We start from the raw sequence: 53510 nt of genomic DNA on the forward strand, positions 1-53510 counted from the left end.
ACCGATCTCGCAGCCCTCTCCGATAGCCGCTTCAACCTCCTCCTCGCCCTCTACAACAACACGCCCCGCAAATGCCTTGACTTCCGCACCCCCGCCGAACTCTTCTCGGAGAAACTGTTGCACTTCAAATGTGAATCCACATCCCGGCTTTCGCCGGGATGACACGCTTTTTTGTGATGAGCATTAAAAATAATTGTCACCCCGGCGAAAGCCGGGGCCCATGGGCGGACGACAAAAACTTCATCGTCAAATGTGGATCGTCTAAACTCTCCGCATCCGCCGCAAAACAAGACTTCCCATGACCGACCAAGCCATCGCCATTCCCGTCCTCGCCTCGCTCGATCTCGCGCAGAGCCGTGCCTTCTACACCGACAAGCTCGGCTTTACCGTCGAACTCTTCGGCGACTACATGATCGCGAAGCGCGACAGCATGGAAATCCACTTCTGGCTCGCCAACGACCGCATCTATCCGGAAAGCACCTCCTGCTACATCAGAGGCGGGCAGGTGCCTGCGCTATATGAAGAGTTCTCGCGCGCGGGCATCGGTACAAACCCCATCGACGGCGAGCGTATTTCGGATTTCGCCGTGCGTCCGTGGAACATGAAGGAATTTTATGTCTGGGACCCGCACGGCAACTTGCTGAAGTTCGGTTGCGCGCCCGAAGAGATTTGACGCATGGCGTTCCGGCGAAACACGCGCGGCGAGAAATTGCCCGATGTTCTCGTCCCCGGCCTCGATGTCGTCTTCGTCGGCACGGCGCCGTCGCGCCGCTCCGCCGCTGTCGGCGCCTATTACGCGCATCCCGGCAACCGTTTCTGGAAGACGCTGCATGAGGTGGGCATCACGCCGCGCCTCTACGAGCCGCATGAATATCCGCAGCTCATCCATCTCGGCATCGGCTTCACTGACATGGCGAAGCGCGCCTCCGGTATGGATCACGAAATCGATCCCGAACTTTATGAGGCTGATCGCTTCGAGGAGGAGATGCGCCGCTGCCGCCCGCGCGCCGTCGCCTTCACGTCGAAGAAGGCGGCGAGCGTCTGGATGGGCGTGCCCACGGGCCGCATTCAATATGGCCAGCAGCGCCGCGTGCCCGATTTCCCGGAAGTCTTCGTGCTCTCGTCCCCGTCCGGGGCCGGGCGGCGTGCTTGGAACATTGCGCCGTGGGAAGAGCTTGCGCGGTTTCTGGGGCGGTCGCCGTCCTGAGAACCCTTGCGCCAATTCGAAAGTCAGCCACCTGGACCACCCTCCCCCTGCGGGAGGGTCGAACGAGCGTCAGCTCGTTCGGGGAGGGGGACTCCGCCATCGGAATGGAACGCGCCCCGAACTTTGCGGCTTACCCCTCCCCGAAATTTACTTCGCTGCGCTCGCAAATTTCGACCCTCCCGCAGGGGGAGGGTGGTCCCGGCGGCGGAAGCGCGGGTGTTTCGCGAAACCCTAAGCCGCCGTCTGCACCCCGCGAATGAGCCTGCCCGGCAGTTCGCCCGTCGGCTCGTCATTCTCCGCCACGACAACGCCGGAGAGCACCGTCGCGCGGTAGCCCTTCGCGCCCTGCCAGAGGCGCCTGCCGCCCGCCGGAAGGTCGAAGCGCATTTCGGGATGGGTGAAGGTGAGGTTCTCGAAGTCGATCACGTTTACGTCGGCCTTCATGCCGGGTTTCAGGACGCCCCGGTCGTAAAGCCCGTATTGCTCCGCCGTGTCTTTCGTCTGGATGCGGATGATCTCCTCGATGGGGAACTTCGCTCCGCGTGTGCGGTCGCGCGCCCAATGGGTCAGCATGAAGGTCGGCGTGCCGCCGTCGCAGATCGCGCCGACATGGGCGCCGCCATCGGCGAGGCTGATGCCGGTCTGCGGGTGGCGCAGCGTTTCCTCAATGGCCGTGTAGTCGTTGGTCGAATAGCCGAAAAGCGGGAAATAGAGCAGCGCCTGTCCCTCGTTCAGCATCATCGCATCATAGGCGACTTCCGCGGGCGTCTTTCCTTCGCGCTTCGCCACGGCGGCCACGCTGTCATCGGGCGATGGCTCGTAATTCTCGCGCTCGCCCATCGAATACATCTTGTGGAAGGACGTCGTGATGAAATTGCCGAAGGCGCCGAGCTTGTCGACGTTTTTTCCGCCGGTGATTTCCGCGCGCACCTTCGGATCTTTCAGCTTCTCCATCCGCTCCTTGAAGGGCATCTGCCCGTAAGGCCGGTATTCCGGGAAGCCGATAAAGGGATGCACTGACGTCTGCCAGCCCATGAGCAGGCCGACAGGGCGGCCCGAATGCTGGCCGCGAAGATTGGTCACGCCCTGGGCGCGCGCCTCGTCGAGATGCGCCAGCATCTTCTTGTAGAGGTCGGGCGCCTCGTCGATCTGCTGGATCTGGAAGGTGACCATGCGGCCGGTCTCCTTCGCCATTTTCAGCATCCAGTCGAATTCCTTCTCCATCTCGCGATGCGTCGCCGCGATCTGGAAGACGCCGCTCCCGTGTTCCTTCAGCGCATCCGCAATGCCGAAGAGTTCGTCATTGGCCGCCAGCGTGCCGGGCACCGGGTCGCCCTTCAGCGTGTTGTGCAAATCCGTGCGCGAGGTCGAGAAGCCGAGCGCGCCCGCCTTCATCGCGTCATAGGTCAGGTCGCGCATCTGCGCGATGTCTTCGGGCGTGGCCGGTTCGTTGTCGATGCCGCGCGCGCCCATGACATAGACGCGCAGCGCGCAATGCGGCATCTGCGTGCCGATATCGGCGGCGTAGCGGCGCTTGTCCAGCGCGTCCATGAATTCCGGGAAGCTCTCCCATTCCCATTTGATGCCTTCATGCATCGCGGCGCCGGGAATGTCTTCCACCGCCTCCATGAGGTCGATCAGCTCGTTGCGCGCTTCCGGTTTCACCGGCGCGAAGCCGACGCCGCAATTCCCCATCACCACTGTCGTCACGCCATGCTGCGAGGAAGGCGTGAGGTAAGGATCCCAGGTCGCCTGCGCGTCGTAATGCGTGTGAATGTCGACGAAGCCGGGCGTGACCATGAGGCCCTTCGCGTCGATCTCGCGGCGTCCCTTGCCCTCGACCTTGCCGACCGCACTGATCTTTCCATCGTCGATGGCGACATCGCCGGTAAAGGGTTTTGCGCCCGTTCCATCGACGATCGTGCCGCCGCGGATGACGAGATCATGCGTGGTCATCTGTTTTCTCCCGGTATCTCACTATTTGAGGCCAGTCTCGCCCGATGGCGCGCGGAGGGCAAGACGGTCCGCGAGCCCTCCCTGCCTCCCGGCCTTTTGCGGGGCGGCCGGAATGCCCATATACTGGGCCAAACCCCCAACAATGGGAGGCTCCCCATGTTCAATCTCCGCCGCAAGACCCAGATGCCCGCGCCCGGCGAGGCGCTGCCCGGCCGCGATTTCGAGATCCCCACCGCCTCCCGCCATTTCGTGAATGGCGCGGACCTCAAGGGCCCTTACCCCGCAGGCAGCGAGACGGCGATCTTCGGCCTTGGCTGTTTCTGGGGCGCGGAGCGGAAGTTCTGGGAGCTCCCCGGCGTCCATGTCACGGCTGTCGGCTATGCGGGCGGCGAAACGCCGAACCCGACCTACGAGGAAGTCTGTTCCGGCCAGACCGGGCACAATGAAGTCGTGCTCGTCGTCTACGATCCGAAAAAGGTTTCCTACGAGACGCTGCTCAAGACCTTCTGGGAAAGCCACAACCCGACACAGGGCATGCGCCAGGGCAACGATGTCGGCACGCAATACCGCTCCGGCATCTATGTGACGGGCCCCGCCCAGCGCGAGGCCGCCGAAACCTCGAAGGCGGCCTATGAGGCCGAGCTCCGCAAACAGGGCTACGACGCCATCACGACGGAAATTCTCGACGCGCCGGCCTTCTACTTCGCCGAGGACTATCACCAGCAGTATCTCGCGAAGAACCCGGCCGGTTATTGCGGTCTCGGCGGCACCGGCGTTTCCTGTCCGATAGGCCTTCCTGTTTAAGAAGGGGGGCATTTCCGCCTAGTCGGGCAGGTGGCTGCCGTCCGGGTGGGGCCCAGGCCTCGGGCTGCCGTCGATGAAGATCGAGAATTTGCGCAAGCCCTCGATCTGCGCGAAGCAGGTATTCATGATGACGAGGATCGGTACCGCCAGCACCGCGCCGATCACGCCCCACATCCAGCCCCAGAAGACGATGGAGAGGAAGACCACGGCCGCGTTCAGCGTGTGCCTGCGTCCGAGGATCGAGGGCGTCACGAATTGCGACTCGATCAGATTCCAGAAGAAGTAGATCGCGGGCACGGCGAGAACGCGGGCGGGATCGTCAAAGGCGATGAAGGCGACGAATGCCGTCAGCGCCATGCCGGCCACTGCGCCCGCGTAAGGCACGAAGTTCAGCAGCGCGGCGGCGACGCCCCATAGCGCCGCATTGGGCAGACCCACCGCCCAGAAGGACACGCCGATGCACAAGCCGAGCCCTGCATTGATGAACGAGATCGAGAAGAGATAGGTCGAGATTTCGCGCTCGATGCTGCGCAAGATGCGCCGCGCCTTCTCCTTGTCGGTCAGCCGCTTCGCCGAGCGGATGATGCGGTCGCGCAGCAGTTCGCCCGTCGCCAGCAGGAAATAGAGCAGCACAATGAAGATGAGGAAGGAGGCGCCCTTTTGCCCCGCCACTTCCATTGCTTGCTCGATGAGGCCCTCCTCCTTCACGACGACGGTCTGCGCCTCCTGCCCGCCGCGCACCTTCGCCAGTTCCTGCACCTGCTCGCTCGCGCGGCGCATCGCTTCCACGGGCTCTGAAATCTCGCTCGAGCGCCGCTCGAATTCCGCCACCGCCGCAGGGATGCGCGCCGTCCAGTGCGCGACGGGTTCGGCGAGCATGTAGATCGCGCCTGCCAGCACACCGATAATGGTGAGCACCATGATCGCGGCGGCAAGCGCATCGGGGAAAAAGCGGAAAGGTACTGCGCGCATCAAGGGCGCCAGGATGAAGCTGCCGACAATGGCGGCTGTGACGGGCGCAACGAGGTTCTGCGCCAGAAAGGCCGTATACAGAATGGCGAGCAGGGCGAGGATGCCGAGCGATGTTTCGGCCCGCATCACGCGCGCGCGAAATCCGCCTGCGGGGCCGCTTTCCTCGCTGCTCTTTGCACCGCTTTGCGATGGGGTATCGTTCACGCTGAGTGCCTCCCCGGCCTTTTTCTGGCGGCGGTTGACCGGCACCGGATGAAGCGCCTGCATGGCTTTAAACGGATAATTCACGCAAGGGTTCCGTAATGCTTGCGCCGCCTCGCGAGGCTCCTCCCCGCGCAAAAGAACGCGCAAAAGAAAAGGCCGCGTCCGAAGACGCAGCCTTTCCCTTCAATATCCGCGTAAAACCCGGCCGGGTTCAGGCGCCCGAAAGTGCCTCGCGGCGTTGATCGGCCTGTTCGCGCACAGCGTTTTTCATCGCCTTTTGCAGCTTCTCGAAGGCGCGCACCTCGATCTGGCGCACGCGCTCGCGGCTGATGCCATATTCCTGGGAGAGGTCTTCCAGCGTCGCCGGTTCGTCCTTCAGGCGGCGCTCGGTCAGAATGTGCATCTCGCGTTCGTTCAGGCTTTCCATCGCGGTGGCGAGCATCTCGCGGCGAAGCTCCATCTCCTCGCTCTCGCCCAGCGTCACTTCCTGGTCGGCGGTGTCGTCCACCAGCCAGTCCTGCCACTCGCCGCTTTCGCTGTCCTGGCGCAGCGGCGCGTTCAGCGAATTGTCCGGGCCGGACATGCGCCCGTTCATGGAGATTACTTCGTCCTCGGTCACGCCGAGCCGTTCGGCAATCTCCGTCACCTGTTCGGGGCGCAGGTCGCCTTCCTCGATGGCCTGGATCTGGCCCTTCACTTTCCGCAGGTTGAAGAAGAGCTTCTTCTGCGCCGCGGTCGTGCCCATTTTCACCAGCGACCACGAGCGCAGGATATATTCCTGGATCGAGGCGCGGATCCACCACATCGCATAGGTCGCGAGGCGGAAGCCCTTTTCCGGCTCGAAGCGCTTCACGGCCTGCATCAGGCCCACATTGCCCTCGGAGATCACCTCGCCGATGGGCAGGCCATAGCCGCGATAGCCCATGGCGATCTTCGCCACGAGGCGCAGATGACTGGTCACCAGCTGGTGCGCGGCCTCGGTGTCCTCATGTTCCTTCCAGCGCTTCGCCAGCATGTATTCCTGCTGCGGCTCCAGCATGGGGAATTTGCGGATTTCCTGCAGGTAGCGCGACAGCGACCCTTCCGGGTTCGGCGCGGGCGCCAGCTTCGCCACGGCTGTTTTCGAGGCGGGCTTTGTTTTCGTTTCGGCCATGTCAGACCCCCTTCCGGCCCGCCAGCCCCAAACCACCGGGAGGGGAGGGAGGCGCGCCACCAAATTCGAATGTTACGGCCCTGCCGGGCCGCCGGGCATATCCCGGCTTTCCCCGGCAATACCCGAGGAACTTACTCAGACTATCCAACACCCAAACGCAGGCGAAATCTTGTCCGTTCCACCCGTTTCGGGGCGCATCGAGGCGCAAAATGTCGCGGAAGCGGCCGAAGCCCCGTCCCCGGGTTTCGATATAGGTGCGGAAAGCCGGGAGTTAAAGAGCGATCGCTAAAGAAATTGGGGGCATCCGCTGATCGCGAGCATCAAAATACATTAGAATAATTCTAATGTAAAAACAAGGCGGCGTGAATTTCTGATAGTGTCCCGGGAAATTGAATGAGGGGCCCATGAACTGGCTGATTATACCGGCGCTTATATTTCTCGGCGTGGTTGTTCTTTACATGAGTGCGGCGGGCAACTGGCGTGGAAGCCGCACCATTATCATTGGAGTGCTCGGCTTTGCGACCGTGGCCGCGCTGGTCGGCGGTGTCGTCTGGATTGGTTCATGGCCCTCCCGGGAGACGGCGCTTTGGGGGATCGAGCTTGGCGCTCCCAGGGAGGACGTGAAGTTTCTCAAGGGGCCGCCGCTGAGCGGGAGCACGGATGATATCTGGTTCTATCCGGGGGAATATTCGCAGGGAGAAATTTCGCATGTGGTGAGCTATGAAAATGACCGTGTTCGTTATGTCGCCTATGTCGCGCGAACGGGCACCGCTCCCGTGCTGGCCTCGGTCTATTCATTCGAGAAGCTGCCATCGGTTCTGGAGAAGCTTGGCGAACCGGATCACGTCGCTCAATCCGAGGACGGTCTGTCGAGGATTTATTCCTTCAACAAGTTCAATGTCGCCTTCGAGTTCGCGAAGAACTCCATTGCCATGAGCTTTGTCTTCGACCCGCAATTCGGACCGGTTGAATATTCGCCCGGGATCGAAAACCTTCCCCCGATTGCCATTGAATGAAGCCAGTGCGGCACTCACCAGCGCAACATCCGGCGCCCCGCATTACAACAATCAAGCCATAGATCGTCAGGGTCCGGACAAGCCGTGCCACTTTTCAAGCAAGAAGGCGCGACATGACGGATCAAAAATCGTAGCGAGGCTGTCCATCGACGGATTGCCGCGGCTCTTGCCATTACTTCTGCAAAGCATCATTGTTGCCTGAGTTACGGTCAATTATCCGTAGGGGGGAGCTATGTCTACGAAGCCCGATTATTTTACAAAAGGCGAGAGGGCGCGGCTAATTCCCGTTGCTGCAGACTCCAGCAAGGAAGTGAGGGCAACCTCGGTCTTTCTCGCAACGATGATGGCCGTTCCTCCGTTTGCAGAGCGAATGCTCGATACAATAGGGCAGAAGGTTGGCAAGCGTAGCGAGATTGCGTGCTTCACCGAAGTCGGCTTCAAGCAGGCCAATGGCGGGAAAAATCATCGTCCAGATGGATTTGTTTCTCTGTCCTCCGGCCGAGGCAGACAGTGGACAGCCTTGGTCGAAGCGAAGATCGGAAACGCAGAAATCGATGCGGAGCAGGTGAAGGCCTATGCAACCCTTGCCAAGGAGCATGGCATTGATGCTGTAATCACTATCTCGAACCAGTTTTCAGCGTTGCCGACTCACACGCCGGTTGAAATTGGTCGTGTGCTCTCAAGAAATGTCGGGCTGTTCCACTGGTCATGGATGTTCATCCTGACGGAAGCCATGCTTCTCATCAGCGACGATAATTTCGATGCGCCTGAGCAGAAGTTCATCTTGTCCGAATTGGTGCGCTACCTGTCGCATGATTCCGTCGGGGTCAAACGGTTCGACCGAATGAACAAGGAATGGAAGGACGTTGTGCTGGCGGTCAATGCCCGTACCGCTCTGAACAAGAATACATCCGACATTCAAAATACCGTCGCGGCGTGGCATCAGGAGGCGCGCGATGTCACGCTGTTGATGACCAGAAAAGTTCAGCGTCGCGTGCGGCAAAAGCTCTCTCGCGCACATGCCAATGATCCGTCCACCCGGTTGTCCGGCGACGCCGAGAAGCTGGCAGGCAATCATGTTCTTGATTTCGTGCTTGATATTCCCGATGCCGCCGATGCGCTGGAGGTACAGGCCGATATTGCAAGACGATGCCTGATTTGTTCGATGACGCTTGAAGCACCTGACACCAAGCGGTTGCAAAGCAGAATCAACTGGCTTCTCAAGCAGCTCACCAAATCGAACCCGTCCGATGTCTGGGTTGAGATGCAGTTTCCGGGAAAGGTGCCCCCGGTGAGAGTGACGCTCGTACAGCTTCGTGCCGAGGAGGGGCTTAATCAGGAAACCTTTCCCAGCAGTCTGCCTACGGCCTTCAAAGTGATGATGGTCAAGGACATTGCCGGAAAATTCAGTGGCAGCAGGACTTTCATAGAGGAATTGGAAAAGTTCGTTCCAGAGTTCTATGAAAACGTGGGTCAGCTTCTTGAATCGTTCCGCCCCAAGCCTCCGCAACTGAAAGCGGAGAAGGCGGAGAGCGCATCGGCCTTGTCCGAGGATTCGGCCAAGGGTCTGCGGGATGTCTCTATTGCAGCAAACGACGCCGCCGAAGATGCATTGGAAATGGTACTGGCGTCGAAAGTGGAAGCTGTATCTTCTTCCGGAGACGAAGAAGAAAAGCAGTGGCCTCCGCTTGTGCCTTCTCCCGAGGAAGCGGCGTTGGACCCGGTTTCACCGCCCACACAATATCTTCCAACAACGGAGCAATGAGAATTGACGATTGTGGCTCACGCCGCCTTCTTCGCGCGGGCTTCCACTTCGATTTTCAAATGTCCGGTGATCGCCTCGAAGATCGCGGCGAGGTTGTCCATCGCCGGGTTGCCCGTGAGGCTGGAAAGTTCCTCGAAGCCGAGTGTGCCGTTCACCACATCGCGCAGCATCAGGCGCGCGACCTCCGGCTCCCCGCCGAGGAACAAGGTCGCTGCCTCGCTCAGCACGCCCTTCGCGAAAGCGCGGTCGCGGCGGATGCGCTCCACAATCGTGAGACTTGAATCGCGGGGCAGCATTTCGTGTTCCTCAAACCTCTAAACTCGTCATTGCGAGCCTCCCGCAGGGAGGCGCGGCAATCCAGGGCTGTTTGGCTCTGCGTTTGCCGCTCTGGATTGCTTCGTCGCCTTCGGCTCCTCGCAATGACGGCATTGTAACTCTGTGGCTCTGCGTGCACCCCAACCGATCCTCGCGTGCCGCTCGGATCACCCTCTCCCCGGAGCGGAGAGGGAAGGGTGAGGGGGGCTAACTCCCCTCCAACTCCTCCACCAGCTCCCTCATATCCTCCGGCAACGGAGCATTGAAGCTCATGCGCTCGCCGGTCACCGGGTGCTCGAAGCCCAGATGCCAGGCATGAAGCGCCTGGCGGTTCAGCCGCGTCAGCGCCGCGCGGGCCTCATCGGTCAGTTTCGCTGCGCGGCTTTTCATGCCCGTGCCATAGGTCGGGTCGCCGAGCAGCGGGTGGCCGATATAGGTCATGTGCACACGGATCTGGTGCGTGCGGCCCGTTTCCAGCCGGCATTCGACGAGGCTGACGAGCCCGTCCGAATATTCGCGCTCCACCTTGTAATGCGTGATCGCGATGCGGCCCGCCGTCACGTCCTCGCCTTCGTCATCCAGCCGCGTTTTCAGCGTCGCCATCTTAGAGCGGTTATGCGTGGAGCGCGCGATATTCGCGTTCACCGTCCCCTTCTTCGGTGAGGGCACGCCCCAGAGGAGCGCCTTGTAGGCGCGGGTCAGTTTTCCGTCGCGGCCATGCGCGGCGAATTGCTCGGCGAGGCCCCTATGCGCGCGGTCCGTCTTCGCGACGACCATGAGCCCGCTTGTCTCTTTATCCAGCCGGTGGACGATGCCCGGCCGCCGCTCGCCGCCAATGCCGGACAGCGTGTCCCCGCAATGGGCGACAAGCGCGTTCACCAGCGTCATATCGTGATTGCCGGGCGCGGGGTGGACGACGAGCCCGGCGGGCTTCATCACCACGATCAGCTCCGCGTCCTCGTAAACCACATCGAGCGGGATCGCCTGCCCCTCCGGCTTTGCGGGGAGCGGCGGCGGCAGCGCCACCTCGAATTTCTCGCCGCGCTTTACCCTGTAAGAGGGCTCGGTGAGCGGGCGCGGCCGCGTCCCCTCGATCAGCACGCGGCCTTCCTCGATCAGCTGCTTCACGCGCGCGCGCGATGGCGCGCCGCCGGCGCTTGCCGCCTCGTCCTCATCGAACTTGCGGGCAAGCGCCTCCGTGAGATACTTGTCGAGCCTCGCGCCGCCTTCCGTCTCGGCGACGGTGAGCGCATATCTCTTTTCTTCTTCATTCCGGGGAGCAGCTGGCATCATGAGCGGGACTATATCACCGGAAGACGATGCGCATGAGGGACCAGTGACGAAAGGCGAGCCGCTTTCCGAGGAGAGGCTTCGGCGGCTGAAATTCCTCATGGCCATCATGTCGGGCTTTCTCGTCCTCACCTTCATGCTGGTGGTCGCGGCCTTCGTCTGGCGCATCTCGGGTTCTGGCGGGTCCGGTGCGGGCGGGGAGGGCGCTGCGCGGGCCGCGCATCCGGCGGGCTGGTTCGGCGCCTCGCGCGTTGCCGTCGCGCCGGGCGAGAAGCTTCGCTCCGTCACCATGGAAGGCGGGCGCATCGCCATCGCCGTCGGCAGCGACAATGCGGAGGCCGTCATCATCGTCGATGCGAAGACCGGCGAGGAGCTTGGCCGCATCCTGCTGACGCCGCTTTCGGGTTTCGCGGCGCGCTGACGAGGGCGCATGGACCGCATGGGGCCCAGGGGCGACGGCATTCTTTCTCGCCTCACCTTTATCCCCACCCGGCGGGGATAATGCCTCCCCTTTGTCCCCACCCGGTGGGGACAATGCCTCCCAATGTGACGGTCTCGTGACGTTACAATGACAGTCAGGGGCGGGTTATCCCCGGCTTTCTTGTTTTTCCAGCGATATCAATGGCTTGGCGGATGCGCGCGGGGGGGGCGTCGCGGGCGTCGTTATGACAGCCGCCGATGCGCGCTGAAGGGGTCATAAAGCGCAAATCGTCGCCCGGCGAATTCACCAGCGATTTCAAATATTTAGGGGGAGGAGGGTGCCGCCGGTGCCGGGGGAGGAGGGAGGATGGCACCGGCGGCAATCTGAAAGCTATCGATCGGGGAGGAGGTCGATCGACGTTTCGTGAGATGAATATCGCCCGCAGGTGACAAGTTGTCAATTGGGATTTTGCTGCGTTGCAAAAATGTAATCTAGATTGGGATGCGAATGGATTGCGGTGTAAGTATCTGATTTGTAAGGGGTTAAATTAGATTATGCGGAGGGTTAGGCCGCAAAACGCCCTCCGGTGCGGTCGAATGCCGCAGTGCGGTTTGTGTTTTTTAGGGGGCATCCCCTAGGTTTTTCCGGTGTTTTGAGGCCGCGCAAAGGATTGCCCTTGCGCCCTTTTCCAAGCCGTCCTAAAAGACGGCCGAACTGGTTTGTCCCCTTCGTCTAGCGGTCAGGACATCGCCCTCTCACGGCGAAAACAGGGGTTCGATTCCCCTAGGGGATACCAATTCTTCCAATAAAATCAGATGTTTGGCTTCAGATGTAGGCGGTAACGGCCTCCATCGCGAGGGCGATTGCCGCGCCCAGCCAGAGCACCACGATGGACAGCAGTCCGATCGTGAAGCCGGTCGAGCGCTTCAGTGCCGCCGCGTAGTAGCCGCGCGCGTAAACCACTCTGCCGATTGGAAAAATCAGGCCCACGGCCGCCGCCCAGGTGTCGCCGATGGTCAGCGCGAAGAGCCAGAGCGCGGGCAGGAAGAGGATCAGCACCTCGGTCGTGTTCCCCTGGACGCGCAGTACACGGAGGAAGTCGTCCGGCCCGTCCATGCGCGGCGCTGGAATCTCGAATGATCCCCGTGCCTTACCGACCTTGAAGGCCATCCAGAAATAGACTGCAAGCGCGATCAGCGTGACCAGCCCGGTCAGCGGATAGGCGAAAGGCGTCATGACGAATCTCCCTCATGCGTTGGCCGCGTCAAGGAAAGCAGCTTGGAATGATTCCGGCAAATAAAAGAAGAGGTTGCGCCGGCCCGCCCGTCAGTGGGCGACGCCGGCTTCCAGCGCCCGGATGCGTTCGGCAAGGCTCGGGCCTGCGTTGCGCGGGTCTTCCAGCGGCGGACCACCTTCTTCGTCTTCGTCTTCGGCCTCCGCCGTGGCTGTGCCGCGCGGGGCGTCGAGCTCGGCGAGGAGCGAGGCCTTCACCTCGGCCAGGGTGCGCGCATCGGCATCCTGTTCGGCTGCGGTATAGGGCTCAAGTGCTTGTTGCGGCTCGTCTTTCGGATCGCTTTCGGGCTCGGGGGCTTGCACCGCCCGGGCAGGCGGGGGGGTGGGGGTATCGAGCGCCGCGAGTTTCGCGCGCGCCGTCTCGTAATGTTTCGCCTCTTCGCTCAGCGCCTGTTCCAGTCCGCTCAGCTCGCGTTGCGCCGTGGTGACACTCGCCGCATGTTTTGCGGTTTCGGCAGCAGCGTTTTCGATCTCTTCGTGCAGCGTCGCGAAGCCAGTCTTCAGCCGCTCCACTTCGCTTTTCAACCTTTCGGATTCGGCAGCGATCTGCGCTTTTTCACGGGTCAGCGCTTCATTCGCGGCGGCGAGCCTCGCGCCTTCCGCTTTCAGATTGCCGACCTCCGCCTTGAGCGGCGCCATTTCGTTCTGGTGTTGCTCCGCGAGTGCGTCGAACTCCGCCTGCAAGTCATATTCTTGTGCTTGCTCTTGCGGCGCTTCCGTCGCCAGCATCTCTCCAGTGTTCATTTTTCGAAGCGTGACCGTGACCGCCCGGCGCCAGATGAACTGCGCCGCGATGAGCCCGAAAAGCGTTGCGAGCAAGAAGCCAAGCGCAATCAGCATCAGGCTCTCAATCATGGGTTTCCTCGCATTGCTTGGCTCCGGGGCTCATCCCCGGGGCGGGTGCGGATGGTCCGCGAAACCGCGACAGACTGCCAGAAAAGCCCTCCCCCTTCCACCTTGTGTGAGGCAGCGGGAGAGGGCTCGTCCGGGCGGTCAGAAGGGCAGCCATTCGCGTGATTTCGTGTATTTCAGGTAGCCCACGGAAGCGCCGAGCCGCAGCCCCGCGCCGGAGCGCATCGGCGCGAGCACGATATCGTCGCGTTGCTGGTAGTTGAGGCCGATGCCGCCCACGAGATAGGCGCTGCCTTCGACGCCGGGAAAGCGCTGATAGATCGTGTCTCCGTCCGGCAGGTTGTAGACCAGCGTGAAGACCTTTGCTGCATTGCCGCCGAAATCCCATCCGGCGCTTGGCCCCTGCCAGAAAACCTTGCGGCGTGTGCCATTCTTCATCACAAGTTCGCCTTGGCCATAGCGCAGGCCGATCACGAATGCGCCGCTCGCTTCCTCGCCCTTGATATAGGCATTGGGCTCGCCATAGTCCTCGAAAACATCATGGACGGCGTCGGCCAGCCCTTCGGAAACCGCGCCGAAGAAGTCGCCTGCTTCCTTGACGATCTCGTCTTCCTTGTAGGTATCGGAGGACTGATTCTGCGTCTGCGCGAAGGCGGCCGCCGGCATCAGGACAAGGGCAACAGCGCCGGCGAGAAGGCCGAGCGAAAAGACGCGGGGGAAAAGGCCGTTTCGTGGCTTCTGGTGGGTTGCATGCTGCCGCTGCGCCGGTTTGGCTGTGTCGATCATCTGCCGTTCCTCTTTCGTGTCATGTCTATCGCCATCGAATCGCCGCCAATTGATGCAAACTCTATCGGAGAATCATCGGATTCGAGGGCCCGGGGATATTGTCCGCGCAGCGTGGCGAAACGGTGACCGCAAACCGCATGTCCAGAGGGCCGGAATATTGAGTGAGGCCGGATGTTGAAGTCGTGGAAGACGCGCCTCGCTCTTGTGGCGGCAGCCCTTTTCCTTGCACTGGCTTTGGGGCTGGGCTGGCTCTGGGCGGAGCGGGTGGCGCTTGCCGAGCGGGTTATCGGGCAAGCCCTTGCCGATCGCGGTATCGCACCTGCCTCCTTCAATGTCGGGTTCATTGGTCTCCGGAGTATTTCTCTGTCCGATATCTCGATTGGTGACCCTGCAGCCCCCGATGCTACGGCGGCGGGCGTCACCGTGAATTACTCACTCGGCGAACTCCTGTCAGGCAAGGTCCGTTCCGTGAACGTCGACGAGGCCCGGCTTCGCATTCTTTTGACCGAGGATGGGCTCTCGCTCGGGGCGCTTGACCCTCTGCTTCAAGGCGAGGGTGGCGGCAAGCTCAGCCTGCCCCCCGTTGTCGTGGACGACGTAGAAGTGCTGGCGACTACGCCCTACGGCGTCTTTGCTTTTTCAGGGCCTGCATCCGCCGCGCCCGAAGGCGACGCGATTGTCGTCTCGTCCAGTGCGCTGGATATTGCCGATGCCGCGGCTGAGCCCCGCTTTGCGCCGCTTCTTGCAAATGGTCTGTTGCGTGTTGAGGGCCGGAAGCTCGGCTTTACCGCCTCCGTGGCGAGCGCAGCCGGGCAGGCGGAGCCTGTTCCGCTCTTCGAAGCGGAGGGCAGTTATGACGGTGAGACGCGCAATGGCAGGGCCGTGGCGGAAGGGGCGCTTACCTTTGCGCGCAATGAACTCACGCTCGCGTCCCTCGCGCCTGCACTCAGATCTCTTTATCTCGATCTTGGCGGCGGTGTCGCCTACCGGCTGGTCGCGGAAGTGCAGGAACGAAACATTTCTCTCGCGGCGGAAGCCGAGCTGGACGATTTCAGTCTCAACCAGACGGCAGGCGGTTCGTTCTCCTTCAGCGGCAAGATCGATGCCGCGGGCGGACTTGAGGGCAATGTGCTGAAGCCTTTGCGTGTATCGCTTCGCAGCCTGCAGTTGCGCGATATCTCACAGCCATCCCGTTTTGCGCCTGTTCTGGTCGAAGGCCCTGTCGACTACACCCAAGGTTCTCTCGCTGCCGATCTTGTTCTGCGCAGCGCCCTGCCGTCACTTTTCGGTGCACGGCTTGCCAATGTCACCGCAAGTTACGATGTCGGGGCAGGGCGGGGACAAGCGCGCGCCAATGGCAGTCTTGCCTTTGCGCCGGGCAAACTCGAGTTGCAGACATTGTTGCCTTCCCTCAAGGGAAAGGTCGCGCGCATGAGCGGCAATCTTGTCTATAGCGCGCGTGCGGACATGAAGGACGGGAGCTTTTCGAGTTCCGGGGAGGCGAAGTTCGACAAGGTCGGCTTTGTCGCCTCGGCAGCCACGGTGGAAGGCGTGAGCGGCACGGTCACGCTCTCGAGTCTCTTGCCGCCGCAAACAAAAGGCGTGCAGACATTGAAGGTCGCTACGCTGCAGGCGGGGGTTCCTCTGCGGGACGGGACGGTGGCCTTCGAGCTGGACCGGACAGGGCTTCGCATCGTCGATGCAAACTGGCCTTTTGCGGATGGCAAGCTGACGCTCGTATCGTCGAGCGCGGCGGTCAGTGCCGGCAATGCCGAGTTTCTTTTGACAGTGAAGGATGTCGACCTTGCGGCGCTGGTTGCCCTTGCGGACGTGCCGGGGCTTCGGGTAACCGGGCACATCAACGGGCAGGTGCCGGTTGCGATCAAGGATGGCGATCCGATCCTTATGGACGGAAATATCGCGGCCGAGGACCAGGGTATCATCATTTATCGCGGCGAGGCTGCGGACGCCGCCGCAACCGAGCAGACGAAACTTCTCACCGACGCCCTGCAGAATTTCCACTATACCGAACTTGCAGGCGGCCTTTCCGGCAATGCGAATGGAGATCTCGTGCTTCGGCTTTCCCTGAAGGGGGCCAATCCCGATCTCTATGACGGCTATCCCTTCGCCATCAATGTGAAACTGGAGGGATCGCTTGCAGACCTGCTGCGGCGTGGTACCGTTGGTTTCCGGCCGCTCGAACTCATCAAAGAGCAGTCGAAAGGGGCGCTTCAGCCGCCCGCCAACAAGACGGAACCGTGAGCTTGCAGCACCTGATGCACCGAATGCACTTCACTTTCTCCCGATATGCGTCCTTGAGTATGGTTGGAGGCGCGCTCCTGCTTGCCGGGTGTAATCCAACGGTGAAGATCGAAGCGCCGGACAAACCCATAGAGATCAATCTCAACGTCAAGATCGAGCAGGAAGTCCGCGTGAAGGTCGACCGCGATCTCGATGACCTGCTTGCCGAAAACCCGGATCTGTTCTGAGGAAGACACGAGATATGCGCCCAATCATGAAATCCGCCCTGCCGCTTTTCGCGCTGCTGTTCTCTCTGGTCTTCTCGGGGGCAAGCTTCGCGGCCGATCTCGATTCTGCGAAGGCTCAGGGGCTGGTTGGCGAAAAGCTCAATGGTTATGTCGGCCTGGTTACGGCAGCGCCGAGCCCTGATCTCAAGAAGATGGTGGACGACATCAATCTGCGCCGCCGGGCGTCCTATCAGGCGATTGCCGACAAGACGGCGGGCGCGACGCTCAATGCCGTGGAAAAGCTCGCCGCGGAGAAGCTCATCTCGAAGACGCCTTCGGGGCAGTATGTTGAGAAAAACCCCGGTCAGTGGGTAAAAAAGCCTTGAGCTTGTGCCGTTTTGGCATGGTCGGCGTTACCGTCGTCATCTGACACGGAACAAATCCCCAAATGAAGCGCAATCGCGTCTGAACACGGTGCCAGACGGCGGCATGGTGCTTGCAAATTTGTCTGTGTAAGCACTTCCGCCAGTAGCGCGTATCGCATGGCGGGGCCGGCGCGAGCCCTCGACGGTCGGGGGGCCATTCGCGGCTTGCGCCGGCCAGCTTGCCTTCTCCGACGGCCTCGACAGCACCAGGCCCCGGACCGGATGGAAATCCGGTCCGGGGACCAGGAGATTCTGTTTTCTTTGCGGTTCACGTCAGGCGAGGGCGCCGCGTGCAACGAAAAAGGGATTGTCGAGACCGCGCTCGGTTTTTCCATAGAGAAGGGGTGTGCCGTCGAGCTGGGTGACGCTGCCGCCTGCCGAGAGCAGAACGGCGTGCCCTGCTGCAGTGTCCCATTCCATGGTGCGGCCGTGGCGGGGATAAAGATCGGCTTCACCCGCGGCAACCAGACAGAATTTCAGTGACGATCCGGCGGCAAGGAATTCCTTCACCTTGTAGAGGTTCAGATATTCGTCCGTCTTTGTATCGCGATGGGTGCGACTGGCGATGACGACGAGGCCATCTTCGCTCGGCTTGCGTGCAGCAATAGAGGTCGGCCTGTTCGGCCCTTCCGTCCCCTCCGGGCTCGGCGTTACGGTCTGCTCAAACGCTTGCCCCGGGCCATAGCCGAAGAACATTCTGTCCTTGGCGGGCGCATAAACGACACCTGCCACGGGCACACGGTCTTCGATAAGAGCGATATTGACAGTGAATTCCCCGTTCTTGTTGACAAACTCCTTGGTGCCGTCGAGCGGATCCACAAGGAAGAAGCTGTGGCCGATTTCGGGGATATGGCCATCTGCGGCGGCTTCTTCGGAGACCACCGGAATATCTGGAACGAACTTCCGCAAGCCTTCGAGAATAAGCGCCTCGGCGTCCTTGTCGGCGGCGGTGACCGGGCTCTTGTCTTCCTTATGGATAACTTCGAATTCCGAGTGGTAGTGATCCATGATGGCTGCACCCGCACGGATGGCGATTTTCCGCAACTCTTCGGTGAGGGTGGCTCGGTCGGAAATCAGGCTCGTCAAATCTCGTCCCCTGGGTGGTCTGGCCGGGCAGATGGCGTTGGAACGCGCCCCGGAAATGGCGGTTAGGGCCGCCGGGGCTGGCGTTGACGGCGGCACGATGCTATCAGGCTTTCTAGGCTTTTAGGGGTTCTGGGGCAAATCGATATGACGGAAACCACCGACGTCTCCGCTTTGGAGCTCGCCGCTTTGATGTGCAGCCGCGTTTGCCATGACGTGATCAGCCCGGTAGGCGCGATCACCAACGGGCTTGAGGTGCTCGCGGATGAAGAAGATCCGGAGATGAAGGCTCACGCGATGGAGCTCATTACCAAGAGCGCCGCGCAGGCCTCCGCCAAGCTTCAGTTCGCTCGTCTTTGTTTTGGTGCCGCCGGGTCGGCGGGAGCGGAACTTGATCTCCAGGATGCGAAATCCGTCGCCGAAGGGCTGATGATGGGGGAGCGGGCGACGCTTTCATGGGAGGCTCCAGCCGCAAATATCGGAAAGGATTATGTGAAGCTTTTGCTCAACATGATCCTGATCGGTATGGCTGCTATTCCGCGGGGCGGGGATGTGGCCGTGGCGGTCGATGGCGATATGGCGAAGCCGACGCTTAGGATACGTTCGACAGGGCAGGCCGCTCGTGTGCCGGAAGAGACAGCAAAGTTCCTCGGCGGGCGCGATCCCGACAGGTTTCTCGATGCGCGCGCGGCGCAGCCTTATTTTACGGGTCTTGTCGCGCGCTCTCTCGGACTTTCCATCGGAGCCCGTATGGAAGGCGAGGATTTCGTAATCGAGGCGCTTTTTGCCGATAGTGGGGCAGGTGTCTGACGCCGGGGATATTGTCAGTCTCGCGAATGAAAAAGGGCACCCCAGCGGGTGCCCTTTTGCATTTCGTTTCCGTCAGGACGGTCAGGCGGAGGCTTTTGCAGGCATGCTGCCTTCCGAGGGATCACGCAGCACATAACCCCGGCCCCAGACGGTTTCGATATAGTGATCGCCACCTGTCGATGCCGCGAGCTTTTTGCGCAACTTGCAAATGAAGACGTCGATGATCTTGAGTTCCGGCTCGTCCATACCGCCGTAGAGATGATTGAGGAACATCTCCTTGGTGAGCGTCGTGCCCTTGCGGAGCGAGAGGAGCTCCAGCATCTGGTATTCCTTGCCCGTCAGGTGCACGCGGTTGCCTTCCACCTCGACCGTCTTGGTGTCGAGATTGACGGTGAGTTTGCCCGTGTTGATGACCGACTGGGAGTGACCCTTCGAACGGCGGACAACCGCATGGATGCGGGCGACCAGCTCGTCCTTGTGGAATGGCTTCGTCATATAGTCGTCGGCGCCGAAACCCAGCCCGCGGACCTTGTTCTCGATGCCGGCCAGGCCTGAGAGAATGAGGATGGGGGTGGTGATCTTGCCCACGCGAAGCTGCTTCAGAACGTCGTAACCGCTCATGTCCGGCAGGTTCAGGTCGAGCAGAATGATGTCGTAATCATAAAGCTTGCCGAGATCGACCCCTTCTTCACCGAGGTCGGTGGTGTACACATTGAAACCATCCGACTTGAGCATCAGTTCGATGCTCTGCGCGGTCGCGCTGTCGTCTTCGATGAGCAGAACTCTCATTGGTCCCCCTCTCGGCGATCTTCAGTATTGACCGCCGATGGTTTGGTTAATCCATGGTTCGGACCTTAAGGCGATTTGGTTAACAAAGGTTAATCGGAATGAAAAAAATTCAGAAAAATTTACGGGTCGTTCTCTAAGTCTCTGCCCTGACTCACTTTTCCCTCCATGAGACAGGTAGGGAGCGGGTTAATTCCCCCGATTTCTCCGTTCCGCATTGATCCAGATTGGCAGGCATTTCCTCATTTCAGGGTTTACGCCGTCTTAAAGTCTTGGCGGCAAACTGCATCACATCTGAAAAAGAGGAATGCGGTTCCTCATAGTCCAGAAGAGGCCCGGGGCCAGTGCAGGCATTGTTGGCGGAAATAGGCGCGCTCGCCGAAGTTAAGCATTACGGGCGCGTGGTCAGCATTCAGGGGCTGATGGTTGAAGTTGCGGGGCCACTTCATGCCATGGGTGTCGGGAGCAGGCTCGCGGTTTTCAATCGTGCTGGAGAAGAGGTGACCTGCGAGGTTGTCGGCTTCCGCGACAATCGTGCGCTCTGCCTTCCGTTCGGCGCTCTTTCGGGCATCGGTGTTGGCTGCAAGGCGGTTTTGTCGTCCGAAGAGCCTCATGTCTATCCCTCCAACGCTTGGCTCGGCCGCGTGGTGAACGCCATGGGTGAGCCTGTCGACGGTAAGGGGCCCATCGCACAGGGGGCGACCCCTTATCCCCTGCGAAGCATGCCGCCTGCGGCTCATACGCGGCAGCGCGTAAGGGGCAAGGTTGACCTCGGCGTTCGCGCTCTCAATACATTCACCACCTGCTGCCGCGGCCAGCGCATGGGTATTTTTGCGGGCTCCGGCGTTGGCAAGTCGGTTCTGCTTTCCATGCTCGCGCGGAATACTGCCTGCGATGTTTCCGTGATCGGGTTGATCGGCGAACGCGGGCGTGAGGTGCAGGAATTCATCGAGGACGATCTCGGACCGGAAGGTCTTGCGCGCTCGGTGGTCGTGGTTGCGACCTCGGACGAGCCGGCGCTGATGCGCCGTCAGGCTGCTTATCTCACCATGAGCCTTGCCGAACATTTCCGCGATCTCGACAAGAATGTGCTCTGCATGATGGACAGCGTGACGCGGTTTGCGATCGCGCAACGCGAGATCGGTCTTTCGACCGGCGAGCCGCCGACGAGCAAGGGCTACACCCCGACCGTTTTTGCTGAACTGCCGAAACTGCTCGAACGTGCAGGACCGGGAACGGGAACCGGCAGCATAACCGGGCTTTTCACTGTTCTTGTCGACGGCGACGATCACAATGAACCCGTGGCCGATGCTGTGCGGTCGATTCTGGATGGGCACATTGTAATGGAACGTTCGATTGCCGAGCGCGGACGTTATCCTGCAGTGAATGTATTGAAGTCCATCTCGCGCACCATGCCGGATTGCAATACGCAGGAAGAAAGCGGCCTCATTCGCCGCGCCCGGACACTGATGGCGACTTATGACGACATGGAAGAGCTGATCCGCCTGGGGGCCTATCGTCCAGGGTCCGATCCTCAGGTCGACGAGGCCATCCATTATCAGCCTGCGCTTGATGCCTTCCTGGCGCAGCGGAAAAATGAATCGTGTACGCTTGACGACGGATATGCCGCGCTTGCGAACATACTTGGCGACGGTTCGCCGATATCGTGGGAGACTGAGTAATGCGGAACCGCGAATCCCTGATCCGTCTCCACAAATTCCAGGTGGATGAGAAACGCCGGAAGGTTGCCGAGCTTGAGATCATGCTGTCCGAGTTTCACCAACGTGAGCGCGATCTTGAAGCGCAGGTCGAGGTAGAACAGCGCAAGGCTGGTGTTTCCGACGTTGCGCATTTCGCCTATCCGATGTTCGCGAAGTCCGTTATCCGCCGTCGTGAGAATATCCTCGAATCAATCGCCGGAATCGAACGCCAGCTGGAAGAAGCAAAAGAAGAACTGGCGGGCGCTTTTCGAGAGCTCAAGAAATATGAACTTCTTGAAGGCAGCCGCAAACGCAAGGTCCGCAAGGAAGCGATGCGTGTCGAGCAGGCTGAACTGGATGAAATCGCGCTTACGATTCACCGTCGTCAGTGAGTTTTCTCGAAACGGGTTTTCGCGCAGCCTCAGGCCGCGCTAGTATGACCGCGAACACAACAGATTTCGGTCACCGCCCATGCCTTCCTTCGACATCGTTTCCAAGACAGATTTTTCAGAGATCGACAACGCTCTTCAGAATGTGGAGCGCGAAATCAGTCAGCGCTACGATTTCAAAGGGTCGCACTGCTCCATTGAACGCAAAGAGCAGGAAATGACGATCAAAGCGGACGATGACCTTAAATTGAAGCAGATGCACGAACTGCTCCAAGGGCACCTCTCGCGCCGCAATATTGAATCCGGCGTTCTTGACTACAAGGAACCGGAAAAGGCCGCAGGGCAGAGTGTGAGGCAGAAGGTTGCGATCCGTGAGGGGATCGACAAGGAGCTCGCCAAGCGTATCGTCAAGGATATTAAGGGATCGGGCCTGAAGGTGCAGGTCGCCATTCAGGGCGAGGAACTGCGCGTGTCAGGCAAGAAGCGAGACGACCTCCAGGCCGCGATCCAGTTCGTAAAGGGGCTTAAGATCGAGCAGCCCCTCCAATACGAAAATTTCCGGGACTAGCCGCGGAAGAAAAGCCGCCGGACGAGATAGATGAGGCTGATCGCAATCAGATATCCGATAAAGCGGATAGCGACGAGCTTCAGCACATCAAGATCGAGGTAGTCGGGCAGTGGGTTGGCGGCACCGGCGTAAAAGTTGCGGCCAATATTGACGAGCTCGTGGACGAGCGTCGCGCCGAGCGCATAAACAAAGATGCGGTTGTAGCGCCCCATCAGGATGGCGGCGATCAGTGCGATCACCAACCCTTGTATCGAGTTGACGGTGTCGAAGCCCATACGCGCCCAGCCGAGCGCTTCATTCAGATAATCCGCGAATTCCATCTTGTCCCCCTCAATCTTACGGACGGGAGAACCCCTCTCCCGGCACAACGAACGGACCCGCCACCACGCAGGTTCCCTCCGCCAGTCAATCGGGAGAGCCTATCTCAAAATGAGACAAGGTCTAGTTGTTTGCGCTGCAAAAAATCCGTCTGCGGCGCAAAACCATCATCGGAGGGATGCACTCTGTGGAGGACGCTGGCGAAACGGGCGGGAAACGCCGGATGCCGTGGTTAATGCAGCGCACATGGCGGCAACGACTCCCACTGTCATCGGAATCGAACTCAGACGCTTCCGACCGTGCGCAGACGGATGCGCGGATGAATTTCGTTTTGTGACATCACGAATGTCTGCGGCCGGAAGCGTTCAATGATCGAGCGGACATAGGGGCGAACACCCGGGCTTGTGAGAAGAACGGGTACTTCGCCTGCTCGTGCGGCATCTTCAAAACGGTCGCGCATGGAAGAAATGAACTCCTGCAGCGTCGATGGCTGCATGGCAAGCTGCTTTTCCTCTCCCTGTCCGACGAGCGATTCCGCGAATGCCTGCTCCCAGTGGGGGGACAGGGTGAGAAGCGGAAGCGCATTATTACCATCCATGTGAGCGGCGCAGATCTGGCGGGCGAGACGGGCGCGCACATGCTCTGTGATGAGGGTCAGGCTCTGTGTATGGCCAACTGCCTCCGCAATCCCTTCCATGATCGTCGGAAGGTCGCGGATCGAGATGCGCTCGGTAAGCAGCGTCTGAAGCACGCGCTGGATGCCCGTGACCGTGATCTGTGAGGGCACGAGATCGTCGACGAGTTTCTTGTACTCCTTGCCGAGTTCATCAAGCAGCTTCTGCACCTCCGCGTAGGAGAGGAGGTCGGCCATGTTGTCCTTGAGAATTTCGGTCAGATGGGTTGTCAGCACCGTCGGCGGATCGACAACCGTGTAGCCGCGGAAAGAAGCCTCTTCCCGCAGACCTTCGTCTATCCAGGTTGCGGGCAAGCCGAAGGCGGGCTCGGTGGTGTGCAGACCGGGGAGCTGGATCTGACCGCCGTGCGGATCCATGACGAGCAGCTGCCCGACGTAAACCTCGCCGCGTCCCGACTCTACTTCCTTGACGCGTATGACATAGCTGTTCGAGTCGATCTGCACATTGTCCAGAATGCGAACGGAGGGCATCACAAAGCCCATGTCGCTGGCGATCTGACGGCGCAACGCCTTGATCTGGTCGGTGAGCTTCTGGTGATCCTTGCCATTGATGAGAGGCAGAAGCGCATACCCGATTTCGAGCCGCAATTCGTCCATCTTCAACGCGGTGCTGATCGGTTCTTCCGCGACGGGTTTGGCCTCTTCCTCCTGCGCTTCGGCGAGCGCGATATCATCATCCCGTTTCTTGCGCGTTTTTGTCAGATAGAAAGCGAGACCCCCGGACCCGGCCGAAAGTAGAAGGAACGGAATTGCGGGAAGACCCGGCAAAAGCGCCATGGTGCCCATGACAAACGAGGACATGCCGAGTGCCTGGGGATAACCGGAGAGCTGGTCGAAGAGGGCTTCGTCGGCGGCGCCTTCGACGCCAGCTTTCGAGACAAGCAGGCCTGCAGCGGTCGAGACAATGAGTGCGGGAATCTGGCTCACAAGGCCGTCGCCGACAGTGAGCAACGTATAAGTGTGCGCTGCGTCGCCAAAGCTCATGCTGTTCTGCGCGACGCCGATGACGATACCGCCAATTACATTGATGAAAGTAATGAGGAGACCCGCGATTGCATCGCCGCGAACGAACTTCGAGGCGCCGTCCATGGCGCCAAAAAAGGAGCTCTCATTTTCAAGATTCGTACGGCGTTCGCGCGCTTCCTTTTCGTCGATCAGTCCGGCGGAGAGGTCCGCGTCGATCGCCATCTGCTTTCCCGGCATGGCGTCCAGGGTAAAGCGGGCGGCGACTTCGGCGATACGGCCGGAACCCTTGGTGATAACGACGAAGTTCACGATTACAAGAATTGCGAAGACAATGACGCCAATGACAAAGTTGCCCTGCATCACGAAATTGCCAAAGGCTTCGATGACCTTGCCGGCGCTGCCCGTTCCCTCGTGCCCCTGGCCTAGGATAAGGCGTGTGGAGGCGAGGTTCAGCGCAAGGCGGAGCATGGTTGCGATGAGGAGAACCGTCGGGAACGCGCTGAATTCGAGCGGCTTCTGAATGAAAAGCGCCGTCATCAGCACCAACACGGAGAAGGTAATCGAGATGGCGAGCGAAAAGTCGAGGAGGAAGGCGGGCAGCGGCAAGATCAGTACGACGATGATCGCCATGACGCCCAAGGCGAGCGCGAGATCGCCGCGCTTGGCAACATCTGCCATCAGGCTGCCCGGCGTCATGCCAGAGAGGCCGAGACTGCCGAGTAGTCCTTTTGCGGAGGCGCCGCCGCTAGCGTCACTCATTCATGTGTTCCTGAACTGCAAGCCTGAATAGGATGAGATTCTCTGATTCAACCGAACTGGGGACGGACTTCGCCGGGTGTGGGGACTGGCACACCTTGCTCGCCATATTCTTTCAGCTTGTTCCGGAGAGTACGGATCGAGATGCCAAGGATGTTGGCAGCATGGGTGCGGTTTCCCAGGCAGTGATCGAGCGTTTGCAGGATGAGATCCTGTTCGACCTCCGCCACGGTCTTGCCGACAAAGGTACGAGAAACGGCGTCGGCTGCGGCCGCGGCTTTCTGGACCACACCATTCAGCGGGGTATCGTCAAGACGAGAACCGTCAGGAAGGCGGATCGCGTCCACGTCGATTTCGGCATCTGTCGACAGGAGCACTGCGCGGTGCATTGTGTTCTCGAGTTCGCGGACGTTTCCCGACCAGCGATGCTGGCTGAGGAAGCGGCGAGCTTCCGCCGAAATCGCCTTCTGAACCATGCCGTTCTGCTTGGCATATCGGGCGGCGAAGTGTTCGGCCAGAGCAATGATGTCAGCGGGGCGCTCACGCAGCGGCGGAAGCTGGAGGTTGACTACGTTCAGACGATAAAAAAGGTCTTCACGGAAGCGGCCCGCCCGCGCTTCAGTTTGCAGATCGCGGTTTGAGGTCGCGATAATTCGGATGTCGACTTTCACGGGCGTTTTGCCGCCAACGCGATCGATCACGCGTTCCTGGATTGCGCGCAGAAGCTTTGCCTGCAGGCGGATATCCATTTCGCTGATTTCATCGAGGAGTAGCGTACCGCCATCGGCTTCTTCGAACTTGCCAACCCGTCGGGCGATAGCGCCGGTGAAGGCACCTTTTTCATGACCGAAGAGTTCAGATTCAAGCAAGTTCTCCGGAATTGCAGCACAGTTCACGGAAATAAAGGGCTTGTCGCGGCGTAGAGATCGGCTGTGAACATAATGCGCAATCACTTCCTTGCCCGTGCCGGATTCACCTGTGATGAGGATCGAGGCTTCGGAGGGAGCGACCTGATCAGCGAGCTTCACGATCGAACCCATCTTCTGGTCCTGAAAGATGAGCGCGTGGCTTTCGTCTGCTACGGCGGAGAGCACGGCGGCGATGAGGTCGGCATCAGGCGGCAGGGGGATATATTCTTTCGCGCCGGCTCTGATCGCATTCACCGCGGCGCGCGCGTCCGTCTCAACACCGCAGGCAACCACGGGGATGCAGATATGTTCGGCCTGCAGGCGAGGAATAAGCCCCGCAATATCCATTGCCACGTCGACCATCATGAGGTCGGCGCCGCGACCGGAGCGGAGTGTTGCGATCGCCTGGTCAACCGTTTCGGTATGAGTCACTTTGGCGCCCTTTGCCATCGCCATCTTGGTGGCGGTGGAGAGCTGTCCGTTCAGGGTTCCGACGATCAGAAGGCGCATTTGCGGCTCCTCTACTTTCTCTATTTCAACTTCAAATCACAGCTTCGTCGTGCGTTCTCAGGCTAGTCCGCCCTTGACGATTTCTGTCATGGTGACTCCAAGTCTGTCATCCACAACCACCACCTCTCCGCGTGCAACCAGACGGTCGTTCACGTAGATGTCGATGGCTTCGCCGACCTTTCGATCCAGCTCCACGATGGCACCGCGCCCGAGCTTCAGCAGATTCGACACCTCGATATGGGTTTTCCCGAGCACGGCCGAGACGTTCACGGGCACGTCGAACACAGCTTCGAGATCGTGCGCGGTTCGTGCGATTTCCTCTTCTTCCGGCTCTGCGGCTGTATTCGCGGGGGCGGGAGAAGCCTCCGCATTGGCGAGGTCGGGAAGCGCGACTTCTTCGTCCTGATTGGCCATGATGCGAACTCCTTCAGATGTAAGTGTTATCGCTCGTCCCGGACCGCTTCGCGGATCTCGGGCATGGCGAGTGAATCTTGCTTGTTGCCGCTCGTCATCGTGTCAATGTGGCGGGCAACGACCTCGGAAATCTGGGCTTCGATCTCTTCTCTGTTGCGGACAACGCCGCCATCGGCCCATTCGACGACGCAGTCGCCCTCCGTCATGGCGGGTTCGCCCAGCAATATGATGCGGCCCGTGAGGCCCCGTTCCATTGCCATGCGATCGACGGTTTCCTTCAATCGCTCAACCAATGAAGCGGAGACGCGAAGGAGAATGTGCGGCTCGCGATTGAGATGAGTGAGGCAATCCCGGAGTACGGCCTCAATCTCGGCCTGAGGTTGCGCGGCGATGAGAGCAGGTGCGAGCTTCCCGGCGACTTCAAGCGCGAGTTTGGAGGCTTCCTTTTTGGTGCTGGCAATATGGCTATCGAGTGCTGCAAGAAGGCTTGCCGCGCTTTGCGCAAGCTGCGTCATTGCATCACCGAGCTGATGGTCGGCCATATTTTCCGCTTCGCGCCGGCCTTCGGCCCGTCCCTCCGCGAAACCCGCCATGCGTGCTGCCTCGATATCCGCTTCATCGATAGCCGGCGACGACGGTTCCTTTTGGGCGGAATGCGTGGGCGCATCGCCGAAATAGGTGTCGAAGGTGAATTTCACAGCTTGTTTCATTCTGTTGGTCCGGATCACTCTTGCCAGGTCGATCAGTAGATCAGTTCATTGTCGGAGCTATCGGAGGCGATCATGATCTCGCCCTTGTTTGCGAGATCCTTGGCGATGTTGACCATCGTCGTTTGTGCTTCGTCCACGTCCTTCAGGCGGACCGGCCCCATCATCTCCATGTCTTCGCGCAATATTTTTGAGGCGCGTTCGGACATATTGGCGAAAAAGAGATCGCGAAGCGCATCGGACGCGCCTTTGAGCGCCACAGCCAGCTTGTTCTTGTCGATGGCGCGCAGGAGCGTCTGCACAGATCCCGGATCGAGGCGGCCGAGATCTTCGAACGTGAACATGAGTGCCTTGATGCGGTCGGCGGACTCGCGTGAGCGCTCTTCAAGCGAGGCCAGAAAGCGGCTTTCTGTCTGGCGATCGAAGTTGTTGAATATCTCGGCCATCAGTTCGTGACTGTCGCGGCGATTGGTACGCGAGAGGCTCGACATGAATTCCGAGCGAAGCGTTTGTTCTACCTTGTCGAGGATTTCCTTCTGTACCGACTCCATGCGCAGCATGCGGCTCACGACTTCCAGCGCGAAATCTTCGGGCAAACAGCCAAGAACGCGGGCTGCATGTTCCGGGCGGATTTTTGTCAGCACTACTGCGACTGTCTGGGGGTATTCGTTTTTGAGGTAGCTCGCGAGAACAGCCTCATTCACGTTGCCCAGCTTTTCCCACATGGTGCGACCGGCGGGGCCGCGAATTTCATCCATCACCGCATTTACGCGATCTTCGGGCAGGAAGCGCATGAGGAGACGTTCGGTCGACTCATAGGAGCCCACAAGCGCGCCTGTTCCGGAGACCTTGGAGGCGAACTCGACAAGCAACTTTTCGACAATTCCCGCCTGCACGGTGCCAAGGGAGGACATGATCTGCGACATCTCGCGGATTTCGTCCTCGTCCATCATTTCCCAGAGCGGGGCTGCGTCGTCCGCGCCAATGGCAAGCATGAAGATTGCCGCCTTCTGGGGCCCGGTGAGGACCTTGTCGTCCTTGATTTTGGGTGCCGTCGCCAATTTTCAGGTCCTCAAGCGGTTTCGTGCAGCCAGCTGCGCAGGATCGAAAGGGATTCGTCGGGATGGTTCGTCACGAGTTCGCCGATTTTCCGCACGGAAGATTGTTTCACCTTGCCTGCGACCTGGGCGATGTCGATCAGCATGTCTTCACTGAGTTGGTCGGGCGAGGGCAGCGCGCCGGCGCTTACGTCGTCTGGACCCGCGATGGCCATCTGATCATTCGCGCCTGCGCCTGCGTTTGCAGCGGCTGCGGTACCCGGCAAGGCGAGACGACCGGCGTAGTTGGGGAGCGCGCCACCTTTTGACAGAAGCGGGCGAGCAACGAAGAAGATTGCAACGAGACCCAGAACGGCGAGCACGGTGAGTTCTACCAGACGCATGATGTCGGCTCGCGTGAAGCCCAGGAAGCCGGCCTGCTCTTCAGATGCAGCAGAAATTGTGTCGAGTTCAGGGCCGGGCGCGAATTGGAGGTTCACGATTTCAAGCTGGTCTCCGCGAGATTCCTCGAAGCCCATGGCTGACTTCACCAAAGCCTGAATCTTGTCGAGCTCCAGCTGCGAGCGTGGTGTGTAGACAGTCGTACCGTCTTCGCCCTGCATATAAGAACCATCGACCAGGACGGCGACGGAAAGGCGCTTCACGCGGCCTGGCTCCAGCACCTCAGTCTTGGTCGTGCGCGAGATTTCGTAATTCACCGTTTCTTCGATGCGGTTGGTCGCCTGCTTCGAACCGGACTCGGTTTCCGCACCGCCCAGGTTCGCATTCGGGAGATTATTGCCAACCGTTACGCCGTCATTCTTCGCTCCGTCGGTGCTGCTGGAAGAATCTTCGACAGTCTGTGTCGAGCGGACGACCTGACTGTTCGGATCGAACATGTCCGAGGTTTGCGTTACCCGGTTGTAGTCCATCTGGGCAGTGACTTCGACGCGGGCCTTGTCGATGCCGACGACGCGCTGAATGATATTTTCAAGATGCGTACGAAGACGATTTTCATAACCACTGCGGCGCTCATCCACAGAGCTTGCAAAGATTGCCTGGTTGTCGTCGCCCGTGCCGGTCGCAAGCAATGTTCCGCGTTCGTCCACGATGGAGACGCGACCAGGTGCAAGCCCATCCACTGCCGAGGAGACGAGGTACTGGATAGCCTTTACCTGCTGTGCGGAAAGCGTGTTGCGACTTACCTTGAGCACAATGGAGGCTGTTGGTTCGCGGCGCTCGCGTGAAAAGAGTTCACGTTCCGGCAGAACGAGATGGACGCGCGCACCCTGAATGCCGTCTATGGCCCGGATCGTCCGCGCGAGCTCACCTTCGAGTGCCCGCAGATGGTTGATGTTCTGCAGAAAGCTTGTGGTGCCGAGCGCGTCAGCATTGTCGAAAATTTCGTAACCGACCGTGCCGCCTGCGGGGAGCCCCTTCTCGGCAAGCAGCATGCGCAGCCGCAGAACATCGGTTTGCGGCACATAGATCATGCTGCCATCGCCGCGAAGCTCGTAGTCCACTTTTGCTGTATCGAGTTCCGCTACCATCTTGGCAGCGTCGTCTACACCGACGTCCGAGAAGAGCAGCGCTTTGGGTTCAGCGCTGAATCGCAGCGCGATGAAGCTAAAAAAGACCAGCAGGGAGATCGCGACCAGGCCGAGCGCAACAAGGCGCACTATGCCCAGGGATCTGAGAAGATTCGAAAAATTGTTCACCCGCCCACCTCTTGTGTCAGCGCGCAAGCCTCAAATCCGATTCTGGATTCATGCTTCCGCCCGACAGCAGGCGAGCCGGCAAATCCTTTGCCCCTCTAACCTCGATTTTTCGTTGCCCTATCGAGGTGCCCCATGCCAGTGGGCAAAAATTACCGCCTACGGCCTAAACAGAAGCTTAACGCACACGGCAATATTTGCCGGGTTGGCTCGGGGAATGATTTAAAACGAAAATAAAAGACGCCGACGGAGGGAGGATCCGCCGGCGTCCCGAAAGACAGCAAGTACGCAGGTACTGTTCTATCTTACTGCCTGTATTGCTGGACCCTGGTGGCCCGCAGTCCGGCCAGGCCATGGCGTTCAATGGAGCGCTGCCAGCTCAGGAACTCCTCGACCGTCAACGTATAGCGGCGGCAGGCGTCGTCGAGGCTGATAAGGCCACCGCGAACGGCGGCAACAACTTCAGCCTTGCGACGGATCACCCATCGCTTCGTATCTGGCGGCGGCAGGTCAGCAACCGTGAGCGGGCTCCCGTCGGGGCCGATCACGTAGTTGACCTTGGTGGTCTGATGCTCACTCATCGAACTTTGGTCTCCGTGCTCTTCGCTTGTCTCAGAGCATAAGGACGCGGCTTTAAAAAACGGCTAAGCGCGAAGGTAAAATTTCTCCCGATTCAATGGGTTAGCTGTTCCATTGCGGGACGTGTGAACCGAATTAAATGTCCGTTTCCGGAGATTTTGCCGAGACCACCTGCGAATAGCGGATCTGGGCGCCGTTTACGGTGAGCAGAGGGTCGGTCGTGCTGAGATCGATTTCCGTCACAATGCCGGAGGTGCGCGTGTCGACTGCGACGGGGGTGCCGTCGGCTCCGTTTGCGACTACCTTCAGGAAATAAGTCCCGTCGGGCATTTCGTTGCCCTGGCCGTCCTTGCCGTCCCAGGCGAACTGGTTGGCACCCTTGGAGGCGTCGAGCTTCTGCGAATAGACCGTGGCGCCGTCTGAATTGATGACCTGCAACGTAGTGTCCGGGGCGTCATCTGCGAGCGCAAACGACCAGTTTGCTTCCCCATCTTCAAGCAGAGCACCGGTGCCTGAGCCTGTTACTTCACGGCCGAGAAGCGAGATCGCCATGCTTGAATTCTGAATCAAGGAGGCGGTGATCAGGGTTTCGAGATTCCGGTTTGTCTGGATCGATTGTTCGACGCCCGACATCTGCACCAGTTGTTGGGTGAATTGATCGGAGTCCATCGGGTTCGTTGGATCCTGGTGTTGAAGCTGCGTTGTCAGCAGCGTCAGGAAGGTGTCAAAATTGCCTGTCAGAGCGGCGGCAGAGTTGGACGACGTGGTGCCGTTGGCGGCAGCCTGAACGCTCGCGGCGGCTGATGCGATATCCATGGGATTGAACCTTTCTGCGTCAGATGCGGATATCGACGCCGCCATTGGCGGCGAGATTGATGTTGTAAATGGGTGTCGGCGGCGTCTCGATGCCGGCATCATCGTCCGTCATGTTTGACCCCTTATCACCGTCCGCAAAGTCACGTGCGCCGTCGTCGTTGGCCTGATCGCGCAGGCTGAAGTTCAGGCTGTCGCTATCGGCCTGCAGCCCAGCATTGTTGAGTGCTTGCTGGAGCGCGCGTGCATCGCGCTGGAGAAGGTCGAGTGTTTCCGGCCGGTCAACCGACATATGGGCGGCAACGTGGCCGTCCTTGCGCACTTCCATGCGCACATCAATGCGGCCCATTTCCGGCGGATCGAGACGAATGTCGAAACGGTTTGTGCCCTTCTGAAGATTGCGGGCCATCTGAAGCGCAATGGTGTTCGCGGGAATCTGCGTGGGCTGTGACTGGCCGGGTAGCGTTCCGATGCGGATCGTTGTGGTGTTGCCACTGCTATTGGTCTGCTGAAGCGACGGGAGAGCCTGATCGCTATTTGGTGCGGCCGCCGCGCCCGAGGCGGGAGCAGGCTGGGTTGTTTGCGGGGCTGGCGAGCTATTGCGTGCGGCCTGCTGTTGGGAGGGCGTTGTGACGGCGTGGTTGGTCTGAGCGGCCGCCTGCTTGTCGCCGGATTTCTTTTCGGCAAGCTTTTCGGCAGCCTCTCCGCCAAGACCCTTTTCGGTCTTCGCGACAGGAAGGTCTTCCGCGCCGGCCTCTGCTGCAGCGAATTCACCGGCAGTGTTGGCTGCAGTCTGCGCTTGCATCTGGGTGATAGGGGACTGACCAGCCCTCTGCGCCGGCGTTTGTTTCTTCGGCTGCGCCGCTCCTTCTGCCGATGTTGTATTCGTTTCGACGTCGGAGGTGATGGCGGCGGTGCCTTGGCCAGCACCTTCATTGTTGGTCGAGGCTGCAACCTGCTGCTGAACGCCATCAGCTGCGACTTTGGCTGCGGCTCCCGCAGAGCCGGTTGTTGCCGCTTCTTGTACCGATGTGGCTTCCGTCGCTACGGCAGCGGCAATCGCGGTATCGGACTCTTCGCTTTCTGTGGTGCTATCGGCTTCTTCTGCCGCCTGTGTGCCTTCAGCAGCGTCGGGTAGGGAGGTTTCGTCCGCCAGGCCGACCTGGTCTTGCCCCGTGAGCGATGTCTCTGTGGTTGCGGCGGCTTCCGGCGATATAGCGCTCTGCCCCGTCGTATCTATGCCGTCAGCTTTGTTGTTTTGTCCGGATATTGTCTCGTCCTGTTCGCGATTCTCATTCAATGAGTCGCGCGTTCGGGGGGTATCCTCGCGTTCTTTGGTGCGTTCGGGCGTCGCGGAGCGTTCCCGCCGCTCGACCGGATGGTCGTCGCGCCGATTGCTACGTTGCTTCGCATTTTCGGCCAGATGGCGTGCAAAATCGTTGGCTGCATCTGCGGCAGGGCTCCGGACAGAGCCCGGCTGGATAGCGAGCATCTCGGACGATGAACTGCGTTGCGTGGCTGGCGTAGAGAATTCCATAAGCGTCACCCGGTCGAAAAAATGGCTCGTATCCTTGGAAGCAAGCGTCGGGCCATGCTTCTTCTGCGGAAAATGGCAATAATTTCATAGGGTTGAGCTTGACGGCAGGCTGCACTGGCTCGATATTTCATGCCGGTTCGGCATTTTTTGCCGGGCAGAGGCCGCAGCAAGCCTGTTCTTGCCGCTGACGGCATGGCCCATATGATGCGGGGCAGGAACGAAGCCCCTGCGGGCTTCTCAGCAAAATTCAGACGGAGTACCGGTAGGTCCGGTCTTGCAACATGCGCGAAGCCTTCGATAGCAAAACGGGCCTTAACAGCCTTGATCTACCGGGACGTCCGGAGGAAACGCGCGTGGTCGTCGCCATGTCTGGCGGGGTGGACAGTTCCGTCACGGCGGCTCTTCTGAAGGAGCAGGGCTATGATGTCGTCGGCATCACCATGCAGCTTTACGATCATGGGGTCGCAGTTCAGAAGAAAGGCGCCTGCTGTGCGGGGCAGGATATTCACGATGCACGCCGCGTCGCTGAGCAGATCGGAATCCCCCATTACGTGCTCGATTATGAGGATCGGTTCCGCAAGGCGGTGATGAACGACTTTGCCGATTCCTATGCGGCGGGTGAAACCCCGATCCCCTGCATACGCTGCAATGAGCGGGTGAAGTTTCGAGATCTCCTCGAAACAGCACGCGATCTCGGCGCGCAGGCGCTTGCTACAGGCCACTACATTGCGAGCCGCGAGGGGAAGGCGGGGCGCGAGATGCATCGCCCGCGCGATTCCGATAGGGATCAGAGCTATTTTCTTTTCACCACGACGCGTGAACAGCTTGATTTCCTGCGCTTTCCGCTCGGCGACCTGACCAAGCCAGAGGCGCGGGCGCTTGCCGCGCGCATGGGCCTCGGCGTCGTCGCAGACAAGCCGGATAGTCAGGACATCTGCTTTGTTCCGACGGGCCGCTATACAACCATTGTACAAAACCTTCGGCCGGGAGCAGCGGAACCGGGGGATATCGTCGATCTCAATGGCCGTGTTGTCGGCCGTCATGACGGCATCATCAATTTTACTATTGGCCAGCGCCGTGGACTTGGGATCGGCGCGAGCGGACCCGACAGTGAGCCGCTCTTTGTTGTGAAGCTCGATCCCGCGCGCCGGCAGGTTGTTGTCGGCCCCAAGGATGCGCTAGAGACGCACCGCCTGACCCTGCGCGATATCAACTGGCTTGGAGACACGCCACTTGCGGATCTGCCCGAGGAAGGGTTTTCCATTCTCGTCAAGGTCCGCTCCACCCGACCGCCGGTCGCTGCGTGGCTTCGGCCCGCCGAAGGCGGGGCGGAAGTGGAGCTCATCGAGGGGGAAGACGGGGTGGCGCCAGGCCAGGCTTGCGTGTTTTACGAAGCGGAAAAGGGTGAGCGGGTGCTTGGTGGCGGGTGGATCGCCCGTGCCGAGAGCCGCTGGCGGCACGTTGCCTCGTCGCTACCCCGGGAGAACATGGAGGCCTTGCGCTGAACCGCAATTTGGCCTTAATCGGGTTCGATATAATGTTGTTGTGCAGGCACGAAGGCCGCACATTTACTGAGTATAATTCGCGGGGTAAGCGGTTTTGAACGGGATAGCCCGAATAGACGAAAAGTCTGTTATCAAGGCCTATGCGCGTTGGGCGCCCGTCTACGATTTCTCTTTTGGTCCCGTGGCCGACGCCGGCCGGAAGCGTGCCATCGAGATTATCAACAAGCGGCAGGGTTCGCTTCTTGAGGTTGGCGTCGGGACCGGCGTTGCCCTGCCTCGCTACCAGCCGCACCTGACCGTCACCGGCATCGATTTGTCGCCGGACATGTTGCGTATTGCGCGCGAGCGCGTGCGCGAGAAGCGTCTGACGAATATTGCCGGCATTTACGAGATGGATGCTTCCAGCCTCAGCTTCGAGGATGGTTCCTTCGACACCGTGGTTGCCATGTATGTGATGACGGTGGTTCCGGACCCGGTGAAGGTTTTAAATGAGCTTGAGCGCGTTTGCGCCCCCGGCGGCGAGGTGCTGATCGTCAATCATTTCGCTCAGGACCACGGGCTTCGCGGTTGGGTCGAGAGCTTCATGGCGCCGGCTGCTCGGGCGCTGGGCTGGCACCCCGATTTCCGCGCTGAAGTCATCACCGACATCACTACGCTTGAACTCGTGGAAACTGTAAAGCTCAAGCCTTTTGGCCTGTTTACTATGCTCCGTTTCCGCAAGTCGGAAGCAGAGGCCGAAGGCGCGCCGGAAGAGACTGTGCCTGTGGTCTGACGGCCCGAATTCTGGCTGCACAGGGCCTAAATGGGCCGGCTGGCGCATAGATCCATGCTCTTGCTTGACAGGGCTTTGTGCGGCCCCTTATATCCGGGGCTCTCGAAGGGCTTAAGGGCCATCAACCGCACGGAATATGCGGTTTCCGGGGCGGAGTAGCTCAGTTGGTTAGAGCAGCGGAATCATAATCCGCGTGTCGGCGGTTCAAATCCGTCCTCCGCTACCACCGTCCTCCCCAACCTCGACCTTCCGGTCTTGTAACTTTCGTCCCGGCATGGTTCCTGCTCTACCGTTTCCGGTAACTCTGGTGGACCTTGCGCCAGGGCGATCATGGGTCAAAATGGATCAGGCGGCTCGAATGATGAATCAAATCGGTACATACCTCGTTGCGCAGTGCCGTATCGTGCTTGGCGGTACAGCCATGTTCGCTGTTGTTGCGATGCTTTATGCTTGGGCAGGTGCGACCCCCGCCCATGCGTGCATGGATGGGGGGAACTACAACTTCAACGAGAACTGGAACTACAACGAGAACTGGAACTTCAACAACAACACGAACACTAACTCGAATTACAACTCAAGCTCGAGCTCCAGTTCGAGCAGTTCAACATCGGTGACCATCCGTACCACCGTTTCCGGTTAGAACGGACAGGGGTCTGTGAAAGTCGTCAGCTTGCCATCGGACGGGTGGTGGAGAGTGAGGCTTTCGGCATGAAGTTGAAGCCGGTCTGCGGAAGTGAATGCCGCACCTGTTGCGTAGAAGCTGTCTCCGACAATTGGGTGTCCAATGGTCAGCATGTGAACACGCAACTGATGAGAACGCCCCGTGCGGGGCGACAAAGACAAGCGTGTCGCTCCCTGTTCCCTTTCCAGCACTTCCCACTCCGTTAGTGCAGCCCGTCCGCTTTCGACGTCGACCATCTGTTTTGGCCTGTTTGGCCAATCGCAGGTGAGGGGGAGGTCGACCACGCCGCGATCCTGCGTAACCGCGCCCCAAACGCGCGCTATATATTTCTTGCCTATCTTTCGTCGCTCGAATTGCAGCCCGAGATGGCGGTGCGATTTTGCATTCATGGCCATGACGATGACGCCGGATGTTTCTCGGTCGAGGCGGTGAACGATGCGGGCTTGAGGATATTCGGCTTTTGCCCGGCTTTCGATGCAGTCGGCATGTTCTGCCGGCTTGCCGGCCACGCTCAATAGACCACTCTGCTTCGAGAGAACGAGTATCTCGTCGTCTTCATGAAGAACGACAAGCCAAGGTTCAGTAGGCGGACGATAGAGGAAGGGCGGTGCGGCGTCCGTCGTGCTCATTGATTCTTGCTCAGTAGTGAGGTGGCGGCGGTTCAGCGGAGGGCGGCGCATCGGCGTTTTGTTCAAGGGAGCGCAAGCGGTTTTCCAGGAAGATAATTTTCCGCGTCATGTCGTCGATCGTGCGCCATTGCGCTGCGAACATCTCATTCAGCTCTTCCATCGTCCGGTCCTGATGGGCGACGCGGATTTCAAGCTCGTCGATACTTTGCTTCAGTTTTTCCTGTTCGTTCATGCTCCAGTCCGTTCTTTCCGCTTGGCTGACCCGGTCGATCATTTCGCGCTTCGCGGCAGCAGGCATTTTTTTGACCGCATATTCGGCTTTCAGCGCTTCCGATCTATTCGGAAACTGGCGGGTGAAGACGATTCGTTCCGGAGGATAGCTTCTCGTGAATCTGGCACCCTTCCCGGTAGCGTGGGCTTTGTAGCGCGCTTCAAGATCAAGCGTAATGCCTGTGTAGAGCCGCCCACCGGCGCATTCCAGAATATAGAGGCACCATTCTCGCGGGGGTGGCTCTGCGTTTATGTGCTCCGTCATGGGACCGATTTCTCTTTGGGCATCGGGCACTTGCCTCTATTATGGCAATATTACAGCTCTTGGGGAGGAGCAGGGAGAATGAACGAAAACAGTAGCCTCAGATATCTGGGCGAGGCTTATGATGCCGTATGTTTGAGTGTCGAGCCGTTTTGGGCGGCGCTTGGGAGCGATACGGCGGTCCAGACCTATACGCTCCTCGCGGCAGCGGCCTTTACTGCATACGGTCTTACGGTGGTTTCGCGAACATTGCGCGGCGCTGCTTTGGCGATCAAGGAGTCTGCAAGGCATTTCTGAGTGAAGGTAGCTCTGTCAATTCCTGGCAGGGCAGTTTTTCGGTCGGCGTTTAGCGCCGGTCTTCGCGCGCTTATGGCACAGTGACGGCCTTGCGCGAAAATGTTAGAAGCCATCCCTTAGTCGGTCGATGGCAGGCAAATGAAAAAAAGACGGAGCGGCGCCCTCAGAGGTCTTGCACAGGTCGGTACGCGCAAGAAGCCGCACGGAAGCACCTTCGGGGACGTTCTTGAATCGCTTGGTGACCGCAGCTTCGGCTGGGGGCTTATGCTTGTCGGATTCATGAATATGCTGCCTCTGCCGCCAGGCACCAACATGGTGCTGGGGCTTCCCATTCTTTTCATTGCGTTTCAAATGGCGATAGGGCGGAAAACGCTCTGGCTTCCAGGCTTCATCACCAACCGTTTCATTGCGCGCGAGCGATGGCGTGCAGGTGCGCTAAGCGCGTTGCCCATTGCGCGGCCGCTTGCGCGGCTTACCAAGGTGCGATATTTGCGCCTTTTTCAGGGAAAGGCGGAAGGGCCGCTTGGCGCACTCTTGCTTGTTACCGGTATCGTGCTTTGCCTTCCCATACCGCTGACCGGCTGGTTACCCGCGATTTCCTGCTTTGTGACGGGGCTTGGACTGATCGAACATGACGGTGCGATTGTGGGGTTGGGCATCGCGATTGCTCTTGGGGCCATTGCAATTGCTGTGGCCATGGCTTTCACGATCTATTTTGGCCTGGGGTACGCCGTCCAGTAAGAGCTACTTCCCGAGATCGTATTGTCCGCCACGTTCCACGCCGCGCCTGTAGGCAGGGCGGTCGTGTATCTGATCGAGATAGCGGGTCAGATTGGCGAAGCCACCGAGAAGGCCAAGCGATTTTGCGGCTTCGAGCGGAAAGGTCAGCTGGATGTCGGCGCCGCTGAGCGATTTTCCAACAAAAAACGGGCGATCACCCAGAGCTTCATTCATGTAACCGAAGTGGGTTTTGACTTCGTCTTCAATGCGAGGGTGAAGCGGGGCTCCTGCGTCTCCGAGCCGCATGACATACAGAGACAGCATGACGGGTAGCATTGCCGAGCCTTCGGCGTAGTGCATCCAGTGAAGATAAGGAACGAAGTCCGCGGAATTTTCTTTCGGCATAAGCCGGTCGCGTCCGTATTTGCGGATCAGATACTCAACAATGGCGCCAGATTCCGCGACTGTGCTTTCTCCATCGGTTATGACAGGTGATTTTCCAAGCGGGTGTACCTTCTTCAGACTTTCGGGCGCTAGGTTTGTCGCTGCATCCCGTTTGTAGCTTGCGATCTCATAGTCGAGACCGAGCTCCTCCAGTAGCCACAGAATGCGCTGTGAGCGTGAATTGTTCAGATGATGGACGGTAATCATTCGGCTCATGACTCCTAGCGGGCACGTAATGCATGCACGCTGAAGAGTTTCTGCTCGTCTGTCCAGACCTTGATTGCGTCGTAGCCCGCTTCGTTCGCGAGCTTGTGGAAGCTTTCAATCCGGTATTTGTGCGAGCTTTCCGTGTGGATCGTTTCGGCTTCACGGAAGCGGAACCTATGTGTTCCGACGGTTACTTCCTGATCGCGCAGGCTCACCAGGTGCATTTCGATCCGCTCAAGCTCCTCGTTCCATCGCGCCTCGTGACGGAAGGAAGAGAGATCGAATGTGCCGCCGAGCTCCCGGTTGATCCTGCGGAGAAGATTGAGGTTGAAGGCTGCGGTGACCCCTGCCGCGTCGTTGTAGGCGGCCCGCAGTACGTCGAGGTCTTTCACCAGATCAACACCGATGATCATCACGGCGCCACGTCCCATAAGCTCGCGGGTGACCTTGAGAAAGCCGACTGCCTCCATGCGCGTAAAGTTGCCGATGGTCGACCCGGGGAAGAAACCGAGGGTGGCTTCATGTTCTGCCTCAGGAATGTCCGGGAGGGTGAAAGGCTGAGTGTAATCCGCACAGACCGGTGCAATGGTCAGGTCGGGAAAGCTCTTTGCGAGATCTTGCGAAGCAGCAATCATGTATTCCCGGGATATTTCCACCGGCATATAGGCAGCGGGACGCTCAAGAGCCCGCAGCAAGAGACGGATTTTAGTGCCTGCGCCAGAGCCGAATTCGATCAGCCTTGCCTTCGGCCCGGCAAGCGCCGCAATGTCTCGCGCGTGATGTTCGAGGATAAGGCGTTCTGTGCGCGTTGGATAATATTCCGGTACATCGCAAATCTCATCGAAGATCTGCGACCCGCGCTCATCATAGAGAAACTTGCAGGGCAGGGTCTTTTGCTGTTCCGAAAGGCCGCCGATCACGTCCGCGCGAAACTCGTCGAGGGACGGTTCCAGATTCTGAAGTTCCTCCAGACGGCTCTCTCTGCTCTTGCTCATTTATCCTCCGCTAGCCGGAAGCCGCTGAACTGCCATCGGGCAGCGGGTCCGAAGAAGTTTCTGTAAGTCAGGCGTTCATGGCCGGGTGGCGTCGCGCAGGAGCGGCCCCTGAGAACCATCTGATTGACCATGAACTTTCCGTTGTATTCACCGACGGCGCCTTTCGCCGCGCGAAAGCCGGGATAGGGCAGATAGCCGCTCCCGGTCCATTCCCACACGTCCTGAACAAAACCGGGTGCAAGCGGCTGCGGATGCGGATTTAGCGCTGGCATCTGGCTGTTTGCATGAGGCTGGGCCCGCGCCGTGACTTCCCACTCCGCTTCGCTCGGAAGACGTTTGCCCGCCCAGGCGGCATAGGCAGCCGCTTCATAGAAGCTGACATGCGTAACAGGCTCATCCTCGCGCACCGGGCGGCGGCCATTGAGGGTGTAGGTCATCCACAAGGCGCCCTCGCGATCCCAATAGGCAGGCGCTTCCCAGCCCTCGCGCTGCACGGTATCCCAGCCATCCGAGAGCCAGAACTCGGCTCGCCGGTAGCCGCCATCCGCGATGAAGTCGAGATATTCGCCAATGCTGACGGGTCGGTTCGCGATTCTTGCGTCATGAAGAAAGACGCTATGTTCCGGCCCTTCATTGTCGAATGCGAAGCCTTCGCCTGCATGGCCTATCGTATAGAGGCCGGCGGCAATGTCGTGCCAACGAAGTTTGGGCGCGGAATCGTTTGCCGCCGGGTTCTGCTCTCGCGTTCTGTAGACCGGCCTGATCGGGTTTAGCGAGAACGCATGCTTGATGTCCGTGACAAGCAGTTCCTGATGTTGCTGTTCGTGGTTGAGGCCAAGCTCGACCAGCGCCAGCACATCATCGGGGCAGTTATCGATAAAATGAGTCATGGCTTCGTCTACGTGGGCTCGGTAGTGACCGATCTGGCCAACATCCGGTCGCGTAACCATGCCGCGCCGAGGGCGAGGATGCCGCTCGCCCACCGCTTCGTAATATGAGTTGAAGAGGTAGTTATAGGTTTCGTCGAAAACCTCATACCCCTCATTGTGAGGCTGCAAAAGAAAGGTCTCGAAGAACCACGTCGTGTGGGCGCGATGCCATTTGGTAGGGCTGGCATCCGGCATTGACTGTATGGTTTGATCTTCCGCGCTTAGCGGTGCGGAAAGGGCGTCAGTTTGGCTGCGGACACGAAGATAGTGTTCCTTCAGCCGGGCCCGGTTCCCACTTTCTTCCTGCGAAAGCGTGTTCGGGGATGTGAAACCGCTCTCGCGAGTGAGAGATTCCGGCATGAGTTGGCCTCTTCATGTTTTGTCCGTCCCGACTCAAACTCATGCAAACATGTAGAGTTCCGAGCTTCAACCTTACAGGGGCAAATAGGGCCGCAAATGCAGTCTCCTGACAGTTTTCGGTACGGCCCAAAAGAAAATGGCCGGACATGAAGCCCGGCCATTCAGATTTCTTAATGGAAAGAGGCGCTTACGCTAGCGTGAGGTTTGCTGCCGAGGTCTTTCCTTTTTCTGTCACAAGTTCGTAATTAATATTCTGACCTTCGTTGAGCGTGCTCATGCCCGCCCGCTCGACGGCACTGATGTGCACGAAGACATCGCGGCCACCGTCCGACGGCTGAATAAAGCCGTAGCCCTTTTGGGTGTTGAACCACTTCACTACGCCTGTAGCCATTTCAAGTTCTCCTGACGCACTTGCATGCGAGCTTGACCGCGCGACCGTCGCACGGCGTCGTACAACCTGAGTTTTGGGAGTCTTGAAAGGCCCTGAGGGCAACGCAGCCAAGGCAGGCCAAAAGGTAGATTGCCACTCCACACAACACGATGGTTTTGGGCGAGTCAACGGATTTCCCGGCGGCAAAAAAGGCGGTCGGTTCGATTCAACCGCGTGCGCGCAGCTTGTCGTGAACGGCGTCGAGGGCACGGTCGATTGCGTCTTTGGCGTTTGCCGTCAGGCCACCGCGTTCATATTGACGTTTCACAAGTTCTTCGAGGCGGGCGACCATGACATCTATGCTTTCGCCTTCCTGCTTGGTTGCGAAGCCGGGCGCGGGAATTCGGTCTGCTTCACCGTATTTGTTGAGCCAGTCCTCGAGCCGGCGAGCGGTGTGCAGTACTTCGTAGAATTGCCGCCCGGTCTCATCTTCCTTGTTAAAGAGAGAAATGGCCGCGGCGCCGAGGGAGACGGGGCTCAGAAGAATATCCTTGAGGCCGTCGAGTACGAGCTTGCCGTGAAAGACAGCCACGTCGCGAAGCAGAACCCAGCGTGTTACCGCAGGTTCGTTTTTCAGGATCGGCCCGCTGGAAAATTCGTCATGATCAGCGGTCATGGTTCAGCCCTGCTTGCCGCAGGCCCTACTTCTCGATGTTCTTGCGGACGAAGGTCACCGCATAAAAAAGTTCGCCTTCGAAGAGATCCTTGGGGGCGCCCATGCCTTCGATCATCTGGAACTTGCGCTGGACGATCTGGCCTTCCATCCGGTAGCCCTTCTCGCTCATGTTCCGGCGATGGAACTCCATCGCGGCGGGGGTGAAATCCCGGGCGAGAACGGTGATGCGTTCGGGCAGTTCGGTTGCTGTGGTCTCGTCGGCCATCTTGTCTCTAAGCTCTTCAGTCCATGAGGGGGCCGGCTTCCCGGCGATTGCGGGCAGTATGGGGCGGAGGCCATGGCTTGTCGATAGCTTCGGCCAGGCTCTTCAGAGAAGAGGGGAGGCCGGCCCCGAGAAGGTGCTTGCAAGCAGCGTCAATCCGAAGAGAAGGATTATTGCGCCCCCTGCCGCCATCAGCATCCATTCAAGGCGGACAGCCCAGCGACTCTCGGTTCGACGGGCGACGCGCAGGGCCAGATTCTTTGAAAAAACGGTCAGGATGGCCAGTGCCGAGACGGTAATCGCCGTGCCGAACGACATGACCAGAGCAGATGCGGCCCCGATCAGGAAAGCTCCCTGCGTGACTGCAAAGAGAAGCACGAGGATTGCACCGCTACAGGGGCGGAGCCCGACGGACAGGATCATCGCGGCCATTTCCCTGCCCCCTCTTGCCCTTCGCATTTCTGCGGGTGTTGGCATATGGGCGTGATCGTGATGATGGTGACCGTTCTCATGCTCGTGTGCATGATCGTGATGTACGGAGCCGCCGGGGCGGCGGCGCAGCGCACGCCAAAGAAGCCAGATGCCGACGCATGAAATAAGCACGTAGCTCGCACGTTCAATGATGGGGACAGCACTTGCCGTGGTGCGATGCGTGAGGCCCAAGGCGACTGCGAGGAGCCCAACGACAAGGATCGCCGTCACGGCCTGCATCAGGGCGGATAGAAAGGCGATCAGGATTCCACGGCGTACATCTTTTTCGTCGGCCAGGAGATATGAGGTCACGATGATCTTGCCGTGGCCGGGGCCGGCGGCGTGGAAGATGCCGTAGAGGAAGGATAAAGAGGCGAGGGTCCATGCGGCCGCTGCCGAACCGTTCAGGTTCACGGAGCGCAGGGCACCTGCCATGGCGCGGTAGTATTCTTGCTGTGTGGCCATCACCTCTCGCAGGAAGCCGGAAAAGAGGCCGGGCGCTTGCGCCGGTGCACTGCCGCCGGGCAGAGGAAGCGCGCTCTGTGCCCATGCCGTAGATGCGAATATGAAAAGCCCCGCGACTGCGAAGAGTATCGTGACCGTTCTCTGTCTCATGATTTCCCGGACTTGCAGGTAAGCACGACCGTTGACGCAAAGTTGGCGCCAAGGCTGCTGTTCGGATCGGTGAAGGCGCTTTCGGGAAGGTTGGTCCAGACCTGCTCGACCTCCGGGACGTTGACTGCAGCCGCGCAGCCTTCATGGGAGCCGTCTGCCAGCGAGACCGGGGCATCGGGCAGGTAGTCGATGCTGATGTAGTAGGATGGATCAAAAATGCGGACGCTCACCGGGGCTTCGGGAGGCGCCGCGCGTGCTTCCTTCAACGGTAGTGAAAAAGCGAGCGACAGCCGCCCTGTCTCATCGTCCCAGGTTGAAACCCCGTCGGCAGCCTTGCCGGTTTCGATGGTGGTTCCTTGGGACGTCACTTCGGTGAAGTAATTCCATTCGGCGAGATTCTTCAGGTTTTCTTCCGCCAAGGCGGAAAGAAATTTCTCGTCATAGCTGCTGCCGGACCTGGTGGCTCCATCGACCGCGAAGGCGGAGTAGAACTCGTCGAAAATCCAAGTGATCCGAAGGGATTCGAGGCGGCCCTGATCGTCGAAGTGGAAGGCCGTCTTCATATCGATATAGACATGCGGATGCGCGGAAGCGGGAGGCGCAAGCGGGTTGGCAATAGCCAGCAGGACGAAAAAAGGGAAAAGTCGCGCGAACCAACTTTGCATGGATGCTTTCGAAACCTGCCCAAAAGACCGGCCGGGTGTGACCCCGGCCGGTAAGTTCAATAGCCCTCAAGTGCAGCGTAGCGTTCGCGGTGGAAGTTGCTGTCGCCGAAACTTGCCGCAGCAACACGGGCACGCTTCATGTAGAGACCGACGTCGAACTGATCGGTCATCCCCATGCCGCCATGCATCTGCAGGCCTTCATTGGTCATCAAGGTCGAAATTTCGGATAGGCGCGCCTTGGCCAGGCTTGCAATTTGTGGAACTTCGTTCCGGCGTTCCTCCAGAGCGGAAAGTGCATCGAGGACGACAGAGCGGCAAAGTTCGATTTCCGCGAAAAGAACCGCCATTCGGTGCTGCAAGGCCTGAAAGGAACCGATGACCTTGCCAAACTGCTTGCGCTCCTTGAGGTAGGCGAGAGTGACGTCGAAGGTCTGTTGCACGAGGCCGAGCATCTCCGCGGAAAGACCGATCCGCGCAATGTCGAGCACCTGATCCAGCACATCGTTGCCACCATCGATGGATCCGAGTACAGCGGAGCCAGGGACGGTAACATTGTCAAACTCGATATTGGCGGCGTTGCGGCTGTCCACCATCAGTGTGCGCGTGATTTTTACGCCATCCGCATTCGGGTCGACCAGAAAGAGGGTTATGCCCGAGCGGTCGGTGCTGTCGCCTGAGGTGCGGGCGACTACGATGAGCTGATCGGCGATATGGCCGTCCAGCACGAAGGTTTTCGAGCCAGTGATGCGATAGGAACTGCCGCTGACGACGGCCTGAGTGGCAATTTTCGTCGGATTGTGGTGGGGCCCCTCTTCCAGTGCCAGAGCCATGAGGCGGTCACCTGCGGCAATTGCGGAGAGGATATCCTGACGTTGTGTCGCATTGCCGGCAAGCTGGACAGCGGAGCCCCCCAGCAGGACAGTCGAGACAAGGGGACTTGCGGCGAGTGTGCGGCCGGCCTGTTCGAGCACGAGGCCGAGGCCTACGGGGCCGAAATCCGTGCCGCCATATTTTTCGGAGATCATGATGCCGGCAAAGCCGAGATCGGCCATCTCCTTCCATGCGTCGCGGTCGAAGCCCACCGCATCACGCGAGTCGCGAAGTTTGCGCAGATTGGCGATGGGCAGGCGCTCCTGGAAGAACTGTGTTGCCGTATCGCGGAGAAGCTGTTGCTCCTCGGTAAGTACAAGTGCCATTTCGTCCCGGGATTCTTCTGTTGTTTCAATATAGCGTCGGACGCTGCGCATTCCTGCGGGGGAGCGTCATTCAATTCATGGAGCTCTAGTCGGGCAGGCCGAGGACTCGCTTCGAGACGACGTTGAGCTGAACCTCGCTCGTGCCGCCTTCGATGGAGTTGCCTTTCGAGCGTAGCCAGGAGCGGGTGACGGTGATTTCACCATCGTTGAAACCGTCGCCCTCCCAGCCGAGTGCCTGCGTACCCATCAGTTCGAGCAGGAGTTCGTAGCGGCGCTTGTTCAGCTCTGTGCCGTAATATTTGAAGATAGAGCTTGCAGCGCCGGGGCCCTGGCCCGCCTTTGCCTCTTCGGCGGAGCGCATCATGGTCAGCGCGAAAGCCTTGGAGTCCATCTTCTGCCGCGTGATGTGGTCGCGAAGCGACGGGCTTGCGATCTTGCCATCCGTCTCGCCGAAATAGTCTTTTGCAACCTGCTCAAGGCTGCCGATGCCGCCGCCCGCGCCGACGCCGCCCAGCCCCATACCGGAGATCATTTCGCGCTCGTGTTGCAGCAGGCGCTTCGCGATAGTCCATCCCTTGTTGAGTTCTCCGACCAGATTCTCTTTCGGTACCTTCACATCGGTGAAGAATGTTTCGCAAAAGGGCGAAGCACCGGAGATCATCGATATCGGTCGGGCCTCAACACCCGGCGACATCATGTCGAAGAGCAGGAAACTGATACCGTCGTGCTTTGTCGCCGGATCGGTGCGAACGAGACAGAAAATCCAGTCGGCCTTGTCGGCATAGGAGGTCCAGATTTTCTGGCCATTCACGAGGTAGTGGTCGCCCTTATCCTCGCATTTGGTCTGTAGGCCCGCGAGGTCGGAGCCCGCACCCGGCTCGGAGTAGCCCTGACACCAGCGGATTTCACCGCGAACGATCTTGGGCAGGTGTTCCTTCTTCTGTTCTTCGTTGGCGAATTCGAGAAGGGCCGGCCCAAGCATCCAGATGCCGAAGCTCGAAAGTGCCGGGCGCGCCTTGATGCGGCGCAGCTCCTGCTGAAGAACACGGCTCTCTTCCTTGCTAAGGCCGCCGCCGCCGTATTCTTTTGGCCATGTCGGCGCGGTCCAGCCGCGCGAGGCCATGCGGTCGAGCCAGAGCTTTGCATCCGGGTTCGGGTATGTGGCGTTCCTGCCCCCCCAGACCGTCTCCTCTTCGGGCATCGGTGTGCGCATGGATGGAGGGCAATTCTCCTCCAGCCACGTTCTGGTCTCCTGACGGAACTGGTCGAGCGCTTCCATCTGTTTTCTCTTTTGGTTCAATTGGTTTCGTTGGCTGACAGAATATCAGCCGACCCCGCCGTGGCAACCTGCCCGGGGGAAGAATCGAAAGGCAAAAAGGGCCAGTTTTTGCCGGCCCTTTCCCCCTTCTCGGTCTGGTCGGCGATCAGGCCGCCCCAAGTGTCTGCTTGGCAAACTCGGTGACGCCCTTGTAGTCGGCCTTGCCGTTTGGCGCCCGGAAGGGGACGGTTCCGATCACGATGCGCTTCGGCGTCTTGTAACCAGCGAGCTTGTCACGGACATGGGCGCGCAAGGCTTCCTCGTCGAAGCTCGCGCCGTTGTTGAGCTTGACGACGCCCGTGACGGCTTGTCCCCACTTTTCGTCCGGCAGGCCGATGACGAGTGCGTCCTCGACCGAGGGATGGGTTTTCAGGATTTCTTCGACTTCTTCGGGGTAAACCTTCTCGCCTGCCGTGTTGATGCAGACGGAGCCGCGGCCCAGCAGCGTCAGGGTGCCATCCGGTTCGACCGTGCACCAGTCGCCGGGGATCGAATAGCGCTCGCCGCGCACCGTCTTGAAGGTTTTGGCGCTTTTTTCGGGGTCTTTGTAGTAGCCCACCGGGATAGGTGCGCCGAGGGCAATGAAGCCCGGCTTGCCCGATCCCGGCACCACCGGCTCGTCGTTTTCATCGAAGACCTTGCAGCGTTCGCCGATCTGGAATTTCGCCGTGGCGATTTCCCCGTCTTTCGTCATCAGCGAGGAGCCAAGGCCGACCGCCTCCGATGCGCCGAAGCTGTCGGTCATGATCGCCTCCGGCATGTGCTTGAGCAGCCCGCGCTTCACTTCCGTGGACCACATCACGCCCGACGAGATGATCGTCGCGATGGAGGAAAGGTCGTATTTTCCGGGTGTTTCTTCCAGGGCGCGCAGCATCGGCTTTGCGAAGGCATCGCCCACGATCGCCACCTGCTGCACCTTGTTGCGGTCGACCGCCGCCCAAAGCTCATGCGGCTCCAGTGACTGGTTGTCGAGTGTCACGACGCAGCCGCCCGACATCATGTTGCCGAGTGCGGTCAGGAGTCCCGTGCCGTGCATCAGCGGGCAGGCGGGGATCATGGGACCGGCGGGCCCGGTTTCCTTGATTGCCTCGATCAGCGCGGGTAGCGATTCCGGCACCGGTCCGAGGCGGCGCAGCGCGGAAAGCTGCACTTCGCGCAGATCGTCGTGCCGCCACATCACGCCTTTCGGCATGCCCGTCGTACCGCCCGTGTAGATGAAGAGCTGGTCGTCGGGCGAGCGCTCGATATCGAGTTTCTCGCCATTTTCCGTCGTCGCGAGATCCTCGTAACGCTCGGCGAAGGAAGCGATTTCACCGCCGTCGTTCACCTCGACAAAGGTCTGGACCTTTGTGAGACGAGGGCGGATTTCCTCGATGATTTCGCGGAACTCGCTGCCATAGACCACGGTCTGCGCATCCGAATTGTCGAAGATGTAGAACACTTCGTCCGGCTTGTAGCGGTAGTTGACGTTTACATGCGTCAGGCGCGCCTTGAAGCAGGCAGCAAGAAGCTCGCCATATTCAGGCCGGTTGCGCATGTAGAAGGCGACCTTGTCGCCCGGCTTTGCACCACGCTCGATCAGCGCGCGGCCAAGATTGTTCGAGCGCTTCGTCATTTCGCCCCAGGTGATGCGCCGTTCGCCATGAATGAAGGCGGGCGCGTCCTGCGGCAGGACGGGTGAGATTGCGTCGAGGATATCCCCGAAATTCCAAGCCATTGGTGTCCTCCCAGAAACCGGTTTTGTCGGACCCGGCCGCATTCATGGCGGCAGGTGCCAATTCTTTTGCCAACAATATACAGCGAATTGCGGAGCGGTCATCCGCGTTGCCGAGAATCGCGCTGACGTTACGTCGTCTCAGCAGGGAAGGGCAGGCATTCCGCCCATGCTGGCCACGAGGCAGCCGGAGGCGCTGCCGGGTGCGCCCGATTTCAGCAACCTTTGAAGGGTTTCGAGAAAGACGCCGTCGACGCGTACAGCGGTGTTCGGGTTCATGCGGCCGTTATAGGGACGGCCTGAAATATGGGTAATCGCGTTCACTTCGGTCGAGTTCACGGCGATCAGGTAGTCCGTGCCGTTTTCCTTCAGGACAAGGGGGCCGCCGGACCAGCCCGGCATCATGTCGCAATCATGATTGAAGACACGGGCGTCGAAGCGGTTGAGGTCCGAACCGGTTTTCGCGACGGGCCCGCACCGCTCCGAGACCTGAAGGGGACCGCGCTCGCCATTATGGCCGACGAGCAGGAAATGCGCGGGGTTGCGGCGTTTCAGCTCCGCTTCCCTGGCATCCAGGGCGCGGGGAACGAGGCGGGAGAGGTGGCCCGGCAGGCGACGGTCGAGCACGCCAACGGCCCAGTCATTGTGCCAGTTTCCTTCCGGGTTCAGCGTACCGGTTTCGAGGAAGGCGATGGGCGCGGAAAGCGAAGCATCGGCACCGGGCCAGAATTCGCAGGCTTCCAGCCGTTGTCCGTTGGAGCCCAGAAAAGCGTGCGCCACGGTCGCAATGACATCCCTGCCGGGGACCGTGCCGGGGAGGGTGACGAGGGCGGCGGTGGGACGGCGCGTCGTGCCTTCGCAGACGATGGTGCCGATGCCGGAAAGCCCGTCTTCAGGGGCGATGTCGCGACGGTCGTCGGTCCCGAAAATGTTGGCGGCAGAAGGGGTTGGCACAAGGAGAAGGATCGCCGGCAGGAGGAGCCGCGCTGCCAGCGCCCGATAACCCGTCGTGCCGCCCAGTCCAAACATGCTGGAGACCCCGCAAGCGAAACCGCCGACGAGATTTCAGACTAGCATGTGTGCGGCTGCCTCACGAACAAGAGGTCGTGATCGATCAGGCTGTGGAAAGGGCGGGTTTCCGCCGTTTTTTCATCCAGGCTGCAATGCGCAGCGCGAGGCTCGTGAAGCCGAGAGCGGCGGTGAGCGCGAAAATCCACTTCGGCTCGGGCGGCGCGTCGCTTGCGAGGCGGCCAAGATAGGAATTCATGAAGATCGCCCAGACATAGTAGAGGCCCGCGAGGTGGAGGCGGCGCCAGTTCCGCGGCCCCAGCTTCCTCACCGACCAGTCATTGGAGGTGGCGGCCATGGCCGCGATGAAGACATAGGCGAGGCCGCCGCCAAGCAGGGTGACGAGGCCCGGCGTTTCGCCGATCGTTGCGAAAAGCACAATGATTGCAATGAGATGCAGGAAGTGGGCGAGGGCGAAGGAAAGCCCCGTATAGCGCCGGTTGCGCCTCAGCCAGCGTGTCGCCGGCGACGGAAAAAGAGCGGCGAGCGCGCCGGAGGCGAAGACGATGATGAAAGTGAGGAAGGCGACACGCGCCGTGTAGCGCGTGATGTGCTGGAGGACGGCATGCGGCTCGTCGAAGGCGGCGAGGCTGCCAGCCACGATCGCGGCGACCATGGCGAGGACGCCGAAAAACGGCCAGCGGGGATAAGTGCGGGTGACTGTCATCATAACGTCACCAAACCGTCACAAACCGGATTTGCCACCCCTCAGCCCTCCCTGAAACTGTTTTCGTTGCGCGCCCGAAATTTTCATACAGGATGTATGAATCAGTACCCCAGACCGAGAAAACATACAAGCAGTATGAAAAAGTCCTTGTCCCGCACCGCCCCCGCCAAGAAGCCGTCCCGCAACCGGGAGAAGCTGATCGAGACGGCCCGCCGCCTCTTCGCCGAGCGGGGCTTTGGCGAGGTTGGCACGGAGGAGATCGTCCGCGAGGCGGGGGTGACGCGCGGCGCGCTCTATCATCAGTTCGCCGACAAGCGCGATCTCTTCCGCGCGGTGTTCGAAAAGATGCTGATGGAGATGGGGCAGGAGATTTTCGAGGAGACGATGAAGCGGATCGAGCATGACCGCGAGGACCTGCAGGTCGGCACGCAGGTGATGCTCGATATCTTCAGCCGCGCGGATGCGAAGCGGATCGTGCTGCTGGACGGGCCGGCCGTGCTCGGCTGGGCGGAATGGCGCGACGTGCAGCGGCCCTTCCATCTGGCGCTGATCGGCCATGCGCTCGAGCATCTGGTGGAGGAGGGGCTGATCCCGGAGCAGCCGCTCGAACCACTGGCCGATGTGATCGCGGGGGCGGCGATGCAGGCGGCGCTCGCCATCGCGGAAGCCGACGATGCGGCGGCCGCGCGGGCGACCTATGGCGCGAGCCTGATGCAGCTTCTGTCGCGGCTCGGCGCACCGACGAACGGGTGAGGTGGTGAAGAAGAAAACAAAATCCCACTTTCGTCCGTTTACAGACAAGAAGGTGGCCAAGGTCTTTGAAAATTACTCGCCGCCCATCCGGGCGCGGCTGATGCTGCTCAGGGAGACGATCTTCGACGTTGCGGACAAGACGGAGGGCGTCGGCGAAATCGAGGAAACGCTCAAATGGGGGCAGCCTGCCTATCTCACTTCCGAGACCGGCAGCGGCACGACCATTCGTCTCGACGGGACGGAAGACGGGGCCCACGCGCTCTACGTCCATTGCCAGACGACGCTGATCGGCGATTATCGCGCGCTCTATGACGGCATACTTCGCTTCGGCGGTAACAGGTCGATCTTTTTCGATGCGGGCGACAGACCGCCGAAAGCGGCGCTCGAACACTGCATCCGCATGGCGCTGACCTACAAGCTGAAGGGGAAGGCCGGTTCCTACAGATAAGGGCGTTGAACGCAAGAAGTCAGCCTTCTCAAATGCACTCCGAAAGAGCGCAAGAGATTGTGCATCATGGGACCGCAATCGGATCATTTTGATAGTGGGGACGTCATGCATCCGGAAAATTCAAGGCTCCGGCCAGCGCCGCTAGCGCGGCGAAGAACGCGGCCATTTGCGCCCATTTCATCGAGTTTGTCGTCGCAGTTCGCAGTGGGGCGAGGAGATCCGCCGTGCCGCTGTACGTAAGCGCCACTTCGGGTACCTCGATGCGCGCCGCCTGCCAGCCCGAGTAAGCCGAGGCGAGAGAGAAAACGATCGGAGCGGTAGCGAGCAAAAAGTGCATAACATTACCTCCTGTTTCAAGAACACGAAAAGACTATTCGAGGAACCGAATTTCATATCGAGGAAACGTGGGAAAAGGGCTGACATGGCGGGAACTTGCAGGACGAGCAGGCAAGAAAAAGCTTAAGACGCATTACTATTATTCTCTCGTGCTGAACGCGCCCAGCTTATGCTGTGCGCTGATTTGGGGGACTTCGATGAATGCGAGAATCTGGATTGCTGCAACGTTTGCGATGATCGTCGTCGCAGTGGGCGTTGGATATTTTCTGTTAGCGCCAGATTGGGCGCTCCTAAAACACAGCCCTTCTTGGCGGCATACGTATAGTCAGTGCTTAAAACAGGACTGGGGCATTTATTCGCTAACACAAGATTTGACCAAAATATGCGGCTCCATCGCCACCTCGTCTGTCGGTCGAGACCCCAGCGTTTTCGCGGAAGTGGATGACCATACGCCTCTTCCAAAGGGGCAAGAGCCTGCCGGACCTCAAACCGGCGATCCGATGAAGCGATTTCAAGTGAACAGATCGCGCGATCAGCGAATCAACACGTCGACATCCGCCCCCGTTATTGCTGAGGACGTGATCCAAAGGATCGCCGTTGGGAAAGAAAAACTTCAGGTGGTTGCTGGCTGCCGTAACTGGCAATCCTCTGACCATTGTCAGTCGCTTGTCTGGCAAGGCAAAGAACTTTTGAGCGACAAGTATATTACGCTGATAAGCGGCTATCCGGCATCTGGCGTGCCGGTTCTCGTCAATGCGAGTTCGGATGGCGGTGGAAACTGCTGTGCGCCTACCGCTAATATCATCGACCTCACCACGTCGTCCCCCACCGTCATCAAAATTGTCGATCTGGGTGAAGACCTACGCTTTTCCCAGATATCGCCCACCATCGTGTTGGTGTCCGGCCACAATCTGGTCGAGACAGACAGAAATGGCGATCCGCTGACCTCGAACTATCTTTACTACCGTGACCGCAAGCTGCTCATTGCGGCGCCGTTTGATGGGAAAACAGATTATTCGGAGATGGCAAAAGCGTATCCCTTCCAGTTGCTCGCCGATCCCGTTGCTCGGAAACCTTTGGCTGACATTTTAGGCCAGCGGCTCAAAGAATTCAGAGAACACATTGAAGTTTCTTCACCCGGGGAGCTTTTGCTAAATCGCTATCTCATTGGTGCGGGGTGCAAAGCACATAGCTGCAATGATACAGGCGGGTTCTATGTGGTCGATATTGCCACGGGAGCTGCGACGGCGGTGTGGTTCGACAAAGAGCAGGGCTTGCAATCGGCTGGTCCTGAACCGACCGATTACATCGTCAAGCAAGCGCTGAATGGCTGGCTCCAAGGTTCGGGTTTCAAGAGTATCCAATGAGCTTCGTCCGATCTCGCTCAGAAGGTTCCGGATTCATGATAATTGCACTGATTTCTTCGGCGTCTGAACGTGTCTGCTATGTCGTCTCGATATTCCACAATGATGAGATTGGGGTGAAGTGAGGAGCGACATCCAAGGCTACGGCAAGAGGCGCTGCGAGTGGGTCCCCTGAGTTCACAAACGAAGTGCAACACCAGCTTGGGCTTAAGGTGTTGCGATGGGGCACAAATACAAGCAGTTCACTCTGGAAGACCGGTGCGAGATTGCCCGCCTACGTGGCGAAGGGCGCTCGATC

At 59.6% G+C, this 53510-nt stretch carries 57 protein-coding genes and 2 tRNA genes; 23 read left to right on the forward strand and 36 right to left on the reverse strand.

All coding sequences use genetic code 11. From position 1 onward, the window contains the following. Nucleotides 1-298 precede the first annotated feature (298 nt). On the forward strand, nucleotides 299-673 hold the full coding sequence (locus tag ABJO61_RS00005) for a VOC family protein (protein ID WP_348323011.1): 375 nt from the start codon (nucleotides 299-301) through the stop codon (nucleotides 671-673). A 3-nt stretch (nucleotides 674-676) separates the two neighbouring features. Next, complete coding sequence (locus ABJO61_RS00010) at nucleotides 677-1207, forward strand: mismatch-specific DNA-glycosylase (protein ID WP_348323010.1); 531 nt, start codon at nucleotides 677-679, stop codon at nucleotides 1205-1207. Nucleotides 1208-1438: 231 nt separating this feature from the next. Here the strand turns inward: ABJO61_RS00010 and ABJO61_RS00015 are convergent, their stop codons facing one another. After that, entirely contained in the window at nucleotides 1439-3163 is a 1725-nt protein-coding gene (locus ABJO61_RS00015; protein WP_348323009.1) for an amidohydrolase family protein, read from the reverse strand. Nucleotides 3164-3319: 156 nt separating this feature from the next. On the opposite strand from ABJO61_RS00015, the gene msrA reads away from it, so the two are divergent. Then, nucleotides 3320-3967, forward strand: a complete 648-nt coding sequence (msrA, locus tag ABJO61_RS00020; protein ID WP_348323008.1) for a peptide-methionine (S)-S-oxide reductase MsrA — start codon at nucleotides 3320-3322, stop codon at nucleotides 3965-3967. Nucleotides 3968-3985: 18 nt separating this feature from the next. On the opposite strand, the gene ABJO61_RS00025 is transcribed toward msrA, so the two are convergent. Together ABJO61_RS00025 and rpoH are read right to left on the reverse strand one after the other, a co-directional pair. Then, complete coding sequence (locus ABJO61_RS00025; protein ID WP_348323007.1) at nucleotides 3986-5227, reverse strand: AI-2E family transporter; 1242 nt, start codon at nucleotides 5225-5227, stop codon at nucleotides 3986-3988. A 127-nt stretch (nucleotides 5228-5354) separates the two neighbouring features. Next, complete coding sequence (gene rpoH, locus ABJO61_RS00030; protein ID WP_348323006.1) at nucleotides 5355-6296, reverse strand: RNA polymerase sigma factor RpoH; 942 nt, start codon at nucleotides 6294-6296, stop codon at nucleotides 5355-5357. Between the two features lie 404 nt (nucleotides 6297-6700). Here rpoH and ABJO61_RS00035 point away from each other — a divergent pair, with 404 nt between their 5' ends. Both ABJO61_RS00035 and ABJO61_RS00040 read left to right on the forward strand, forming a co-directional pair. Continuing rightward, entirely contained in the window at nucleotides 6701-7312 is a 612-nt protein-coding gene (locus ABJO61_RS00035; RefSeq protein ID WP_348323005.1) for a hypothetical protein, read from the forward strand. A 232-nt stretch (nucleotides 7313-7544) separates the two neighbouring features. Continuing rightward, nucleotides 7545-9077 carry a hypothetical protein gene (locus ABJO61_RS00040; RefSeq protein ID WP_348323004.1) on the forward strand — a complete coding sequence of 511 codons (1533 nt, stop codon included), beginning with the start codon at nucleotides 7545-7547 and terminating at the stop codon, nucleotides 9075-9077. A gap of 17 nt (nucleotides 9078-9094) precedes the next feature. Here the strand turns inward: ABJO61_RS00040 and ABJO61_RS00045 are convergent, their stop codons facing one another. Both ABJO61_RS00045 and ABJO61_RS00050 read right to left on the reverse strand, forming a co-directional pair. After that, nucleotides 9095-9373 (reverse strand): transcriptional regulator, encoded by a 279-nt coding sequence (locus ABJO61_RS00045; protein ID WP_348323003.1) that lies wholly within the window; start codon nucleotides 9371-9373, stop codon nucleotides 9095-9097. A gap of 226 nt (nucleotides 9374-9599) precedes the next feature. Continuing rightward, complete coding sequence (locus tag ABJO61_RS00050) at nucleotides 9600-10685, reverse strand: RluA family pseudouridine synthase (RefSeq protein WP_348323002.1); 1086 nt, start codon at nucleotides 10683-10685, stop codon at nucleotides 9600-9602. Between ABJO61_RS00050 and ABJO61_RS00055 the strand changes: the two genes are divergently transcribed. Together ABJO61_RS00055 and ABJO61_RS00060 are read left to right on the forward strand one after the other, a co-directional pair. Next, complete coding sequence (locus ABJO61_RS00055; protein WP_348323001.1) at nucleotides 10684-11103, forward strand: hypothetical protein; 420 nt, start codon at nucleotides 10684-10686, stop codon at nucleotides 11101-11103. The genes ABJO61_RS00050 and ABJO61_RS00055 overlap by 2 nt on opposite strands. Before the next feature lie 721 nt (nucleotides 11104-11824). Further along, a tRNA-Glu gene (locus ABJO61_RS00060) sits at nucleotides 11825-11899 on the forward strand. Between the two features lie 29 nt (nucleotides 11900-11928). Here ABJO61_RS00060 and ABJO61_RS00065 read toward each other — a convergent pair. From ABJO61_RS00065 to ABJO61_RS00075, 3 genes are all read right to left on the reverse strand, one after another. Continuing rightward, entirely contained in the window at nucleotides 11929-12339 is a 411-nt protein-coding gene (locus ABJO61_RS00065) for an MAPEG family protein (RefSeq protein ID WP_348323000.1), read from the reverse strand. A 90-nt stretch (nucleotides 12340-12429) separates the two neighbouring features. Beyond that, complete coding sequence (locus ABJO61_RS00070) at nucleotides 12430-13251, reverse strand: hypothetical protein (protein ID WP_348322999.1); 822 nt, start codon at nucleotides 13249-13251, stop codon at nucleotides 12430-12432. A gap of 138 nt (nucleotides 13252-13389) precedes the next feature. Next, nucleotides 13390-14034 carry a DUF1134 domain-containing protein gene (locus ABJO61_RS00075; RefSeq protein ID WP_348322998.1) on the reverse strand — a complete coding sequence of 215 codons (645 nt, stop codon included), beginning with the start codon at nucleotides 14032-14034 and terminating at the stop codon, nucleotides 13390-13392. 171 nt (nucleotides 14035-14205) lie between these two features. On the opposite strand from ABJO61_RS00075, the gene ABJO61_RS00080 reads away from it, so the two are divergent. From ABJO61_RS00080 to ABJO61_RS00090, 3 genes are read left to right on the forward strand one after another with little or no spacing between them, the layout of a single operon-like run. Then, on the forward strand, nucleotides 14206-16296 hold the full coding sequence (locus ABJO61_RS00080) for a YdbH domain-containing protein (protein WP_348322997.1): 2091 nt from the start codon (nucleotides 14206-14208) through the stop codon (nucleotides 16294-16296). Nucleotides 16297-16355: 59 nt separating this feature from the next. After that, nucleotides 16356-16523, forward strand: a complete 168-nt coding sequence (locus ABJO61_RS00085; protein ID WP_348323012.1) for a YnbE family lipoprotein — start codon at nucleotides 16356-16358, stop codon at nucleotides 16521-16523. A 14-nt stretch (nucleotides 16524-16537) separates the two neighbouring features. After that, nucleotides 16538-16888: a YdbL family protein gene (locus tag ABJO61_RS00090; RefSeq protein ID WP_348322996.1), complete on the forward strand. Its 351-nt coding sequence runs from the start codon at nucleotides 16538-16540 to the stop codon at nucleotides 16886-16888. Between the two features lie 312 nt (nucleotides 16889-17200). On the opposite strand, the gene cysQ is transcribed toward ABJO61_RS00090, so the two are convergent. Further along, nucleotides 17201-18013 carry a 3'(2'),5'-bisphosphate nucleotidase CysQ gene (gene cysQ, locus ABJO61_RS00095; RefSeq protein ID WP_348323210.1) on the reverse strand — a complete coding sequence of 271 codons (813 nt, stop codon included), beginning with the start codon at nucleotides 18011-18013 and terminating at the stop codon, nucleotides 17201-17203. Nucleotides 18014-18157: 144 nt separating this feature from the next. Here cysQ and ABJO61_RS00100 point away from each other — a divergent pair, with 144 nt between their 5' ends. Next, complete coding sequence (locus tag ABJO61_RS00100; RefSeq protein WP_348323209.1) at nucleotides 18158-18820, forward strand: histidine phosphotransferase family protein; 663 nt, start codon at nucleotides 18158-18160, stop codon at nucleotides 18818-18820. Between the two features lie 81 nt (nucleotides 18821-18901). Here the strand turns inward: ABJO61_RS00100 and ABJO61_RS00105 are convergent, their stop codons facing one another. Then, nucleotides 18902-19609 carry a response regulator transcription factor CtrA gene (locus ABJO61_RS00105; protein ID WP_293333630.1) on the reverse strand — a complete coding sequence of 236 codons (708 nt, stop codon included), beginning with the start codon at nucleotides 19607-19609 and terminating at the stop codon, nucleotides 18902-18904. A gap of 341 nt (nucleotides 19610-19950) precedes the next feature. On the opposite strand from ABJO61_RS00105, the gene fliI reads away from it, so the two are divergent. The 3 genes from fliI (at nucleotide 19951) to ABJO61_RS00120 (ending at nucleotide 22263) form a co-directional block, all read left to right on the forward strand. Continuing rightward, the gene (fliI, locus tag ABJO61_RS00110) at nucleotides 19951-21288 is read left to right on the forward strand and encodes a flagellar protein export ATPase FliI (protein ID WP_348323208.1); all 1338 of its coding nucleotides are present in this window, start codon (nucleotides 19951-19953) and stop codon (nucleotides 21286-21288) included. After that, nucleotides 21288-21698, forward strand: a complete 411-nt coding sequence (fliJ, locus tag ABJO61_RS00115; RefSeq protein WP_348323207.1) for a flagellar export protein FliJ — start codon at nucleotides 21288-21290, stop codon at nucleotides 21696-21698. The genes fliI and fliJ overlap by 1 nt, the downstream gene beginning before the upstream one ends. A 79-nt stretch (nucleotides 21699-21777) precedes the next feature. After that, complete coding sequence (locus tag ABJO61_RS00120) at nucleotides 21778-22263, forward strand: YajQ family cyclic di-GMP-binding protein (protein ID WP_348323206.1); 486 nt, start codon at nucleotides 21778-21780, stop codon at nucleotides 22261-22263. Here the strand turns inward: ABJO61_RS00120 and ABJO61_RS00125 are convergent. The 10 genes from ABJO61_RS00125 to ABJO61_RS00170 all read right to left on the reverse strand — a co-directional run bounded on the left by ABJO61_RS00125 (nucleotide 22260) and on the right by ABJO61_RS00170 (nucleotide 33217). Then, nucleotides 22260-22583: a hypothetical protein gene (locus ABJO61_RS00125; protein WP_348323205.1), complete on the reverse strand. Its 324-nt coding sequence runs from the start codon at nucleotides 22581-22583 to the stop codon at nucleotides 22260-22262. The genes ABJO61_RS00120 and ABJO61_RS00125 overlap by 4 nt on opposite strands. 281 nt (nucleotides 22584-22864) lie before the next feature. Continuing rightward, the gene (flhA, locus tag ABJO61_RS00130; protein ID WP_348323211.1) at nucleotides 22865-24937 is read right to left on the reverse strand and encodes a flagellar biosynthesis protein FlhA; all 2073 of its coding nucleotides are present in this window, start codon (nucleotides 24935-24937) and stop codon (nucleotides 22865-22867) included. A 110-nt stretch (nucleotides 24938-25047) separates the two neighbouring features. Continuing rightward, nucleotides 25048-26415, reverse strand: a complete 1368-nt coding sequence (locus tag ABJO61_RS00135) for a sigma-54 dependent transcriptional regulator (RefSeq protein ID WP_348323204.1) — start codon at nucleotides 26413-26415, stop codon at nucleotides 25048-25050. 57 nt (nucleotides 26416-26472) lie between these two features. Further along, a complete protein-coding gene (gene fliN / locus ABJO61_RS00140) occupies nucleotides 26473-26829 on the reverse strand; it encodes a flagellar motor switch protein FliN (protein WP_348323203.1) in 357 nt (118 codons plus the stop codon). 26 nt (nucleotides 26830-26855) lie between these two features. Then, nucleotides 26856-27539, reverse strand: a complete 684-nt coding sequence (locus ABJO61_RS00145; RefSeq protein ID WP_348323202.1) for a FliH/SctL family protein — start codon at nucleotides 27537-27539, stop codon at nucleotides 26856-26858. Nucleotides 27540-27571: 32 nt separating this feature from the next. Next, complete coding sequence (fliG, locus tag ABJO61_RS00150; RefSeq protein ID WP_348323201.1) at nucleotides 27572-28597, reverse strand: flagellar motor switch protein FliG; 1026 nt, start codon at nucleotides 28595-28597, stop codon at nucleotides 27572-27574. An 11-nt stretch (nucleotides 28598-28608) separates the two neighbouring features. Next, complete coding sequence (gene fliF, locus ABJO61_RS00155) at nucleotides 28609-30291, reverse strand: flagellar basal-body MS-ring/collar protein FliF (protein ID WP_348323200.1); 1683 nt, start codon at nucleotides 30289-30291, stop codon at nucleotides 28609-28611. 302 nt (nucleotides 30292-30593) lie between these two features. Beyond that, complete coding sequence (locus ABJO61_RS00160) at nucleotides 30594-30869, reverse strand: DUF1153 domain-containing protein (protein ID WP_293215719.1); 276 nt, start codon at nucleotides 30867-30869, stop codon at nucleotides 30594-30596. Between the two features lie 133 nt (nucleotides 30870-31002). Further along, nucleotides 31003-31683: a flagellar hook capping FlgD N-terminal domain-containing protein gene (locus ABJO61_RS00165; protein WP_348323199.1), complete on the reverse strand. Its 681-nt coding sequence runs from the start codon at nucleotides 31681-31683 to the stop codon at nucleotides 31003-31005. Between the two features lie 19 nt (nucleotides 31684-31702). Next, complete coding sequence (locus tag ABJO61_RS00170) at nucleotides 31703-33217, reverse strand: flagellar hook-length control protein FliK (RefSeq protein ID WP_348323198.1); 1515 nt, start codon at nucleotides 33215-33217, stop codon at nucleotides 31703-31705. A 281-nt stretch (nucleotides 33218-33498) separates the two neighbouring features. On the opposite strand from ABJO61_RS00170, the gene mnmA reads away from it, so the two are divergent. From mnmA to ABJO61_RS00190, 4 genes are all read left to right on the forward strand, one after another. Further along, nucleotides 33499-34722, forward strand: coding sequence for a tRNA 2-thiouridine(34) synthase MnmA (gene mnmA, locus ABJO61_RS00175; RefSeq protein ID WP_348323197.1), 1224 nt, complete (start codon nucleotides 33499-33501; stop codon nucleotides 34720-34722). A gap of 94 nt (nucleotides 34723-34816) precedes the next feature. After that, nucleotides 34817-35494, forward strand: coding sequence for a methyltransferase domain-containing protein (locus ABJO61_RS00180; protein WP_348323196.1), 678 nt, complete (start codon nucleotides 34817-34819; stop codon nucleotides 35492-35494). A 149-nt stretch (nucleotides 35495-35643) separates the two neighbouring features. Further along, nucleotides 35644-35720: transfer RNA gene (locus tag ABJO61_RS00185), tRNA-Met, on the forward strand. A 132-nt stretch (nucleotides 35721-35852) separates the two neighbouring features. Continuing rightward, the gene (locus tag ABJO61_RS00190; protein WP_348323195.1) at nucleotides 35853-36134 is read left to right on the forward strand and encodes a hypothetical protein; all 282 of its coding nucleotides are present in this window, start codon (nucleotides 35853-35855) and stop codon (nucleotides 36132-36134) included. Here the strand turns inward: ABJO61_RS00190 and ABJO61_RS00195 are convergent. After that, entirely contained in the window at nucleotides 36131-36805 is a 675-nt protein-coding gene (locus tag ABJO61_RS00195) for a pseudouridine synthase (RefSeq protein ID WP_348323194.1), read from the reverse strand. The genes ABJO61_RS00190 and ABJO61_RS00195 overlap by 4 nt on opposite strands. Before the next feature lie 10 nt (nucleotides 36806-36815). Then, nucleotides 36816-37370 (reverse strand): SlyX family protein, encoded by a 555-nt coding sequence (locus ABJO61_RS00200; protein ID WP_348331991.1) that lies wholly within the window; start codon nucleotides 37368-37370, stop codon nucleotides 36816-36818. A gap of 48 nt (nucleotides 37371-37418) precedes the next feature. On the opposite strand from ABJO61_RS00200, the gene ABJO61_RS00205 reads away from it, so the two are divergent. After that, a complete protein-coding gene (locus tag ABJO61_RS00205) occupies nucleotides 37419-37634 on the forward strand; it encodes a hypothetical protein (protein ID WP_348323192.1) in 216 nt (71 codons plus the stop codon). 138 nt (nucleotides 37635-37772) lie between these two features. Then, nucleotides 37773-38375, forward strand: coding sequence for an exopolysaccharide biosynthesis protein (locus ABJO61_RS00210; RefSeq protein ID WP_348323191.1), 603 nt, complete (start codon nucleotides 37773-37775; stop codon nucleotides 38373-38375). A 3-nt stretch (nucleotides 38376-38378) separates the two neighbouring features. Here ABJO61_RS00210 and ABJO61_RS00215 read toward each other — a convergent pair whose 3' ends face one another. The 13 genes from ABJO61_RS00215 to ABJO61_RS00275 form a co-directional block, all read right to left on the reverse strand. Continuing rightward, nucleotides 38379-39005, reverse strand: coding sequence for a glutathione S-transferase (locus ABJO61_RS00215; RefSeq protein ID WP_348323190.1), 627 nt, complete (start codon nucleotides 39003-39005; stop codon nucleotides 38379-38381). A gap of 14 nt (nucleotides 39006-39019) precedes the next feature. Next, entirely contained in the window at nucleotides 39020-40000 is a 981-nt protein-coding gene (egtD, locus tag ABJO61_RS00220) for an L-histidine N(alpha)-methyltransferase (protein ID WP_348323189.1), read from the reverse strand. Then, nucleotides 39997-41289 (reverse strand): ergothioneine biosynthesis protein EgtB, encoded by a 1293-nt coding sequence (gene egtB / locus ABJO61_RS00225; protein WP_348323188.1) that lies wholly within the window; start codon nucleotides 41287-41289, stop codon nucleotides 39997-39999. The genes egtD and egtB overlap by 4 nt, the downstream gene beginning before the upstream one ends. Before the next feature lie 187 nt (nucleotides 41290-41476). Continuing rightward, nucleotides 41477-41680, reverse strand: coding sequence for a cold-shock protein (locus ABJO61_RS00230; RefSeq protein ID WP_348323187.1), 204 nt, complete (start codon nucleotides 41678-41680; stop codon nucleotides 41477-41479). A 205-nt stretch (nucleotides 41681-41885) separates the two neighbouring features. Next, nucleotides 41886-42335 (reverse strand): hypothetical protein, encoded by a 450-nt coding sequence (locus tag ABJO61_RS00235; protein WP_348323186.1) that lies wholly within the window; start codon nucleotides 42333-42335, stop codon nucleotides 41886-41888. Between the two features lie 25 nt (nucleotides 42336-42360). Beyond that, nucleotides 42361-42600 (reverse strand): AMP nucleosidase, encoded by a 240-nt coding sequence (locus ABJO61_RS00240; RefSeq protein WP_348323185.1) that lies wholly within the window; start codon nucleotides 42598-42600, stop codon nucleotides 42361-42363. Between the two features lie 102 nt (nucleotides 42601-42702). After that, a complete protein-coding gene (locus ABJO61_RS00245) occupies nucleotides 42703-43683 on the reverse strand; it encodes a nickel/cobalt transporter (protein WP_348323184.1) in 981 nt (326 codons plus the stop codon). After that, a complete protein-coding gene (locus ABJO61_RS00250) occupies nucleotides 43680-44348 on the reverse strand; it encodes a DUF1007 family protein (protein ID WP_348323183.1) in 669 nt (222 codons plus the stop codon). The genes ABJO61_RS00245 and ABJO61_RS00250 overlap by 4 nt, the downstream gene beginning before the upstream one ends. A gap of 56 nt (nucleotides 44349-44404) precedes the next feature. Then, entirely contained in the window at nucleotides 44405-45544 is a 1140-nt protein-coding gene (locus ABJO61_RS00255) for an acyl-CoA dehydrogenase family protein (RefSeq protein WP_348323182.1), read from the reverse strand. An 85-nt stretch (nucleotides 45545-45629) separates the two neighbouring features. Beyond that, complete coding sequence (locus ABJO61_RS00260) at nucleotides 45630-46823, reverse strand: acyl-CoA dehydrogenase family protein (RefSeq protein WP_348323181.1); 1194 nt, start codon at nucleotides 46821-46823, stop codon at nucleotides 45630-45632. 145 nt (nucleotides 46824-46968) lie between these two features. Further along, nucleotides 46969-48579, reverse strand: coding sequence for an acyl-CoA synthetase (locus ABJO61_RS00265; protein WP_348323180.1), 1611 nt, complete (start codon nucleotides 48577-48579; stop codon nucleotides 46969-46971). 138 nt (nucleotides 48580-48717) lie between these two features. Beyond that, entirely contained in the window at nucleotides 48718-49605 is an 888-nt protein-coding gene (locus ABJO61_RS00270) for a hypothetical protein (protein ID WP_348323179.1), read from the reverse strand. 85 nt (nucleotides 49606-49690) lie between these two features. After that, nucleotides 49691-50314: a hypothetical protein gene (locus tag ABJO61_RS00275; RefSeq protein WP_348323178.1), complete on the reverse strand. Its 624-nt coding sequence runs from the start codon at nucleotides 50312-50314 to the stop codon at nucleotides 49691-49693. A gap of 132 nt (nucleotides 50315-50446) precedes the next feature. Between ABJO61_RS00275 and ABJO61_RS00280 the strand changes: the two genes are divergently transcribed. Both ABJO61_RS00280 and ABJO61_RS00285 read left to right on the forward strand, forming a co-directional pair. After that, on the forward strand, nucleotides 50447-51064 hold the full coding sequence (locus ABJO61_RS00280; RefSeq protein WP_348330871.1) for a TetR/AcrR family transcriptional regulator: 618 nt from the start codon (nucleotides 50447-50449) through the stop codon (nucleotides 51062-51064). A gap of 4 nt (nucleotides 51065-51068) precedes the next feature. Then, entirely contained in the window at nucleotides 51069-51512 is a 444-nt protein-coding gene (locus ABJO61_RS00285; protein ID WP_348323176.1) for a DUF1801 domain-containing protein, read from the forward strand. A 103-nt stretch (nucleotides 51513-51615) separates the two neighbouring features. Here the strand turns inward: ABJO61_RS00285 and ABJO61_RS00290 are convergent, their stop codons facing one another. Further along, a complete protein-coding gene (locus tag ABJO61_RS00290) occupies nucleotides 51616-51849 on the reverse strand; it encodes a hypothetical protein (protein WP_348323175.1) in 234 nt (77 codons plus the stop codon). A gap of 196 nt (nucleotides 51850-52045) precedes the next feature. Between ABJO61_RS00290 and ABJO61_RS00295 the strand changes: the two genes are divergently transcribed. Beyond that, entirely contained in the window at nucleotides 52046-53215 is a 1170-nt protein-coding gene (locus ABJO61_RS00295; RefSeq protein WP_348323174.1) for a hypothetical protein, read from the forward strand. Nucleotides 53216-53510: the final 295 nt, after the last annotated feature.

This window comes from Parvibaculum sp., from assembly GCF_039973015.1.
Taxonomy (GTDB): domain Bacteria; phylum Pseudomonadota; class Alphaproteobacteria; order Parvibaculales; family Parvibaculaceae; genus Parvibaculum.

What these genes read in the sequence shown, in the direction of transcription:
- ABJO61_RS00005 (WP_348323011.1), top strand. Translation starts at nt 299, where the DNA reads ATGACCGACCAAGCCATCGCCATTCCCGTCCTCGCCTCGCTCGATCTC.
- ABJO61_RS00010 (WP_348323010.1), top strand. Translation starts at nt 677, where the DNA reads ATGGCGTTCCGGCGAAACACGCGCGGCGAGAAATTGCCCGATGTTCTC.
- ABJO61_RS00015 (WP_348323009.1), bottom strand. Translation starts at nt 3,163, where the DNA reads ATGACCACGCATGATCTCGTCATCCGCGGCGGCACGATCGTCGATGGA.
- msrA (WP_348323008.1), top strand. Translation starts at nt 3,320, where the DNA reads ATGTTCAATCTCCGCCGCAAGACCCAGATGCCCGCGCCCGGCGAGGCG.
- rpoH (WP_348323006.1), bottom strand. Translation starts at nt 6,296, where the DNA reads ATGGCCGAAACGAAAACAAAGCCCGCCTCGAAAACAGCCGTGGCGAAG.
- ABJO61_RS00035 (WP_348323005.1), top strand. Translation starts at nt 6,701, where the DNA reads ATGAACTGGCTGATTATACCGGCGCTTATATTTCTCGGCGTGGTTGTT.
- ABJO61_RS00040 (WP_348323004.1), top strand. Translation starts at nt 7,545, where the DNA reads ATGTCTACGAAGCCCGATTATTTTACAAAAGGCGAGAGGGCGCGGCTA.
- ABJO61_RS00045 (WP_348323003.1), bottom strand. Translation starts at nt 9,373, where the DNA reads ATGCTGCCCCGCGATTCAAGTCTCACGATTGTGGAGCGCATCCGCCGC.
- ABJO61_RS00055 (WP_348323001.1), top strand. Translation starts at nt 10,684, where the DNA reads ATGAGCGGGACTATATCACCGGAAGACGATGCGCATGAGGGACCAGTG.
- ABJO61_RS00050 (WP_348323002.1), bottom strand. Translation starts at nt 10,685, where the DNA reads ATGATGCCAGCTGCTCCCCGGAATGAAGAAGAAAAGAGATATGCGCTC.
- ABJO61_RS00065 (WP_348323000.1), bottom strand. Translation starts at nt 12,339, where the DNA reads ATGACGCCTTTCGCCTATCCGCTGACCGGGCTGGTCACGCTGATCGCG.
- ABJO61_RS00070 (WP_348322999.1), bottom strand. Translation starts at nt 13,251, where the DNA reads ATGATTGAGAGCCTGATGCTGATTGCGCTTGGCTTCTTGCTCGCAACG.
- ABJO61_RS00075 (WP_348322998.1), bottom strand. Translation starts at nt 14,034, where the DNA reads ATGATCGACACAGCCAAACCGGCGCAGCGGCAGCATGCAACCCACCAG.
- ABJO61_RS00080 (WP_348322997.1), top strand. Translation starts at nt 14,206, where the DNA reads ATGTTGAAGTCGTGGAAGACGCGCCTCGCTCTTGTGGCGGCAGCCCTT.
- ABJO61_RS00085 (WP_348323012.1), top strand. Translation starts at nt 16,356, where the DNA reads ATGGTTGGAGGCGCGCTCCTGCTTGCCGGGTGTAATCCAACGGTGAAG.
- ABJO61_RS00090 (WP_348322996.1), top strand. Translation starts at nt 16,538, where the DNA reads ATGCGCCCAATCATGAAATCCGCCCTGCCGCTTTTCGCGCTGCTGTTC.
- ABJO61_RS00100 (WP_348323209.1), top strand. Translation starts at nt 18,158, where the DNA reads ATGACGGAAACCACCGACGTCTCCGCTTTGGAGCTCGCCGCTTTGATG.
- ABJO61_RS00105 (WP_293333630.1), bottom strand. Translation starts at nt 19,609, where the DNA reads ATGAGAGTTCTGCTCATCGAAGACGACAGCGCGACCGCGCAGAGCATC.
- fliJ (WP_348323207.1), top strand. Translation starts at nt 21,288, where the DNA reads ATGCGGAACCGCGAATCCCTGATCCGTCTCCACAAATTCCAGGTGGAT.
- ABJO61_RS00120 (WP_348323206.1), top strand. Translation starts at nt 21,778, where the DNA reads ATGCCTTCCTTCGACATCGTTTCCAAGACAGATTTTTCAGAGATCGAC.
- ABJO61_RS00125 (WP_348323205.1), bottom strand. Translation starts at nt 22,583, where the DNA reads ATGGAATTCGCGGATTATCTGAATGAAGCGCTCGGCTGGGCGCGTATG.
- flhA (WP_348323211.1), bottom strand. Translation starts at nt 24,937, where the DNA reads ATGACGCCGGGCAGCCTGATGGCAGATGTTGCCAAGCGCGGCGATCTC.
- ABJO61_RS00135 (WP_348323204.1), bottom strand. Translation starts at nt 26,415, where the DNA reads ATGCGCCTTCTGATCGTCGGAACCCTGAACGGACAGCTCTCCACCGCC.
- fliN (WP_348323203.1), bottom strand. Translation starts at nt 26,829, where the DNA reads ATGGCCAATCAGGACGAAGAAGTCGCGCTTCCCGACCTCGCCAATGCG.
- ABJO61_RS00145 (WP_348323202.1), bottom strand. Translation starts at nt 27,539, where the DNA reads ATGAAACAAGCTGTGAAATTCACCTTCGACACCTATTTCGGCGATGCG.
- ABJO61_RS00160 (WP_293215719.1), bottom strand. Translation starts at nt 30,869, where the DNA reads ATGAGTGAGCATCAGACCACCAAGGTCAACTACGTGATCGGCCCCGAC.
- ABJO61_RS00165 (WP_348323199.1), bottom strand. Translation starts at nt 31,683, where the DNA reads ATGGATATCGCATCAGCCGCCGCGAGCGTTCAGGCTGCCGCCAACGGC.
- ABJO61_RS00170 (WP_348323198.1), bottom strand. Translation starts at nt 33,217, where the DNA reads ATGGAATTCTCTACGCCAGCCACGCAACGCAGTTCATCGTCCGAGATG.
- mnmA (WP_348323197.1), top strand. Translation starts at nt 33,499, where the DNA reads ATGCGCGAAGCCTTCGATAGCAAAACGGGCCTTAACAGCCTTGATCTA.
- ABJO61_RS00190 (WP_348323195.1), top strand. Translation starts at nt 35,853, where the DNA reads ATGATGAATCAAATCGGTACATACCTCGTTGCGCAGTGCCGTATCGTG.
- ABJO61_RS00195 (WP_348323194.1), bottom strand. Translation starts at nt 36,805, where the DNA reads ATGAGCACGACGGACGCCGCACCGCCCTTCCTCTATCGTCCGCCTACT.
- ABJO61_RS00205 (WP_348323192.1), top strand. Translation starts at nt 37,419, where the DNA reads ATGAACGAAAACAGTAGCCTCAGATATCTGGGCGAGGCTTATGATGCC.
- ABJO61_RS00210 (WP_348323191.1), top strand. Translation starts at nt 37,773, where the DNA reads ATGAAAAAAAGACGGAGCGGCGCCCTCAGAGGTCTTGCACAGGTCGGT.
- ABJO61_RS00215 (WP_348323190.1), bottom strand. Translation starts at nt 39,005, where the DNA reads ATGATTACCGTCCATCATCTGAACAATTCACGCTCACAGCGCATTCTG.
- egtD (WP_348323189.1), bottom strand. Translation starts at nt 40,000, where the DNA reads ATGAGCAAGAGCAGAGAGAGCCGTCTGGAGGAACTTCAGAATCTGGAA.
- egtB (WP_348323188.1), bottom strand. Translation starts at nt 41,289, where the DNA reads ATGCCGGAATCTCTCACTCGCGAGAGCGGTTTCACATCCCCGAACACG.
- ABJO61_RS00230 (WP_348323187.1), bottom strand. Translation starts at nt 41,680, where the DNA reads ATGGCTACAGGCGTAGTGAAGTGGTTCAACACCCAAAAGGGCTACGGC.
- ABJO61_RS00235 (WP_348323186.1), bottom strand. Translation starts at nt 42,335, where the DNA reads ATGACCGCTGATCATGACGAATTTTCCAGCGGGCCGATCCTGAAAAAC.
- ABJO61_RS00240 (WP_348323185.1), bottom strand. Translation starts at nt 42,600, where the DNA reads ATGGCCGACGAGACCACAGCAACCGAACTGCCCGAACGCATCACCGTT.
- ABJO61_RS00245 (WP_348323184.1), bottom strand. Translation starts at nt 43,683, where the DNA reads ATGAGACAGAGAACGGTCACGATACTCTTCGCAGTCGCGGGGCTTTTC.
- ABJO61_RS00250 (WP_348323183.1), bottom strand. Translation starts at nt 44,348, where the DNA reads ATGCAAAGTTGGTTCGCGCGACTTTTCCCTTTTTTCGTCCTGCTGGCT.
- ABJO61_RS00255 (WP_348323182.1), bottom strand. Translation starts at nt 45,544, where the DNA reads ATGGCACTTGTACTTACCGAGGAGCAACAGCTTCTCCGCGATACGGCA.
- ABJO61_RS00260 (WP_348323181.1), bottom strand. Translation starts at nt 46,823, where the DNA reads ATGGAAGCGCTCGACCAGTTCCGTCAGGAGACCAGAACGTGGCTGGAG.
- ABJO61_RS00265 (WP_348323180.1), bottom strand. Translation starts at nt 48,579, where the DNA reads ATGGCTTGGAATTTCGGGGATATCCTCGACGCAATCTCACCCGTCCTG.
- ABJO61_RS00270 (WP_348323179.1), bottom strand. Translation starts at nt 49,605, where the DNA reads ATGTTTGGACTGGGCGGCACGACGGGTTATCGGGCGCTGGCAGCGCGG.
- ABJO61_RS00275 (WP_348323178.1), bottom strand. Translation starts at nt 50,314, where the DNA reads ATGATGACAGTCACCCGCACTTATCCCCGCTGGCCGTTTTTCGGCGTC.
- ABJO61_RS00280 (WP_348330871.1), top strand. Translation starts at nt 50,447, where the DNA reads ATGAAAAAGTCCTTGTCCCGCACCGCCCCCGCCAAGAAGCCGTCCCGC.
- ABJO61_RS00290 (WP_348323175.1), bottom strand. Translation starts at nt 51,849, where the DNA reads ATGCACTTTTTGCTCGCTACCGCTCCGATCGTTTTCTCTCTCGCCTCG.
- ABJO61_RS00295 (WP_348323174.1), top strand. Translation starts at nt 52,046, where the DNA reads ATGAATGCGAGAATCTGGATTGCTGCAACGTTTGCGATGATCGTCGTC.